General features: G+C 39.1%; 59 protein-coding genes, 1 tRNA gene and 1 rRNA gene (1 of these 61 running past the window's edge). 60 read left to right on the forward strand and 1 reads right to left on the reverse strand.

What is annotated here, in order from left to right; translation table 11 throughout:
• From rrf to rsmI, 10 genes are all read left to right on the forward strand, one after another.
• Positions 1-74 (forward strand): 5S ribosomal RNA (gene rrf, locus SAZ04_RS23540); the annotation flags it as partial.
• Positions 75-277: 203 nt separating this feature from the next.
• Positions 278-484 carry a sigma factor G inhibitor Gin gene (locus SAZ04_RS16405; protein WP_332697195.1) on the forward strand — a complete coding sequence of 69 codons (207 nt, stop codon included), beginning with the start codon at positions 278-280 and terminating at the stop codon, positions 482-484.
• A 151-nt stretch (positions 485-635) separates the two neighbouring features.
• Positions 636-2084, forward strand: coding sequence for an aminotransferase class I/II-fold pyridoxal phosphate-dependent enzyme (locus tag SAZ04_RS16410; protein ID WP_332697197.1), 1449 nt, complete (start codon positions 636-638; stop codon positions 2082-2084).
• Positions 2077-2715: a dTMP kinase gene (gene tmk / locus SAZ04_RS16415; protein ID WP_332697199.1), complete on the forward strand. Its 639-nt coding sequence runs from the start codon at positions 2077-2079 to the stop codon at positions 2713-2715. The genes SAZ04_RS16410 and tmk overlap by 8 nt, the downstream gene beginning before the upstream one ends.
• A gap of 16 nt (positions 2716-2731) precedes the next feature.
• Positions 2732-3061: a cyclic di-AMP receptor DarA gene (locus tag SAZ04_RS16420; RefSeq protein WP_332697201.1), complete on the forward strand. Its 330-nt coding sequence runs from the start codon at positions 2732-2734 to the stop codon at positions 3059-3061.
• 16 nt (positions 3062-3077) lie between these two features.
• The gene (holB, locus tag SAZ04_RS16425) at positions 3078-4067 is read left to right on the forward strand and encodes a DNA polymerase III subunit delta' (protein ID WP_332697203.1); all 990 of its coding nucleotides are present in this window, start codon (positions 3078-3080) and stop codon (positions 4065-4067) included.
• Positions 4068-4071: 4 nt separating this feature from the next.
• Positions 4072-4899 carry a PSP1 domain-containing protein gene (locus tag SAZ04_RS16430; protein WP_332697205.1) on the forward strand — a complete coding sequence of 276 codons (828 nt, stop codon included), beginning with the start codon at positions 4072-4074 and terminating at the stop codon, positions 4897-4899.
• A gap of 15 nt (positions 4900-4914) precedes the next feature.
• Complete coding sequence (gene yabA, locus SAZ04_RS16435) at positions 4915-5265, forward strand: DNA replication initiation control protein YabA (protein WP_332697207.1); 351 nt, start codon at positions 4915-4917, stop codon at positions 5263-5265.
• Between the two features lie 159 nt (positions 5266-5424).
• Positions 5425-6168, forward strand: coding sequence for a tRNA1(Val) (adenine(37)-N6)-methyltransferase (locus SAZ04_RS16440; RefSeq protein WP_332697209.1), 744 nt, complete (start codon positions 5425-5427; stop codon positions 6166-6168).
• Positions 6169-6208: 40 nt separating this feature from the next.
• Positions 6209-7075 carry a 16S rRNA (cytidine(1402)-2'-O)-methyltransferase gene (gene rsmI, locus SAZ04_RS16445; protein ID WP_332697211.1) on the forward strand — a complete coding sequence of 289 codons (867 nt, stop codon included), beginning with the start codon at positions 6209-6211 and terminating at the stop codon, positions 7073-7075.
• A 99-nt stretch (positions 7076-7174) separates the two neighbouring features.
• Here the strand turns inward: rsmI and abrB are convergent, their stop codons facing one another.
• Positions 7175-7465 (reverse strand): transition state genes transcriptional regulator AbrB, encoded by a 291-nt coding sequence (abrB, locus tag SAZ04_RS16450; protein ID WP_332697213.1) that lies wholly within the window; start codon positions 7463-7465, stop codon positions 7175-7177.
• 194 nt (positions 7466-7659) lie between these two features.
• Here abrB and SAZ04_RS16455 point away from each other — a divergent pair, with 194 nt between their 5' ends.
• The 50 genes from SAZ04_RS16455 to lysS all read left to right on the forward strand — a co-directional run.
• Positions 7660-8616 carry a DNA double-strand break repair nuclease NurA gene (locus SAZ04_RS16455; RefSeq protein ID WP_332697215.1) on the forward strand — a complete coding sequence of 319 codons (957 nt, stop codon included), beginning with the start codon at positions 7660-7662 and terminating at the stop codon, positions 8614-8616.
• A gap of 67 nt (positions 8617-8683) precedes the next feature.
• On the forward strand, positions 8684-10516 hold the full coding sequence (locus SAZ04_RS16460) for an ATP-binding protein (protein WP_332697217.1): 1833 nt from the start codon (positions 8684-8686) through the stop codon (positions 10514-10516).
• Between the two features lie 522 nt (positions 10517-11038).
• Positions 11039-13030, forward strand: coding sequence for a methionine--tRNA ligase (gene metG, locus SAZ04_RS16465; RefSeq protein WP_332697219.1), 1992 nt, complete (start codon positions 11039-11041; stop codon positions 13028-13030).
• A 77-nt stretch (positions 13031-13107) separates the two neighbouring features.
• Positions 13108-13878, forward strand: a complete 771-nt coding sequence (locus SAZ04_RS16470) for a TatD family hydrolase (RefSeq protein ID WP_332697221.1) — start codon at positions 13108-13110, stop codon at positions 13876-13878.
• A gap of 258 nt (positions 13879-14136) precedes the next feature.
• Positions 14137-15357, forward strand: a complete 1221-nt coding sequence (locus SAZ04_RS16475) for a resuscitation-promoting factor (RefSeq protein ID WP_332697223.1) — start codon at positions 14137-14139, stop codon at positions 15355-15357.
• A 190-nt stretch (positions 15358-15547) separates the two neighbouring features.
• Positions 15548-16120, forward strand: a complete 573-nt coding sequence (rnmV, locus tag SAZ04_RS16480; protein ID WP_332697225.1) for a ribonuclease M5 — start codon at positions 15548-15550, stop codon at positions 16118-16120.
• Positions 16105-16986, forward strand: coding sequence for a 16S rRNA (adenine(1518)-N(6)/adenine(1519)-N(6))-dimethyltransferase RsmA (rsmA, locus tag SAZ04_RS16485; RefSeq protein WP_332697227.1), 882 nt, complete (start codon positions 16105-16107; stop codon positions 16984-16986). The genes rnmV and rsmA overlap by 16 nt, the downstream gene beginning before the upstream one ends.
• 49 nt (positions 16987-17035) lie before the next feature.
• The gene (gene yabG, locus SAZ04_RS16490; RefSeq protein ID WP_332697229.1) at positions 17036-17893 is read left to right on the forward strand and encodes a sporulation peptidase YabG; all 858 of its coding nucleotides are present in this window, start codon (positions 17036-17038) and stop codon (positions 17891-17893) included.
• A 356-nt stretch (positions 17894-18249) separates the two neighbouring features.
• The gene (gene veg, locus SAZ04_RS16495) at positions 18250-18516 is read left to right on the forward strand and encodes a biofilm formation stimulator Veg (protein ID WP_332697231.1); all 267 of its coding nucleotides are present in this window, start codon (positions 18250-18252) and stop codon (positions 18514-18516) included.
• Between the two features lie 181 nt (positions 18517-18697).
• Positions 18698-18883, forward strand: a complete 186-nt coding sequence (locus SAZ04_RS16500; RefSeq protein WP_332697233.1) for a small, acid-soluble spore protein, alpha/beta type — start codon at positions 18698-18700, stop codon at positions 18881-18883.
• Positions 18884-19108: 225 nt separating this feature from the next.
• Positions 19109-19972 carry a 4-(cytidine 5'-diphospho)-2-C-methyl-D-erythritol kinase gene (gene ispE / locus SAZ04_RS16505; protein ID WP_332697235.1) on the forward strand — a complete coding sequence of 288 codons (864 nt, stop codon included), beginning with the start codon at positions 19109-19111 and terminating at the stop codon, positions 19970-19972.
• Positions 19973-20031: 59 nt separating this feature from the next.
• Complete coding sequence (gene purR / locus SAZ04_RS16510; RefSeq protein ID WP_332697237.1) at positions 20032-20883, forward strand: pur operon repressor; 852 nt, start codon at positions 20032-20034, stop codon at positions 20881-20883.
• Entirely contained in the window at positions 20880-21254 is a 375-nt protein-coding gene (locus SAZ04_RS16515; protein WP_332697239.1) for a RidA family protein, read from the forward strand. The genes purR and SAZ04_RS16515 overlap by 4 nt, the downstream gene beginning before the upstream one ends.
• 315 nt (positions 21255-21569) lie before the next feature.
• A complete protein-coding gene (gene spoVG / locus SAZ04_RS16520) occupies positions 21570-21863 on the forward strand; it encodes a septation regulator SpoVG (protein WP_332697241.1) in 294 nt (97 codons plus the stop codon).
• Between the two features lie 285 nt (positions 21864-22148).
• Positions 22149-23507: a bifunctional UDP-N-acetylglucosamine diphosphorylase/glucosamine-1-phosphate N-acetyltransferase GlmU gene (glmU, locus tag SAZ04_RS16525; RefSeq protein ID WP_332697243.1), complete on the forward strand. Its 1359-nt coding sequence runs from the start codon at positions 22149-22151 to the stop codon at positions 23505-23507.
• 93 nt (positions 23508-23600) lie between these two features.
• The gene (locus tag SAZ04_RS16530) at positions 23601-24551 is read left to right on the forward strand and encodes a ribose-phosphate diphosphokinase (RefSeq protein ID WP_332697245.1); all 951 of its coding nucleotides are present in this window, start codon (positions 23601-23603) and stop codon (positions 24549-24551) included.
• 106 nt (positions 24552-24657) lie between these two features.
• Entirely contained in the window at positions 24658-25299 is a 642-nt protein-coding gene (locus SAZ04_RS16535; protein WP_332697247.1) for a 50S ribosomal protein L25/general stress protein Ctc, read from the forward strand.
• A 185-nt stretch (positions 25300-25484) separates the two neighbouring features.
• Entirely contained in the window at positions 25485-26042 is a 558-nt protein-coding gene (gene pth / locus SAZ04_RS16540) for an aminoacyl-tRNA hydrolase (RefSeq protein ID WP_332697249.1), read from the forward strand.
• A 70-nt stretch (positions 26043-26112) separates the two neighbouring features.
• Entirely contained in the window at positions 26113-26343 is a 231-nt protein-coding gene (fin, locus tag SAZ04_RS16545) for an anti-sigma-F factor Fin (RefSeq protein WP_332697251.1), read from the forward strand.
• Positions 26344-26548: 205 nt separating this feature from the next.
• On the forward strand, positions 26549-30070 hold the full coding sequence (gene mfd, locus SAZ04_RS16550) for a transcription-repair coupling factor (protein WP_332697253.1): 3522 nt from the start codon (positions 26549-26551) through the stop codon (positions 30068-30070).
• Positions 30071-30252: 182 nt separating this feature from the next.
• Positions 30253-30792: a stage V sporulation protein T gene (gene spoVT, locus SAZ04_RS16555; protein WP_332697256.1), complete on the forward strand. Its 540-nt coding sequence runs from the start codon at positions 30253-30255 to the stop codon at positions 30790-30792.
• Between the two features lie 239 nt (positions 30793-31031).
• The gene (locus tag SAZ04_RS16560) at positions 31032-32621 is read left to right on the forward strand and encodes a putative polysaccharide biosynthesis protein (RefSeq protein WP_332697257.1); all 1590 of its coding nucleotides are present in this window, start codon (positions 31032-31034) and stop codon (positions 32619-32621) included.
• A 2-nt stretch (positions 32622-32623) separates the two neighbouring features.
• Positions 32624-34087 carry a bifunctional methyltransferase/pyrophosphohydrolase YabN gene (gene yabN / locus SAZ04_RS16565; RefSeq protein ID WP_332697259.1) on the forward strand — a complete coding sequence of 488 codons (1464 nt, stop codon included), beginning with the start codon at positions 32624-32626 and terminating at the stop codon, positions 34085-34087.
• A 19-nt stretch (positions 34088-34106) separates the two neighbouring features.
• Positions 34107-34364 (forward strand): RNA-binding S4 domain-containing protein, encoded by a 258-nt coding sequence (locus tag SAZ04_RS16570; RefSeq protein WP_332697261.1) that lies wholly within the window; start codon positions 34107-34109, stop codon positions 34362-34364.
• Between the two features lie 160 nt (positions 34365-34524).
• On the forward strand, positions 34525-34836 hold the full coding sequence (yabP, locus tag SAZ04_RS16575; RefSeq protein ID WP_332697263.1) for a sporulation protein YabP: 312 nt from the start codon (positions 34525-34527) through the stop codon (positions 34834-34836).
• On the forward strand, positions 34833-35414 hold the full coding sequence (yabQ, locus tag SAZ04_RS16580; protein WP_332697265.1) for a spore cortex biosynthesis protein YabQ: 582 nt from the start codon (positions 34833-34835) through the stop codon (positions 35412-35414). The genes yabP and yabQ overlap by 4 nt, the downstream gene beginning before the upstream one ends.
• A gap of 12 nt (positions 35415-35426) precedes the next feature.
• Positions 35427-35807 carry an FtsB family cell division protein gene (locus tag SAZ04_RS16585; RefSeq protein ID WP_332697266.1) on the forward strand — a complete coding sequence of 127 codons (381 nt, stop codon included), beginning with the start codon at positions 35427-35429 and terminating at the stop codon, positions 35805-35807.
• Positions 35808-35881: 74 nt separating this feature from the next.
• Positions 35882-36400, forward strand: a complete 519-nt coding sequence (locus SAZ04_RS16590) for a S1 domain-containing RNA-binding protein (RefSeq protein ID WP_332697267.1) — start codon at positions 35882-35884, stop codon at positions 36398-36400.
• A gap of 170 nt (positions 36401-36570) precedes the next feature.
• Positions 36571-36647: transfer RNA gene (locus SAZ04_RS16595), tRNA-Met, on the forward strand.
• Between the two features lie 514 nt (positions 36648-37161).
• Positions 37162-39669: a stage II sporulation protein E gene (gene spoIIE / locus SAZ04_RS16600; RefSeq protein ID WP_332697268.1), complete on the forward strand. Its 2508-nt coding sequence runs from the start codon at positions 37162-37164 to the stop codon at positions 39667-39669.
• A 414-nt stretch (positions 39670-40083) separates the two neighbouring features.
• Positions 40084-40824, forward strand: coding sequence for a VWA domain-containing protein (locus SAZ04_RS16605; RefSeq protein ID WP_332697270.1), 741 nt, complete (start codon positions 40084-40086; stop codon positions 40822-40824).
• Entirely contained in the window at positions 40790-41770 is a 981-nt protein-coding gene (locus SAZ04_RS16610; protein WP_332697301.1) for a serine/threonine protein kinase, read from the forward strand. The genes SAZ04_RS16605 and SAZ04_RS16610 overlap by 35 nt, the downstream gene beginning before the upstream one ends.
• 43 nt (positions 41771-41813) lie before the next feature.
• Complete coding sequence (locus SAZ04_RS16615) at positions 41814-42566, forward strand: threonine/serine exporter family protein (RefSeq protein ID WP_332697272.1); 753 nt, start codon at positions 41814-41816, stop codon at positions 42564-42566.
• Between the two features lie 23 nt (positions 42567-42589).
• Entirely contained in the window at positions 42590-43039 is a 450-nt protein-coding gene (locus SAZ04_RS16620) for a threonine/serine exporter family protein (protein WP_332697303.1), read from the forward strand.
• Positions 43008-44426 (forward strand): tRNA lysidine(34) synthetase TilS, encoded by a 1419-nt coding sequence (gene tilS, locus SAZ04_RS16625; RefSeq protein ID WP_332697274.1) that lies wholly within the window; start codon positions 43008-43010, stop codon positions 44424-44426. The genes SAZ04_RS16620 and tilS overlap by 32 nt, the downstream gene beginning before the upstream one ends.
• A gap of 32 nt (positions 44427-44458) precedes the next feature.
• Positions 44459-44998 carry a hypoxanthine phosphoribosyltransferase gene (gene hpt, locus SAZ04_RS16630; protein ID WP_332697305.1) on the forward strand — a complete coding sequence of 180 codons (540 nt, stop codon included), beginning with the start codon at positions 44459-44461 and terminating at the stop codon, positions 44996-44998.
• A 69-nt stretch (positions 44999-45067) separates the two neighbouring features.
• Complete coding sequence (gene ftsH / locus SAZ04_RS16635) at positions 45068-47074, forward strand: ATP-dependent zinc metalloprotease FtsH (protein ID WP_332697276.1); 2007 nt, start codon at positions 45068-45070, stop codon at positions 47072-47074.
• A 277-nt stretch (positions 47075-47351) separates the two neighbouring features.
• Positions 47352-48116, forward strand: coding sequence for a type III pantothenate kinase (locus SAZ04_RS16640; RefSeq protein WP_332697278.1), 765 nt, complete (start codon positions 47352-47354; stop codon positions 48114-48116).
• A 14-nt stretch (positions 48117-48130) separates the two neighbouring features.
• On the forward strand, positions 48131-49006 hold the full coding sequence (gene hslO / locus SAZ04_RS16645; RefSeq protein ID WP_332697280.1) for an Hsp33 family molecular chaperone HslO: 876 nt from the start codon (positions 48131-48133) through the stop codon (positions 49004-49006).
• Between the two features lie 106 nt (positions 49007-49112).
• On the forward strand, positions 49113-50036 hold the full coding sequence (gene cysK / locus SAZ04_RS16650; RefSeq protein ID WP_332697282.1) for a cysteine synthase A: 924 nt from the start codon (positions 49113-49115) through the stop codon (positions 50034-50036).
• Positions 50037-50294: 258 nt separating this feature from the next.
• Complete coding sequence (locus SAZ04_RS16655; RefSeq protein WP_332697307.1) at positions 50295-50942, forward strand: DUF421 domain-containing protein; 648 nt, start codon at positions 50295-50297, stop codon at positions 50940-50942.
• 106 nt (positions 50943-51048) lie between these two features.
• The gene (pabB, locus tag SAZ04_RS16660) at positions 51049-52467 is read left to right on the forward strand and encodes an aminodeoxychorismate synthase, component I (protein WP_332697309.1); all 1419 of its coding nucleotides are present in this window, start codon (positions 51049-51051) and stop codon (positions 52465-52467) included.
• A 13-nt stretch (positions 52468-52480) separates the two neighbouring features.
• On the forward strand, positions 52481-53077 hold the full coding sequence (gene pabA, locus SAZ04_RS16665; protein WP_332697284.1) for an aminodeoxychorismate/anthranilate synthase component II: 597 nt from the start codon (positions 52481-52483) through the stop codon (positions 53075-53077).
• Positions 53062-53928: an aminodeoxychorismate lyase gene (pabC, locus tag SAZ04_RS16670; protein ID WP_332697286.1), complete on the forward strand. Its 867-nt coding sequence runs from the start codon at positions 53062-53064 to the stop codon at positions 53926-53928. Before pabA ends, pabC begins: the two co-directional genes overlap by 16 nt.
• On the forward strand, positions 53925-54737 hold the full coding sequence (folP, locus tag SAZ04_RS16675) for a dihydropteroate synthase (protein ID WP_332697288.1): 813 nt from the start codon (positions 53925-53927) through the stop codon (positions 54735-54737). The genes pabC and folP overlap by 4 nt, the downstream gene beginning before the upstream one ends.
• Positions 54730-55092: a dihydroneopterin aldolase gene (folB, locus tag SAZ04_RS16680; protein WP_332697291.1), complete on the forward strand. Its 363-nt coding sequence runs from the start codon at positions 54730-54732 to the stop codon at positions 55090-55092. Before folP ends, folB begins: the two co-directional genes overlap by 8 nt.
• Entirely contained in the window at positions 55089-55652 is a 564-nt protein-coding gene (folK, locus tag SAZ04_RS16685; protein ID WP_332697293.1) for a 2-amino-4-hydroxy-6-hydroxymethyldihydropteridine diphosphokinase, read from the forward strand. Before folB ends, folK begins: the two co-directional genes overlap by 4 nt.
• Positions 55568-55792 carry a helix-turn-helix domain-containing protein gene (locus SAZ04_RS16690; protein ID WP_332697295.1) on the forward strand — a complete coding sequence of 75 codons (225 nt, stop codon included), beginning with the start codon at positions 55568-55570 and terminating at the stop codon, positions 55790-55792. The genes folK and SAZ04_RS16690 overlap by 85 nt, the downstream gene beginning before the upstream one ends.
• A 3-nt stretch (positions 55793-55795) precedes the next feature.
• Positions 55796-56800: a tRNA dihydrouridine synthase DusB gene (dusB, locus tag SAZ04_RS16695; RefSeq protein ID WP_332697297.1), complete on the forward strand. Its 1005-nt coding sequence runs from the start codon at positions 55796-55798 to the stop codon at positions 56798-56800.
• 132 nt (positions 56801-56932) lie between these two features.
• On the forward strand, positions 56933-57671 hold the 5' end (the start) of the coding sequence (gene lysS / locus SAZ04_RS16700; protein ID WP_332697299.1) for a lysine--tRNA ligase. The gene runs 761 nt beyond the window's last position; 739 of the gene's 1500 nt are visible here — the first part of the coding sequence; the start codon lies at positions 56933-56935; the stop codon falls past the right edge of the window.

The following is a 57671-nucleotide window of genomic DNA, read 5'->3' on the forward strand; positions in this document are numbered from 1 at the left end:
AACACGGTCGTTAAGCTCTTTTGCGCCGATGGTAGTTGGGGGCTTCCCCCTGCAAGAGTAGGACGTTGCCAGGCAAAAAGACAATCCAATAGGGTTGTCTTTTTTTTGCATGAAATTAATTCTCAAAAAGCTAATGATAGTTAAAGTAAAGTACAATAAAATAACAAGGATTTTTTGAAGGGGATAGGCACAAAACTATATGGAAAAGAATAGATTAAAAGAAAGATAGGTATGAAATTCGATTCATTAGCCGATAATGAAGTCAGGGGTGATGGAGATGCCAAAGACTAGTATCATGAAAATACGGCTAGGTGATAAATGTGTCATATGTAACAAAAGGAAAGAAGAAGGGCTGCACGTTGTTAACTCATTTATCTGTAGTAGTTGTGAAACTAAGATGGTGCAGGTAAATGAAAATGATCAAACGTATCATACATTAGTAAAACAAATGAGAAATTTATCTTCAAATTTTATTCGTAAATAAAAAGCAGGCCTAGATGGCTTGCTTTTATTTATGTATGTAGGTTTCTTAACAATAAGAAAAAAGTGCAGTATGATTATAAAGAAGCTATTTGTCATAGTAAATAATAAATCTAAGTGCAAATTAAAAAGGGACGAAAAAGGAGATAATTTAGTTGAAATCTAATAACCTGCCTTTAATAGAAGCCATACAACAGCATCAGAGAAATAGGCCCGTATCCTTTCATGTGCCTGGACATAAAAATGGAACGGTTTTTCATCACACGATTCATAAAGATTTTCAATCAGTATTACCTTATGACGTGACCGAGTTGTCAGGTTTAGATGATCTCCATGCCCCTACAGGTGCAATCCTAGAGGCGCAGCAGGCTGCAGCACGATTTTATCAAGCGAAAGAAACCTTTTTCTTAGTCGGAGGTTCAACAGTAGGGAACTTAGCTATGGTGTATGGTATGTTTCGTCGTGGTGATCAAGTATTTGTACAACGTAATAGTCATAAATCAATCTTCCATGCTTTGCAAATTGCCGGATTGACTGCCATTTTACTGACCCCAGATTTCGATGATGAATCAGGACTAGCTGTTGGTATTTCTAAACAAACATTACAGAAAGCATTGAACATGTATCCAAGGACGAAAGGGTTACTCATAACGTACCCTAACTATTTTGGCGTTAGTATAGATGTACAACCGCTTATTGCATTAGCTAAACAACAAAATTTACACGTGTTAGTAGATGAAGCACATGGAGCACATTTTTGTTTAGGACAATCATTCCCGCCTTCAACGTTGCAATTAGGAGCAGACGTTGTTGTGCAGTCCGCACATAAAATGCTTCCGGCACTAACAATGAGTTCATTTTTACATATAAGTCATAAACTAAATGACCACTTCCGACATAATATAAAAGAAGCGTTATCCATGTTCCAATCAAGTAGTCCTTCTTACCTGTTAATGGCTTCCCTCGATGGGGCTAGAGCATATGCTGAATCGTTGTCTAAAAGAGAATTAAATCTAATACTAGCAGGAGTTCAAGCAGTTAAAGAAGAATTATCTACCATTAAGCAATTCAGGATTTTAAATTGGGACGATAGGTATCTTTCCGATCCATTAAAAGTTACAATAAGGACAACAACAAGCCTAACAGGATTCGAACTTCAGGAAATATTTAGTAAGAACAACATCTATCCTGAGCTTGCTGATGATAAGCATGTTCTTTTCATTTTCGGTTTAGGAGAAAATAGGCTTGACAAAGAAGCTGTTGAGTTAATACGACAATCACTTCACGGGTATGAAGTGAGGAATGAAGAGCTAGGTATGAATGCGCCTAAGGTAGAAATGGATGTCAAACAACTAGAAGTTAGTGCCAATGAATGTCGACAGTTACCGAAAAGACGAATTCCTTTAGAAGAAGCTTGTGGGTTCGTGGCTGCTGAAGCAATTATTCCTTATCCACCCGGAGTGCCTATTATCCTACCAGGTGAGAGAATTGATCGGAATACACTAGCTCAAATCATGAAGTTGATAGAGGCTGGTGCGACATTTCAAGTTGAACGACAGTTAGAAGATGTTTTGGTTATTGATTCGGAGGATGAGAATGGGTAAAGGATTTTTTGTAACAGTAGAAGGCGGCGAAGGAGCAGGAAAGACGACTGTCTTAGATAAAATAGAACAAACATTAAAGGGAAAAGGGTATGATGTAGTTCGAACGAGAGAGCCGGGTGGCATTCGAATTGCTGAACAAATTAGAGAGATTATTCTAGATGTAGCACATACAGAGATGGATAGTCGCACAGAAGCATTGCTTTATGCAGCTGCTAGAAGACAACATCTTATTGAAAAAGTTATTCCAGCACTTGAGGAAGGTAAAATCGTCCTTTGTGACAGATTCCTTGATAGTAGTCTTGCTTATCAAGGTTATGCAAGAGGGATTGGTTTTGATGATGTAAGAGCGATTAATGAGTTTGCTATTTGTGGTTATATGCCAGATCTGACGATATTTTTTGATATTGATCCTGAGATTGGTCTAACTCGAATAAAAAATGATGATGGACGCGAAGTAAATCGACTTGACCAAGAAAAAAAACAATTTCATGAACGGGTCCGAAAAGGATATTACAAGGTGATGGATGAATATCCAGACAGAATTAAACCCATTAATGCCAATCAAAAAATAGAGGATGTTTATCGTGACGCGATGAAAGAAATTAATTGCTTTACAGGTCACAAACTCTAATAAAGGAGTTGTCAATATGAGGTTAATAATGGCTGTTATCCAAGATAAGGATAGTAATAGATTGTCTGATGCGCTAGTGAAAGCTGATTACCGGGCGACAAAGCTTGCTAGTACAGGGGGATTTCTAAAAGCGGGCAATACAACCTTTTTAATTGGGACAGAAGACGAAAAGATAGAAGATGTGATGTCTCTTATAAAAGAAAATTGTCAAAGTCGTGATCAACTCGTTGCACCTATATCGCCAATGGGTGGAAATGCAGATTCATATGTTCCGTATCCTGTTGAAGTACAGGTTGGAGGAGCAACTGTTTTTGTTCTGCCAGTTGAGCAATTTGAGCAATTTTAAAGGTGTTGAATTATAGATGGAAACATGGAACACATTAAAAGAAATACAACCTAGAATTACAGACTTATTAGTCAAAACGCTTGAAAAGGACCGTCTTGCCCATGCTTATTTGTTTGAAGGAAGCAGGGGAACAGGAAAGCGAGTGGTAGCTCTTCATTTAGCGAAGAGCTTCTTTTGTGAAAATGTAAATGGATCTGATCCTTGTTTGGAATGTACCAACTGCAGACGTATTGAAAGTGGCAACCATCCAGATATACATATGATTGAACCAGATGGATTGTCGATTAAAAAACACCAAGTCGATCATTTGCAAAAAGAATTTTCTTACCGTGGTGTTGAATCTGCTAAAAAAGTGTATATTGTTGAACATGCAAATTTAATGACCATTGGTGCTGCAAATAGTATATTAAAATTTTTGGAAGAACCAGCAACGCTTACATTGGCGGTTTTGTTAACAGAACAAGGTAGCAACGTTCTACCGACCATACATTCACGAAGCCAACATTTAGCATTTTCCCCTTTGTCGCGAGCTGTTTTTTTAGACAAACTCGTAACATCTGGAAATTCTAGTGTGATTTCCAGTTTATTGGCTAGTTTAACAACAAGTTACGATGAAGCATTGCAATTGTTAGAGGGGGATTGGATTGCACAAGCACGAAGCGTAGTGATACAATTGATGGAAGAGCTATATGCTAGACCAACTCAAGTTCTTTTTACTTTACAAGAAAAGTGGTTACCTCTTTTCAAAGAGAAACCACAAATCGAAATTGGTTTAGATATGATTCTTTTGTGGCTTCGCGACTTACTGTTTTCAAAGGTTGAAAAAGTCGATTCTTTAACATATATTGATCAAATTGATCTATTACAACAACAAGCATTAACTAGTTCGCAGGATACGATCAGCAAGAAAATGTCTGATGTTCTTCTAGCTAAAAGACATCTTGTTGCAAATGTGAATCCTCAACTGCTGATGGAGAAGTTGTTGCTTAATATACTGGAGGGATAGAAGATTGCATCAAGTTGTGGGCGTACGCTTTAAAAAAGCAGGCAAAATCTATTATTTCTCCCCTGGTTCGTTTCAGTTGGAGAAAGGAGAAACTGTCATTGTTGAAACGTCTAGAGGCGTTGAGTTTGGCAAGGTTGTGATTGGAACAAAGACAGTCGATGAAAACGATGTCGTTCTTCCATTAAAACAAGTCATTCGGATTGCTACACAGAAAGACAAGTTAATTGTCCAAGAGAATCTAGAAGCAGCGAAGAAAGCTTTAGATGTGTGTTCAGAGAAAATTACTGAACATAAGCTTGATATGAAGCTAGTCGATGTTGAATATACATTTGATCGGAATAAAGTATTATTTTATTTTACTGCAGATGGTCGAATTGATTTCAGAGAGTTAGTCAAGGATTTAGCTGCGATTTTTCGTACGAGAATCGAACTTCGTCAAATTGGGGTTCGTGATGAAGCGAAAATGCTGGGTGGAATAGGACCTTGCGGGCGAGTGCTTTGTTGCTCTTCATTTTTAGGTGACTTTGAACCTGTTTCGATCAAAATGGCAAAGGATCAAAATTTATCATTAAATCCAGCGAAAATCTCTGGCTTATGTGGTAGATTGATGTGTTGCCTTAAATACGAAAATGATATGTATGAGTCAGCTAAGCAAGAACTTCCTGACATCGGAAAACGAATTAAGACAGCTCAAGGAAAAGGAAAAGTAGTTGGGCTTAACTTATTGGAGCGGCTTGTACAAGTTGAGTTAGTTGATGGTGAGCAAATCGTAGAGTTCACAATGGATGAGTTAATGGCTAAAGAGGGTGTGCCGTCTGAAGCCAGAGAATGATGAGGTGGGAGCATCGTGGACAAAAAAGCAATTTTTACACAGGTGAGCCAACTAGAAGAGCGGCTAGGGGAATTGCATCATGAATTACGAGGGTTAAAAGAACAGTTGGCCTATTTAATCGAAGAAAATCATTCTCTTCATATTGAAAATGAAAATCTTCGTGAACGACTAGAATCGCAAGAAGAGTTACTTGAAAAAGGACAAAAAAACGATAAAAGCAAGAAAAAATCCTTTGTAGGCGAAGGATATGATAATTTAGCAAGGCTTTATCAAGAGGGTTTCCACGTTTGTAATACTCATTATGGTAGTATACGCCCAGATGGGGACGACTGCTTGTTCTGTTTATCATTTTTGCATCAAAAGTAACGAACACTGTGAAGCCATGACTGCTACGCATGATCGTGTGTTCGTTTCTTGTATAGTAGTCTGCATTAAGTTATTGCCTATGAACATGTATAGAGGGGACAGATCTTTCATATCGAGAGGTCTGTCTTTCTTTCCTCTTATAAAAGGAGTGCACAAACTGTGAAATTAGTAGAAGGAGAACGACTCGATTATATAGCGGGGACGGATCTAAAAGTTATTCAGAGCCCAAATGTATTTTCATTTTCAATCGATGCCATTCTTCTAGGTAGATTTGTACAAGTCCCAATTCAAAAAGGACAGATCCTCGACCTATGTACAGGCAATGGTGTGATTCCACTGTTACTGACAACGCGAACGAAGGCTCAATTAGTTGGGGTAGAAATTCAATCGAAATTAGCTGATATGGCGAAACGGACGGCTGCGTTAAATGAACTAAATAATCGAATTCAGTTTATTGAATCAGATTTAAATCAAATTTCAAATGAAGTTAAGCGAAGTTCCTTTGATGTTGTTACATGCAATCCTCCTTATTTTGAAACAATAACAGAGCATGAACGAAATCGAAATGAGCATTTAGCAATTGCGCGCCATGAAATCTATTGTACACTTGAAGATGTGATTCGTGTTAGTAGTCAGTATGTAAAACAAAAAGGGAAAGTGGCCATCGTTCATCGGCCAGAAAGGCTTACGGATATTATGACTCTCATGCGTTCGTATCGAATTGAGCCGAAACGAGTTCAATTTATTCACCCTAAGAAACATAAAGATGCTAATATGGTGCTTGTTGAGGGGATTAAAGATGGACGTTCTGGCCTCACTTGTCTTCCACCTATTGTGGTTTACAATGAACAAGGGGTGTACACAAAGCAATTTCGTTTTATCTATGAAGGCAATCGTGAGTAATAATAAATGAGATGATGGTTACAAAGAAGGGGATACGTGAATGAACGAACAAGCGAGTTTTAAAAGTGAAAGCGTAGAAGGAGTACTATACCTTATTCCTACTCCAATAGGAAATTTAGAAGATATGACATTTCGTGCTGTTCGTATGTTAAAGGAAGTAGACTTAATTGCAGCTGAAGACACGAGACAAACGATGAAGTTATGTCGCCATTTTGAAATTGATACATCGTTAGTAAGTTATCACGAACATAATAAACGAAAATCAGGAGAATCACTAATTGGTCAAATTAAAGCTGGAAAAGACATTGCTTTAGTTAGTGACGCAGGAATGCCAGCTATTTCTGACCCAGGCCAAGATCTTGTACAGTTAGCTATAAAAGAAGGGATTAAGGTCATTTCATTACCAGGCGCTAATGCTGCATTAACGAGTTTAATTGCCTCTGGTCTCTCTACAGAACATTTTGAGTTTATTGGATTTCTCCCACGTCAAAATAAACAACGACTACAGTTTCTGGAGCAAATTAAGCAAACAAGAGCAACTTTGCTTTTTTATGAATCACCTCATCGATTAAAAGAAGCATTGGAAGCGATGTATAAAGTATTGGGTAACCGTCAAATAACCATTAGTAGAGAGTTAACAAAGAAGTTTGAAGAATATCAACGTGGAACGATCGAACAAGCGATCGATTGGTGCGAAACAGGCACTGTAAAAGGAGAATTTTGTCTTGTTGTTGAAGGAAGCCATGGGCAAGAAGAAGAAGATCAATGGTGGGAAACACTAACAACTGTTCAACATGTCAACCATTACGTCGAACTAGGCATGCAATCAAAAGAAGCCATTAAACAAGTTGCGAAAGAAAGACATGTGCAAAAACGAATCGTCTATGCTGACTATCATCAAGATTAGTTCAAAAAAACAAAAAAGGGGACTCATCAAGAACATACCAGCAAATGACTCTTACAGTCAGTGTGGTAGAACTATATTATAGTTACCCCTATAATTATTTTATGCCTGAGTTGAGCGAGCAAGATATTCTTGAAGGTCTTTAATAATTTCTTGTGCGCCTTGTGGACTTAAAATGATTTTTCCGTTTGCGATTGATAAGTTTTCATCAGAAACTTCGCCAGTAATTTGACAAGTCATATTAGGCTTGTATTTCTTTAAGATAATACGATCATTATCAACGTAGATTTCAAGAGCATCTTTCTCAGCAATGTCAAGTGTGCGACGAAGTTCAATAGGGATAACAACGCGTCCTAATTCATCAACCTTACGAACAATACCAGTAGATTTCATAAAATGTATCTCCTCTCATATAAAACGATTTATTTTTGTGTCATTATTCGACATTTTTCTTCTGAATTAAGAGTACCAGTGTTTCCAAATCAAGTCAATTACTTTTTTTCTTTTTTTTGTAAAATGGTATTATTTACCAACTGGTGGAATCGCTGATATAATGCGAGTTACAGAAATGAGGTGGGTGAAAAGATATGTTGCAAATATGTCCTGAATTAGTAAATGAAATAAAAAAAGTGAATAAAAATCTTCAAAAGATTTACCAGCACTCATCAGACAATAAAACAATTATTCGACAAAAACTTCATGAGTCTAGAGCAGAAATTCGACATATCTCTAGACTTTCCACAGAGGCTTTGTCCAACTGGTTAAATGATAAGGAGTTAGCGGCTGTCGATGGATCAGTTAATCAGACGAAAGGCGATTCTCCTCATATTCTTTATTTGTTTCAGGCATTAGCCAAAACAACAAAAGGCTACCAATGTCAGGCTACCGATATTTTCTCTCCTTTATTGCACGGTAAGGATGAAGAAGAAGGAAACAGAATAAATATCCGCTCTCACATTTTGTCGAAATTAGAATTGACAGTGGCAACTAAACTGATTGATGAGCGTTCGTTACAGGTTCTGTTGATGGATGGCGCGTTGTACCATTACCGAATTGATGCACCAGATGAGTGGGAGCTATTAAGAAAAAAAGCAATTGAATCCAATGTTTTACTTGTTGGCGTATCAGAGGAAATTACAACAGAGAATTTAGTGAAGTTAGAACCGTTTCAATCGTATCAACAACGGCCACATGCATATGATCGTGATTTATTATTTGGAGTTTTACGTCAAGAAGAAATGGTTTTTATTGAAGATATTCAAAGTAAGGCAGGCTTACAATCTGTTTGGATGAGGTTAACGTCTGACCCAGCCATTACAGGTTTTGATGTCCTGTTGGAACAGGCAGCTTTCAAAGAAGAGATCGCTAGTGTTCTATTAACTCTGACTCCTCGAGATGGGCGGGGGATTCCACTTTGGTTAGACCATGTCGACCGAGAAGTTCGCGTAACGGACAAGCTTGTCGAAGTCTTGGTCGAACAGTACATAGATCCCGAAATGAGAAAGATGTTTTTTGAAAAAAAACGTATATCCAGACCATATTAAGCGATGGCGATACATAGGGTTTGACCCTAACCACGGCCCTAAAACCAAAGAGAAGGAGTGAAAACAGATGCAAATTGTCGGAGTAACAACGCAACATGAAGTGTATGTTGCTTCAAAAACACATAAATTTCGAATGAATGAAATGGTTGTCATTGAAGACGAGTCGTTGTTTCAGCCGAAAGGAGAAGTGGTTGAGACGTTCTCGTATAATCGCTATATTCCAATGGGCTTTGATAAGGGAATTGCGGATGATCAGGTGTTAAAGACTCTTGAACATATTGGCTATGATATAGGTGCAGATGATATTCATTTAGCTAAGGTGCGTCTTTTTGAGGAAGCCGTTCAACCGATTCAGACAGGTTCAAACGTTCGTCATCCACATTTTGATGAAATATCCTCGTTGTTAGTAAAAACTGCTCCAGGAGATGGTCTTGTTTTAGGTGAAGTGAAATCAACCGATTTTATCGATTCGACATTGCCAGAATCATTAAAAGGATTGTTACATATTCATGATCATGACGGTTTGCGCAAACAACATGGCGTTCCTTTTATCTTTGATATTCGTGCTATGCAACAATACCCTCATATAGGAGTGTTTGGTGGATCAGGTTCAGGGAAATCATTTGGTCTTCGAGTCATGCTAGAAGAATTAATGAAATTACAAATCCCTACATTGGTTTTTGATCCACATTTTGAAATGAACTTTGCCACTCAAGCTGAAGGGGTATCAGAAGCAAGTTCGTACCGAGATCAATATATCGTCGTTCAAATCGGCCAAGATGTCGGTGTTGATTTCTCAGCACTATCCACAAGAGACGTAGAGCGCCTTCTTTCAGCAGCTGGAACGTTAACGGAATCTATGATTAACGTTATTCAATCTGTCCATAAAAGAAAAGATAGCTATCAGTCGTTTAGTGATCGGATTGCTAATTTAGCAGGGGCGCTAGAACTCGGAAAGCAAAAGGTCGAGGCAATGGTACATGATGCGGGTATGAGTCGAGAGGAGTTTGCTCGTTTTGATACGTACCGGAAGTTACTCGATCAATTTGGTAGTCTTCCACTTGCTTCAGTAAAAGGGATTCAGTGGCGTGTGAACCGATTGCATCTGGCCGGTCTCTTTCAACAAAATATAAGAGCGATTGAGCAAGGAATTCATTCAGGAAAACTTGTGGTCATTCAAGGTGCAGTCTGGCTTTTGCAAGTGTTTTCTAGTTATGTCATTGGGGCATTGTACGGGAAACGTCGAACATTTCGCGATGCAAAGTTGCAACAAAAGCAAGGAGAGTTCTTTCCTCCTTTTGTTATCGTTACAGATGAAGCTCATAATTTTGCTCCGAAAGGGTACGATGCTCCAGCCAAATCAGTTTTAAAAGAGATTGCTCAAGAAGGAAGAAAATACGGAGTCTTTCTTATTTTTGCAACGCAGCGACCTACGCTATTAGATGAAACGATTACAGCCCAATTAAATTCGAAGTTTGTCTTTCGAACGGTACGTGGAACCGATATTCAAACAATTAAAGAGGAGACGGATTTAACTCATGATGAGGGGAAACGTCTCCCTTATTTACGATCTGGAGATGTATTTGTCTCATCAGCTATTATGGGAAGAACAATGGCCATCAGAATTAGAATGGCACATTCAGCAAGTCCGCACACGTTAAACCCATTTGATGAATTGAAGGGAATGAAAGAACAAGACGCGGATCAACTTGTAAAAGCTTTGGATTCTTATTTTCCATTGGCTGAAATGAATATTATGAGTCAATTAACGAAATTAAATGAAGACGCAGAAAAAAATTGGGATGTGCAGACGTGGAAGGAGGAGTTAGAACGTTTGAGTAGAGAAGGAATGATAAAAAAAGAGAAAACACCTTTTGCCACTATGTATAACCGCTCTTGACTAGGGAGAATGAATTAGGTATATTTTGGGTAGAATTTCATTAGAGGATGTTTGAATGTTCTAGTCTAATATAAGGTCCGATGAAGGGATGAGTACAGTTAGTTATCTATAGGTAGCGATTGCTATGCAGAGAGCCGGGGGAGCTGAAAACCGGTATAGATACTAGGTGGAAGATGGTCCAGGGAGGAGTTCGTTTTCGAGTGTGCTTACGTACATAAGAGAGTGACGTAGCTGGCGTTAACAGAGGAAGTCTTAGACTTCATGAGCCTTTTTATTGTGAAATGGAAAGGGAATTTTGGGTGGTACCACGTGATCAATGCTCTCGTCCCGATACGGATGAGGGCTTTTTTGTGTTGTTGAAAAGGAGCGGAGCACGAGACGTAGAGAGGATTCAATGAAGCTTAGCATGAAGAAACTCTTAGCTGACACCGCCTTAATTAAGTTTGGCACAGAGCATGTCTTCATCCTAGGTTGAGAACGCTCTCGTTAATTGATTTCTACGTAAAAAGAGGAGGAAATATTATGACAGAAGAAAGAAAAACATTTAATTTAACAACACCGATCTATTATCCGAGTGATAAACTTCATATCGGACATGCGTATACGACTGTTGCAGGGGACGCGATGGCACGTTATAAGCGCCTTCGTGGTTATGATGTGCGCTTTTTAACGGGGACAGATGAACACGGCCAAAAAATTGAAACAAAAGCAGCGGAAAAAGGGCAAACGCCACAAGAATTTACAGATCAAATCGTTGCGGGGATACAAGATTTGTGGAAGAAGTTAGATGTCTCTTATGATGATTTTATCCGGACAACAGAAGAACGCCATAAAAAAGTAGTTGCTGATATTTTTGAGCGCTTACTTGAAAAAGGTGACATCTATTTAGATGACTACGAAGGCTGGTATTCGATTCCTGATGAAACCTTTTATACGGAGAGACAATTAGCTGATCCAATTAAAAATGAACAAGGTGAAATCATTGGCGGGAAGAGTCCAGATAGTGGGCATCCTGTTGAAAAAGTACGAGAGCAATCGTATTTCTTCAAGATGAGCAATTATGCTGATCGACTGTTAAAGTTCTATGAAGAAAATCCAACGTTTATTCAACCAGAGTCTCGTAAAAATGAAATGATAAACAATTTTATTAAACCAGGTCTAGAAGACTTAGCTGTGTCAAGGACGTCGTTTAAGTGGGGCGTTCAAGTTCCAAGTAACCCAGATCATGTCGTCTATGTTTGGATAGATGCTTTGTCGAATTACATTACGGCACTTGGTTATGGAAGTGAAAACGAAGAGCTTTACAACAAATACTGGCCAGCGGATGTTCATTTAGTCGGAAAAGAAATTGTTCGTTTCCATACAATATATTGGCCGATTATGTTAATGGCACTTGATTTGCCATTACCGAAAAAAGTATTTGGCCATGGCTGGTTGTTAATGAAAGACGGAAAAATGTCGAAGTCAAAAGGCAATGTGGTAGACCCTGTTCCACTAATTGATCGGTATGGGCTCGATGCTCTTCGCTATTATTTACTTCGTGAAGTTCCATTTGGTTCTGATGGTGTTTTTACTCCAGAAGGATTTGTTGAGCGCGTAAATTACGATCTTGCGAATGATTTAGGGAATCTACTTAATCGGACTGTGGCAATGATTAATAAATATTTTGATGGCCAAATTCCACCGTATGTGAAAGACGCAACTCCTTTTGATGCAGAGCTGGTTGAATTAGTTCAAGCAACCGTCATAAAAGTTGAAAAGGCGATGGAAGAGATGGAATTCTCTGTTGCCCTAACCGCGATTTGGCAATTAATTAGCCGGACGAATAAATACATCGATGAGACGCAGCCTTGGGTCCTCGCAAAAGACGAAGCAAAGAAAGAGCAACTTGGTTCAGTTATGTATCATCTTGCCGAGTCACTACGCCAAGTATCGATTATGATACAGCCATTTATGACAGAGGCGCCAAAGAAAATGTGGAAGCAGCTCGGACTGACTGAAGAGGTAACATCTTGGTCAAATCTAGAAACGTTTGCCCAGATCCCAGCTGGGACAACGGTTGAAAAAGGCGAGCCTATCTTCCCGCGTCTTGATATGGCTGAAGAGGTCGCTCGCATTGTTGAAATGATGGGTGGAGCACTGAAAAAAGAGGATGATCAAGCAACACAAGAAATTCCAGAAGTTGCTGAAAATGAAATTACGATTGATGATTTTACAAAAGTTGAATTGCACGTTGCTGAAGTAGTAGGTGCTGAAGTGGTATCAGGTGCAGATCGTTTGTTAAAAATACAACTAGACCTTGGTTTTGAAAAACGACAAGTTGTATCTGGTATCGCGAAATATTATTCTCCTAATGAACTTATTGGAAAAAAGGTAATTTGTGTAACGAATTTAAAACCTGTTAAGCTTAGAGGAGAGTTGTCGCAAGGAATGATTCTAGCAGGTTCTAAAGGGAAGAAGTTACAACTTGCAACAATAGATGGGAATTTACCAAATGGGGCAAAAGTAAAATAATATGTAAAAGGAGAGATGTGAAATTCTCTCCTTTTGCTTTACCGATATAATTTATTACGAAAGGGAGTATTGAACCGATGTTATTTGATACGCATGTCCATTTAAATGCAGACCAATTCGATGAAGACGTAGAGGAAGTGATCACCCGTGCTAAAGAAACTGGGGTTGAATACATGGTTGTCGTTGGCTTTGATGAGAAAACAATCAACCGTGCGCTAGAACTTGTCCAAACGTATGATTTTTTGTATGCAGCAGTAGGTTGGCACCCGGTTGATGCAATTGATATGAACGATGACCACTTAGGTTGGCTAGAAGAATTAAGTGCTCACCCAAAAGTCGTTGCATTAGGAGAAATGGGCTTGGATTATCACTGGGATAAGTCACCGAAAGAGGTCCAAAAAGACGTTTTCAGGAAACAAATTCGGTTAGCGAAGAAAGTGAAAATGCCAATTATTATTCATAACCGGGAAGCTGATCAAGATATAGTCGATATCTTGAAAGAAGAAGAGGCAAAAGAAGTTGGTGGAATTATGCATTGCTTTGGTGGAAGTGTAGAAATTGCTAGGGAATGTTTAGAGATGAACTTTCATATATCTCTTGGGGGCCCGGTCACGTTTAAAAATGCAAAACGTCCAAAGCAAGTAGCAAGAGAAATTCCAATCGAACGGTTGTTGATTGAAACAGATTGTCCTTATCTTGCACCACACCCATATCGTGGAAAGCGAAATGAACCTGCTTATGTAAAGCTTGTTGCCGAGCAAATAGCAGAACTAAAAGAAATGGACTATGAGGAAGTAGCAAAACAAACGACAAAAAACGCCAAAAAACTATTTCGGCTTTCTTTGTAACAAAGGTGTTTTTTGGCGCATAATGATAGCGAAAATTAACTAACGATGACGATGCTTGTCTATTTTTTGCTTCATTCGAATTAGTTCTACAAAGACTGGCAGGTGAATAGAGTGGACGTGTCGATAAATTTTTGTTTTCTTTGCCACCGTTTTCATGGATAATGAGGACAGTGCGGAAAATGAAAATGAAAATACTGGGTTGACAAAAGGAGGTACAGTGTTTATAATTCGATCGTTGAGAAGGAGGAATTTAGTGAAATGGAAACAACTAGGAGCCGACTCCTTCCTGTTATAAGTTTCAGGGAAAAGTTGGTTATCTCCATTGTCAGTCTCATTCTCTTCGCAGGCGTGATTACGTACGCTGTATACGAGACGACGAAAGCAACGGTAACGATCTCGATTGATGGAGAAGACGTTACAGTACAGACACATGCATCAACAGTTGCTGAACTGATGAAGGAGCAAGAATGGGAAGTCCAAGAATATGATTCTGTTGAACCTGAATTGGGATCGGAAATATCCGGTAATATGACAATTGCTTGGGACCAAGCAAAAAAAGTATATGTCACCATTCAGGGACATGAAGAAAAAGTTTGGACTACCGCAGATAATGTCGAACAACTTATACATGAATTAAATATTGAGTACAAAGAACATGATTTTATTGCACCAGCAGTAAGTGAAGAAATAACTGATAGAATGAATCTAATCTATGAATCTGCCTTTTTAGTTGAGCTTGCTAGTGACGGTGAACAACAAGAATTATGGACAACTTCGACGACTGTCGCTGACTTTTTAGAGAGAGAAAGTGTTACATTAGGTGAGCTTGATCGTGTTGAGCCTGCAATGGAAACAAGGCTTGATAAGGAATCAGAAATTAAAGTAATACGAGTAGAAAAAGTCACCGATGTGGTGGAAGAGGCCGTTGCTTTTGGAACGGTGACCCAAAAAGATAATGAACTACGAGTCGGAAATGAAAAAGTCGTTCAATCAGGGGAAGAAGGAAAAGTTAATAAACATTATGAAGTCATCCTTGAAGACGGAGAAGAAGTGTCTAGGGAGCTTGTAAAGAGTGAAACGGTCAAAGATAGTAAGGATCGTATTGTAGCAGTAGGAACTCAACCTGCTCCTACGGTATCGCGCGGAGCGAGCACAAGCTCGAGTTCTGGCGGATCTAGTCAAAGTAATGAACATACCTTAACGGTTACAGCTACAGCATATACGGCTGGTTGTACTGGTTGCAGTGGGGTAACTGCTACAGGTATTAATTTAAATAATAACCGCAATATGAAAGTGATAGCCGTTGACCCAAGTGTGATTCCTCTTGGAACGCGTGTCCATGTTGAAGGATACGGTGAGGCAGTTGCTGGTGATACTGGTGGCGCAATTAAAGGGAATAAAATAGATGTACATGTACCAACGAAATCAGATGCGCTAAGATGGGGTAGAAAAACGGTAAAAGTGACAATCATAAAATAATGTAGTTGGCACAGGATGGCTATCCACCCTGTGCTTTTCTTATTGAGATTTTCCCTGTTTGGAAAATCTCAAAGCAACGAGTGTAGCGAACAGAGCCATAGTCACGCAACACCCTTGGCTTTTCTGCTAATAATTATGTAAAGTAAAGATACAGGTTAAAATAGAATTAGCATAATGTCAGGGGTATAAGATGAAAATAAAAGAAATAATTGTGGTAGAAGGAAAAGATGATACGGTAGCAATAAAAAGGGCAGTAGAAGCAGATACGATCGAGACGAATGGATCGGCAGTAAATGAAAGTACACTTGCTCAAATTGCTCTTGCCCAAGAGCGTAGGGGGGTCATTGTGTTAACAGATCCAGACTATCCCGGCGAGCGGATAAGGAATATTATCAGGGGACGCGTTCCGGGTTGTAAGCATGCTTTTTTACCAAAGAAAGAAGCAATCTCTAAAAATCTTGATGATCTTGGAGTCGAAAACGCAACTCCAGAAGCAATAAGACAAGCCTTAAGACATGCTAAGCGAGAAGAAGACTATGTTAACGAGATTATTAACTGGCAAGATCTTCATGCAGCGGGCTTAATAGGAGGAGCTGACTCAAAAAAAAGGCGGGAACGTTTAGGGGAATTGTTACATATAGGCTATGCAAATGGAAAACAACTGCATAAACGTTTGCAAAAGTTTCGCATAACAGCTGCAGAGTTTTCAAAAGCAATGCAACAAGTGTTTGAGGAGGAACAAACGAAATGTCAAAAGATATAGCAACACCGGCTCGAACGAAAGAAATTTTAACTAAATTTGGGTTTAGTTTTAAAAAGAGTTTAGGACAGAACTTTTTAATTGATACAAATGTTTTAAACAATATTGTAGACGCAGCCAATATTACTGAAACGACAGGTGTTATTGAGGTAGGACCAGGTATTGGCGCATTGACGGAGCAACTAGCGAAACGAGCAAAAAAAGTTGTGTCGTTTGAAATTGATCAGAGGTTGCTTCCTGTTTTGGACGAGACGCTTGCGCCTTATGATAATGTAACAATCATTCATTCAGATGTATTAAAGGCGAATATTCAAGAAGTGATGGACGAACAGTTTCAAGGAATTGAAGATGTAATGGTTGTAGCAAATTTGCCTTACTACGTAACAACGCCTATTTTGATGAAGTTATTAGAGGAGCATTTACAGGTTCGAGGAATTGTTGTGATGATCCAAGCTGAAGTGGCAGATCGGATAGCCGCTAAGCCAGGCAAAAAAGAATATGGAGCGTTATCAATTGCCGCTCAATACTTTGCGACAGCAGAGCGAGTTATGACGGTGCCGGCTACCGTATTTGTCCCTCAGCCACGTGTTGACTCAGCAGTTTTGCGTTTGACGATTCGTGATGAACCTGCGGTATGTGTAACGGATGAATCGTATTTCTTTAAAGTATTTCATGCTTGTTTTGCGAATAGGCGTAAAACAATATTAAATAATCTTGTTCATAATTTTGGTTCAAAAGAGAAAAAGCAGGAAATTGAAGAAGCGTTAATGGAATCAGAGATAGACCCAAAACGACGAGGGGAGACTCTCTCGCTTGAGGAGTTTGGTCGTCTAAGTGAATCACTTTTGAAAAGAATACCGCGATCTTAGCACATTAGCCCTCTTCTCTACATACTTTAAGTGGAGAGGAGGCGTGACAATGAAGCTGAAAAAAGGGGATATAGTCGCTCGCCTTTCGTATCAGTGTGATCTGTTGTTTAGGGTAGTGGAATTGCATCCGCAGTATGTTGAACTTGCTGGGGAAGAGATGCGTCTGCTTGCCGATGCCCCGCTAGATGATGTTGTCATAGTGTCAGAAAAAGAACGAGCAGCTCATGAGAAAAAAGCAAAAGAATTAGTAGAAAACTCATATCGGCTTTTTCGGCAAGATGCAAAACTGATGAAGCAACGTGGAGATTACGATGTCACATCCGGATACAAGAGCGAATCAAACTATTTTGAATTACGTGGGCGTGTCCTGCACATTGATGGAGATCCGTTGTATTTACGTAAATGCACAGAATTATATAATAAGTTAGGCGTTCCTGTTTATGGTGTTCATTTACATGAAAAGGAAATGCCAGAACAGATCGGTTCATTACTTGAAATGGTTCAACCAGATATCGTTGTCGTTACCGGTCATGACGCATATTTAAAAAACAAAGGTGACGAGCGTGATATACGAGCGTATCGTCATACAAAGTATTTTGCTGAATGTGTTCGAATTGCTAGAAAGTATTCATGGAATAAAGATGAATTAATTATTTTTGCAGGAGCGTGTCAATCTCATTTCGAAACGCTTATTAAGGCTGGATCCAATTTTGCTAGTTCACCGGATCGTGTGAATATCCATGCTCTAGATCCAGTGTATATTGCATCTAGAATTAGTTTAACTTCTTTTATGGACCGGATTAGTTTATCGGATGTTTTACGTAACACGATAACTGGGGAAAAAGGATTAGGTGGCGTTGAAACAAAAGGTGTGATGAGACGCGGAATGCCGATGAAATATGATTAGAAAAATGGACCTAAAGGAGAAATCTGGTCGAATTACATTTTACAGGTGTCGACCCGGATTTGTATTTTAGGTCTTTTTTTTGCTTGTAACTGTAAACAATTCGGGAATTGGCAATGGCTCCGCTCGTTGCTACAATTTTTCTGAAAAGGGAAAACCACATTTTATAAAAATTCTCTATTCTATACATAATTTGGTTCAGGGTTGACATACTAAATTCAAATTGGTAGTGATACATTTTATTGTTTTTCGTGAAAATTGATTGACAAGAATCTCGTTTGCTTGTTATAATTTTAAATTTATTTGACGGAAGATGTAGATTGTGCTATACTACACATACAGTGAGGTGGGGTGTCGTAATGGCAAAAACGTTAATAGACATTAAGCGCGCATTAGATGCTAATGTAGGTAAGAGAATTACAATTAAAGCAAATGGTGGTCGTCGGAAAACGTCGGAACGTTCTGGTCTCCTTGAAGAAACATATCCTTCTGTGTTCATAGTGAAATTGGATGAACAACAAAATGCGTTCGAACGAGTTTCTTACAGTTATGCTGATATTTTAACGGAAACGGTTGAACTTATGCTCTGTGAAGAGGGACTAGACACGACCGTACTTAAGGCATAATTTATGGACTAGATATACAGACAAATATAACCCTCTGAAGGGAAATTCAGAGGGTTATATTTGTTTCTGAAGTGTAAATACTAGTAGGGAGGTTAACTCAAAGCAAGAGGCCGTCCCTTTTCAGTGGCTTCCTTTTTGAGGCAGCCTCTTTTGGTTACATTGAAAAAGGAGTTGTTGTGACATGAGTAGAAAAAGAGGAGTCATGTCTGACCAGTTTAAGGAAGAACTAGCAAAGGAACTTGGGTTTTACGACACTGTTCAAAGAGAAGGATGGGGTGGTATTCGTTCAAGGGATGCTGGTAATATGGTCAAAAGGGCAATTGAACTAGCCGAACAACAGCTTGTCCAAAAGCAGAATAGGAATTGATAATGAGAGAAGCCAGTGCGAAAGCCTGGCTTTTTTTAGATAAGGTAAGAAAAGCTGAGGCTCCCCGCTGGATTCGGTTAAAGGAGAGGGCGGGATAGCAGTTAGTTCTTATTTGAAAGGGAACTAGCGGGATCCGAGATTTTCTAAAAAAACTTTCTTGCGGTGGTATGTTGCGTTGACAAGTGATAAAATAACGTAAGCAAATGGATATAGAAGGTGACGAGTGTGAGATGTTCAGTGAAAGCACCGGCGAAAATTAATTTATCGCTTGATGCAATAAAAAAACGGGATGACGGGTTTCATGAAGTTGAAATGATAATGACGATGGTTGACTTAGCTGACAGAATTGACCTAACCGATATAGAAGGTGACAGGATTACAGTAGATGTATCTGAAGGGTTTGTTCCAAATGACCATCGAAACCTAGCTTATCAAGCTGCAGCTCTTTTAAAGCAACGTTGTAATATTAAAAGAGGAGTTTCAATCTATATTACAAAGCGTATTCCTGTTGCTGCGGGGTTAGCGGGAGGAAGTAGTGACGCCGCTGCCACTTTAAAAGGGTTAAATCAGTTATGGGATTTAGGTCTAAGTTTGGATGAGCTTGCTGAACTAGGAGCAGAAATTGGTTCAGATGTTTCATTTTGCGTTTATGGAGGGACGGCTTTAGCAACTGGACGTGGTGAAATCATTAAAGCAATTCCCGCTCCTCCTTCTTGTTGGGTGATTTTGGCGAAGCCACCAATCGGCGTTTCAACAGCAGAAGTATACAAACGCTTAAACGTTAATACGATTCAACATGCTAATACGCAAGAAATGATTCGTGCGATTACCGATCAGAATTTCAAAGGCATTTGTGAAAATTTACATAATGTTCTTGAGGCTGTAACGTTGGATATGCATCCAGAAGTAAGAAATATTAAAGAACAGATGATTCGCTTCGGCGCAGATGGTGTACTGATGAGTGGAAGTGGTCCAACCATCTTTGGTTTAGTTGAGCATGAATCAAGGCTTCATCGTGTTTACAATGGGTTGCGAGGGTTTTGTCAGGATGTCTTTGCAGTTCGGCTAATTCGCTCAACGGACACTTGATAAAAACCGAACAAACGTGTTATATTAAATGAAAATATTCGGTTTTAAGTGGAGGTCGCATGAAAAAGCTTAAACGCAGTGGTCGTCTTGTTGATATGACCCATTTTTTATTACAGCACCCACATGAAATTATTTCGCTAACTCATTTCTCTGAACGGTATCAGTCAGCTAAGTCTTCGATTAGTGAGGATTTAGTTATTATTAAAGAGATTTTTGAGGATGAAGGGTATGGTTCCCTTTTAACAATTTCAGGTGCAAGTGGAGGAGTAAAATTCATCCCGCGTATTCACCGTGAGCAAGCAGAAGATTTTGTGAACGATGTAATAAAACAATTAGCCGTTCCTGAACGGATTCTTCCTGGTGGCTATTTGTATATGATGGATTTACTAGGTAATCCCAAATTTATTCAACGACTCGGACAAGTATTTGCTTCTTTGTTAGCAAACGAAAAGATTGATGCAGTGTTAACGGTTGCAACAAAAGGAATTCCTCTTGCTTATGCAGTTGGACAATACTTAAATGTTCCGGTAAGTATTGTACGAAGAGACCATCTTGTAACAGAGGGCTCAATGGTTAGTATTAACTATGTATCCGGTTCTTCTAAGAGAATTCAAACAATGACATTAGCCCGCCGTAGTTTAGCGCCAGGCTCCCGTGTGTTTATTGTTGATGACTTTATGAAAGCAGGGGGCACGATTAGAGGAATGATGGATTTACTTGAAGAATTCCAAGCAGAATTAGTTGGAATCGGTGTTCTTGTTGAAACAGTAGAGGTAGAAGAACGATTAATTGATGGATACATGTCAATTACAAAGTTATCAGATGTTGACGTTAGAAATAAAACAATTAAAGTTGAACCAGGTAGTGTTTTAGATTTATTACAAACGGTAGAAGTGGAGGAGAAGAAATGAAAACAATTCATACAAACTTAGCCCCAGGTGCAATAGGTCCATACTCACAAGGAGTTATCGTCAATAATATGTTTTATAGTTCGGGGCAAATCCCTTTAACAGCTGAAGGGGACTTAGTTCAAGGAACAGTTGAAGAGCAAACTCATCAAGTATTTAAAAATCTACAGGCTGTGTTAGATGAAGCGGGTGCTTCTTTTGAAACAGTTGTGAAAGCGACTGTTTTTATTAAGAACATGGAGGATTTTCCGCTTATCAATGAAGTGTACGGCAAGTATTTTAGTGAGCACAAACCTGCAAGGTCGTGTGTGGAAGTAGCGCGCCTCCCGAAAGATGTGTTAGTTGAGATTGAAGTTATTGCGTTAGTGAAGTAGTAATTTGTAAAGAATGGGGTGACTCTCTGAGGTCTACGGGCCTGGGTAGTCATGCCTTTTTTATTTAAGAGAGTATAATCCCTTAAATTGAGAACATAGACGCTAAGGTAATAGAGGTGGAAATGAAGTTTTTTTAGAACCAATTTTATAAAATTTGAGTGAATTTTAAAAAAGTATGAAAGCCTACTCACTAAGAAAAGATCGCTTTGTGGCCTTTCTTAAGAAACTTTATTTTTTTTGGGTTGTAAGAAGGATTTACGGAGTTGTTAGAGAATTGATAGTGTAAGAACAATCAATTAATAGGTGGTGGCCAACATGCAGGTAACAGATGTGAGATTGCGACGAGTTAATACAGAAGGACGAATGAGGGCAATAGCTTCTATTACTATTGACCATGAGTTTGTAGTACATGATATTCGCGTAATCGACGGGAATAATGGTTTATTTGTTGCAATGCCAAGTAAAAGAACACCAGATGGTGAATTCCGTGATATTGCTCACCCCATCTCTTCGCAAACACGGGAAAAAATCCAGACAGCAGTGCTTACTGAGTATGACAAAGCAGGAGAATATGGTGAAGTTGAATTTGAAGAAGCGGGTGCTTCGTAATGTGTAAGAGTCCTATATTTCGTTAGGACTCTTTTTTTTTGAATAGACAAGAAAAATGGCGTCACATGCTACGCTTCCTATGAGAAAATCCCTCATAGGACTTAAACGCAAGTAGCGGTTCTGCTCATTTCTTCGAGATTGTTCAGAAAGGGAAAAACCACCCTTTCTGAACAATCTCTTAAATAGACAAAAAGTTGTTAATGCTTATTCGATCGATATTTCCTTGAAAATACCTCTGTTTTAAGATATATTCGTAAGGGAAAAAGGAACACCTGGAGGGGAATTATGAGCAATCGTTATGCGATCATTTTAGCAGCAGGTCAAGGTACAAGAATGAAATCCAAATTATACAAAGTGCTTCATCCAGTTTGTGGAAAGTCGATGGTTCAACATGTGGTGGATCAAGTTTCCAGTTTAGGATTTGAGGAGAAGGTCACAGTTGTAGGTTTTGGTGCTGAAGTTGTTCAGGAGCAACTAGGAGATCAAGTTTCTTATGTTGTGCAAGAAGAACAGTTAGGTACTGGCCATGCCGTTATGCAAGCAGCAGGTATTCTACAGGATAAGGAAGGGACAACGGTTGTTCTTTGTGGAGATACACCGCTTTTAACCGCAGAAACGATCGATCATTTGCTTACACATCATGCAAATGAAGGAGCTAAAGCAACGGTTTTAACGGCTATTGCTGATAACCCAATAGGATACGGTAGAATCATTCGAAGTAGCGCCGGATCAGTGGAACGAATTGTCGAGCATAAAGACGCGACAGCGGAAGAAAGAAATGTTCGCGAAATTAATACTGGAACGTATTGTTTTGATAACAAAGCTTTATTTGCGGCGTTACAGAAGGTTGGGAATGATAATGTCCAAGGTGAATATTATCTTCCAGATGTAATTGAAATACTTAAGAAAAGTGGAGAAATAATTTCTGCGTATCAAACTCTTTCTTTTGACGAGACATTAGGTGTCAATGATCGAGTTGCCCTTGCTGAAGCGGAAAGAATTATGAAGCATCGCATGAATGAACATTGGATGAGGCAGGGTGTCACCATTATTGATCCTAATAATACTTATATTTCAACAGACTGTACAATTGGTCAAGATACGGTCCTTTACCCGGGAACTATTATACTTGGCGCGACGCATATAGAATCTGGTTGTACGATCGGGCCAAATACAGAAATAAAAAATAGCACAATTGGTCAGGATACTGTCATACGTCAATCTGTCGTGTATAATAGCAAGGTTGGGAAAAATGTTTCAGTTGGACCGTTTGCACATATACGCCCAGATTCAACTATTTCAGATGATGTTCGAATCGGTAATTTTGTTGAAATTAAAAAGTCGAATATGGGCAAAGGAAGCAAAGCGTCTCATTTGAGTTATATTGGAGATGCCGAAGTAGGTAGCGATGTGAACTTTAGCTGTGGTGCCGTAACCGTTAACTATGATGGCAAAAATAAGTTCAAAACAATTATTGAAGATGGAGCTTTCATTGGTTGTAATGCGAATTTAATTGCTCCGGTAACAGTAGGAAAAGGTGCGTTAGTAGCTGCTGGGTCAACGATTACTGATGATGTACCTAGCGAGTCACTTTCGATCGCTCGAGCGAAACAAACAAATAAAGCGGATTATATGAAGAAGTAATTTTTTGGTAAGGTGTTTAAAGAAGTGATGAGACTTGAGGAACTTCTTTTAACTTAAATATAAAGGTCAATTAGAATACCGGAGGGAAAAACGATGCCTAAATACGGTGATCCTAGCTTAAGAGTTTTTACATTAAATTCAAACAAAGGTCTTGCGAATGAGATAACAGAACATATTGGTGTGCCGATGGGAAAGAGCTCTGTTACTCGGTTTAGTGACGGTGAAGTGCAAATCAATATCGAAGAAAGTATTCGTGGTTGTGACGTATACTTAATTCAATCGACTTCTGCTCCTGCAAATGAGCACATTATGGAATTATTAATTATGATTGATGCGTTGAAGCGTGCTTCTGCACGGACAATTAATCTTGTTATGCCTTATTATGGCTATGCGCGTCAAGATCGTAAAGCGCGTGCTCGTGAACCAATTACAGCAAAACTTGTTGCAAACTTGATTGAGAAGGCGGGAGCTACACGAGTTCTTACTCTTGACCTTCATGCAACACAAATTCAAGGATTCTTTGATATTCCAGTTGACCAATTAATGGGTGTACCGATTTTAGCTGATTATTTCTCTCAAAAAGACTTAGAGGACATTGTAATTGTTTCGCCTGACCATGGTGGTGTAGTGCGTGCACGAAAGATGGCAGATCGTTTAAAAGCACCAATTGCGATCATTGATAAGCGTAGACCGAAACCAAATGTATCTGAAGTGATGAATATTGTCGGAAACATTGAAGGGAAAACAGCCATTATTATTGATGATATCATTGATACGGCAGGTACGATAACGCTTGCTGCCAATGCATTAGTCGAGTATGGCGCAAAGGAAGTGTATGCATGCTGTACTCATCCTGTGTTATCTGGTCCAGCAATGGAGCGTATTAACAATTCAAAAATTAAGGAACTTGTCGTTACTAATTCAATTGTCCTTGATGATGAGAAGAAAAGCGAAAAGGTAACAGAATTATCAGTAGCGGCATTAATGGGTGAGGCGATTATCCGCGTACATGAAAATGTTTCTGTAAGTACACTGTTTGATTAAGTATTTAGAAGGTGCCAAAGCGAATCATTAACAAAAAAAGGTTTAAATACTCTTATTAAGGGAACATATGATAGAGAGAGTTTAAAACTAATATGAGGTGATAGCGATGGCAACAATTTTAAAAGCAAATCCAAGAGATGACCTTAGAGGATCCGCAACTAGAAAAATTCGTAAACAAGGGCATGTTCCTGCGATCTTGTATGGCAATAAAATTGAAAGTCAACCAGTATCAATCGAGAGTATTGACTTACTGAAAACGGTTAGAGAAGTAGGGAAAAATGGATTGTTTGCACTTGATGTAGCAGGAAAAGAGAAACACCAAGTGATGATACATGATATTCAAATTGACCCACTTAAAAATGAATATACACATATCGATTTCTTTGAAGTGGATATGGCTTCAGAAATCGATGCAAATGTTCCTGCTCGCCTAATAGGAGATGCACCGGGAGAGAAGGAAGGAGGCATGGTTTCACACTTAATGTATGAAATAGCAGTGAAATGCTTGCCTTCAGATATACCAGAAGAAATTACAGTCGATGTGTCTAATTTAAGTATCGGCGACTCGATTCAAGTAGCGGATATTCGTCAAGCTGTATCAGTAACTATTACAAGTGAAGATGATGAAACAATTGTAACCATACAGGCACCAGCCGCTGAGGTTGAGAATGGGCAAGCTACTGAGGAGCAACTAGAAGAGACTGTAGGAACCGAAGAAACCAAAGAAAACAACACAGCAGAAGAATAATAAGTAGAGGGTGACTCAGTAACTGCGTTTTTTAGATCCTAGAACTTATATACGAACAAAAATACTCTTTTGCTCGTATTTGGCGATCTAGATAGACGCAAGTAAAGAGGTTTGTCTCAAAAGGTCTAGGGCCTCTTGAGACGGCTTCTAAAATGAGTCACTCTCTTTTTTAAGGAGATGTTCGAATGAAGGTAATTGTCGGACTTGGCAATCCAGGAGTCAAGTACGCTGGTACTCGTCACAATGTTGGTTTTGATTGCATTGACTACTGTGCAAAGGAAATGCAAATTGAGTTGGACGAATCTAAATTTAAAGGCGTCTTTGGAAAAGGCATCATTAATGGCGAAAAAGTTTTTCTACTAAAACCTCTTACATACATGAATTTATCTGGTGAATGCGTCCGACCATTTATTGATTATTTTAATATAGATATAAAAGATGTTGTCGTTATTTATGATGATATGGATTTGCCAGTTGGGAAAATACGGCTACGTCAAAAAGGAAGTGCTGGTGGACATAATGGGATTAAATCACTGATTCAACACTTAGGTACACCAGAATTTAATCGCATTCGTGTTGGCGTCGATCGTCCGCAAAATGGAGAATCGATTGTGAATTATGTTCTAGGTACGTATGACCCTGATGAACGAGAACAAGTCAAGGAGTCCATTATTCAAACGTCGAAAGCAGTAGAGGCATGGACGACAAAGACTTTTCTTGAAGTTATGAATGAATTTAATTAAGATCGTATAGAGAACCTTCTTGCTGACAATACTATTGATTACCTAGTATAGCAAAAGGGGGGCATATGCCTTGGTCATTCATTATCAGTGCCGTCATTGTAAGACGAAGCTTGGCTCACTTGAACAACAACAAGCGCATTCTGAGTCATTAGGATTTAATCAATTAACAAGCCTAGAGCGAGAAAATATGTTATCATATAATGAAAATGGAGATATTCAGGTACATTCGATTTGTGAAGATTGTCATGAGGCACTAACGCGTAATCCAGATTTATATCAATTAGACAATCTTATACAATAAGGAAAGAAACGTCAGCTTTGGTTTATAACCAAAGCGTTTTTCTGTTATCACTTAGATTTCAAGCAGGATTCTAGTCCTAAGTAAAGAATAGAGAAAAGAGAGTCCGAATAATAATTATTATTGGTAGTATGAGGATAACATTGTCATTACATATTGTGGGGCGTTGTACTCATGGATAAGGTGAAGAAATAACAGGGGGAAGAACATGTTAGGATTGCAGCATTACTTACGTACAAACGAAGACATAAAAGCGGTTTTAACTAGCTTAGAAGCCAATATGAAAGAACAATTGATATCTGGATTGACTGGTTCAGCTAGAACATTGTTTATGTCATCGTTATATTTAGAGTCAAAAAGACCGATGCTTGTTATTACACATAATTTATATCAAGCGCAGAAACTATATGATGATCTAGTAGGACTTCTAACGGATGAAGAAGTCCTTTTATACCCGGTAAATGAATTAATTTCAGCAGAGATAGCCATTGCCAGTCCAGAAATGAAAGCTCAACGAATTGATGTATTAAACAAACTTGTTCAATCATTTCAAGGTATTGTTATCGCTCCGTTAGCCGGAGTTAGACGTCAACTTCCTCCGGTTCGAGTGTGGGAGGATTGTCAAGTTCAACTAGAAGTTGGAATGGACATAGGTGATATCAATCAATTGATAGAAAAGCTGATCGTGACGGGATTTCAGCGAGTTGATATGGTCTCTTCTCCAGGAGAAGTAAGTGTTAGAGGGGGCATTATCGACTTGTATCCGCTAACAGAATCAGATCCTATTCGGATTGAGCTTTTTGATACCGAAATTGATTCCATTAGAACATTCCAAGTTGACAACCAACGTTCAAAAGAAGAAAGAAAAAGTGTTGTCATTGGACCGGCCCAAGAAGTTCTCTTGTACAATGAGCATTATCAAAAAGCAGCAGAAAGACTATCAGACGGTCTTACAGCAACAATAAAAAAAGTGAAGGCAAAAGAAACAAAAGAACGTTTGTCACAAAATATTTCCTATGAAATTGGACAATTAAAGCAAGGCACCACCTTTCAAGGGATGTACAAATATATGTCTCTTTATTACGAAGGTGAGCATTCTCTTCTGTCTTATATGAATAAGAATACAGTCATTATGATTGATGAAGTATCAAGAGTAAAAGAGATAGCAGATAACTTAGAGAAGGAAGAAGCGGAATGGAACATGGCGCTGTTAGAACAAGGAGAGATTGTTCATGACGTTGCTATGTCTGTTCCTGTTTTTGAGGTCTTAAAAACAAGTCCTTATTCGATTCTTTATTTATCTCTTTTCTTGAAACATGTCGCGTCAACAAATCCCGAAAATGTGATCAGTGTCACATGTAAATCAATGCAACAATTTCATGGGCAGTTGCAACTTCTTCAATCTGAGGTGAAGAGGTGGAAAAAAAGCGGGCAGGCGATTGTCTTCATTGCTGGATCTAAAGATAGGGCAGATCGCCTTTCGTTAAATTTAGAAGAAGAAGGCATTGATACAAGAATAATTGAAAAAGCGAGTAAACTTGTCGATGGCCAGGTACAAATCATGGTCGGAAATTTGCAGACTGGCTTTGAGCTTCCTTCAAGCAATCTTGTGGTGATTACTGAAGAAGAAGTGTTTGCTAAGAAACAAGCCAAACGCCCCCAACGAAAACAAGCGATCTCGAATGCAGAGCGAATAAAAAGTTATTCTGAACTAAAGGTTGGCGATCTAATTGTTCATACGAATCACGGGATTGGTAAGTACTTAGGTGTAGAAACACTTGAAATAAATGGCCTTCATAAAGATTATTTGCATCTGCGTTATGCGGGAAATGACAAGCTTTATGTACCAGTGGAACAAATTGATCAAGTTCAGAAATATGTAGGATCTGAAGAGAAAGATCCGAAAATTTATGCACTTGGCGGTAGTGATTGGAAAAAGGTCAAGAAAAAAGTCCAAGCCTCTGTAGAAGATATTGCTGATGATCTAATTAAGCTTTATGCAGAACGAGAAGCCAGTGTTGGATTTGCCTTTTCACAAGATAGCAATGAACAGAGTGAATTTGAATCATCATTTCAATATCAAGAGACAGAAGATCAAATTCGAGCGATTGCTGAAATCAAAGAAGATATGGAAAAGACGCGTCCAATGGATCGACTGCTGTGTGGAGATGTAGGGTATGGAAAGACCGAAGTCGCTATTCGAGCTGCATTTAAATCAATTATGGACGGGAAACAGGTAGCAATATTAGTGCCAACGACTATTTTGGCTCAGCAGCATTATGAGACTATAAAAGAACGTTTTTCAGACTTCCCTATTAATATTGGCGTGTTAAGCAGATTCCGTTCTAAGAAAGAACAAACGGAAACATTAAAAGGGGTTAAGGCTGGGTCAGTTGATTTAATTGTCGGTACTCATCGTCTGTTGTCAAAAGATATTGTATTTAAAGATCTAGGACTTCTTATTGTTGACGAGGAACAACGATTTGGGGTTTCACATAAAGAGAAAATCAAGCATTTAAAAGCAAATATTGATGTTCTTACATTGACAGCAACCCCGATCCCAAGAACGTTGCATATGTCAATGCTTGGCGTGCGTGATTTATCTATTATTGAAACGCCACCTGAAAATCGTTTTCCTGTCCAAACATATGTTGTTGAATACAATGCTGCTCTTATTCGTGAAGCGATAGAGCGCGAACTGAGTAGGGGTGGGCAAGTTTATTTTCTCTATAACCGTGTAGAAGATATCGAAAGAATGACAGAGCAACTTTCCATGCTCGTTCCTGATGCACGCATTAGTTATGCTCACGGGCAGATGAATGAACGTGAGTTAGAAACGATTATGCTCGAATTTTTAGAAGGACATAGCGATGTTTTAGTTACAACGACGATTATTGAGACGGGTGTTGACATTCCGAATGTGAATACGTTAATTATTTACAATGCTGATAAGATGGGGCTCTCGCAGTTATATCAAATTCGTGGTCGAGTTGGACGTTCAAATCGTGTAGCTTATGCATATTTTACGTATCAACGCGATAAAGTACTAACGGAAGTAGCAGAAAAACGATTGCAAGCAATTAAAGAATTTACTGAGCTTGGGTCTGGCTTTAAAATTGCTATGCGAGACTTAACGATCCGCGGTGCCGGGAATTTACTTGGGTCACAACAACATGGATTTATAGAATCTGTTGGGTTTGATTTATATTCGCAAATGCTTAAGGATGCAATTGAAGAAAGAAAAGGCGATAAACCAAAGGAGCCTCCATTCCAAGTAGAGCTTGACGTGAAAATTGATGCTTATATTCCGGAGACTTATATTCAAGACGCAAAACAAAAAATTGAAATGTACAAACGATTTAAAGGCGCAGAATCTGTAAGTGATTTAACCGAACTTAAAGACGAAATGATGGACCGCTTTGGTGAATATCCAAAGCAAGTTGATTTTCTCTTGCGTTTAACGCATATAAAAATGAGTGCTAACAAAGAGCGAGTTCAGCAAATAACGGAAACGAAAGACCAAGTAAATATCATCTTGTCTGAAGAGACTTCAAGTAAAATGGATGGTACCAAACTGTTTGAAGCAGCTCATAAACTTGGTCGAGAAATTATTTTAGGAACTGCTGGAGATAAAATAAAATTTGCGATCAAAACGAAATCCTTAAGTGATGAACAAGTATTATTGTTTATTGAGAAAATCATTCAAGTGGTTAAAAAAGCGAAAAAGTAGCAATTAAACTAGGTTAACACCCAAATAATGGTGCATTTGGATTATTTAGTAATTCAAACAAATTCATGGATTGGTGAATAGTTCTTTTTTTAAGAAAGATACTATAGTTAAGAAAAGAAATGGTTATTTTCTTATCACTTACCATCAAGTGAATACATCATTAGAAAGTGAGGCAATACAGTATGAAAGCTACAGGTATCGTACGTCGTATTGATGATTTAGGACGGGTTGTAATCCCGAAAGAAATCAGGAGAACACTTCGAATCCGAGAAGGAGATCCTCTCGAGATTTTCGTAGATCGTGATGGAGAAGTTATATTAAAGAAATACTCCCCTATTTCTGAACTAGGAGATTTTGCAAAGGAATATGCAGAGGCACTTTACGACAGTTTAAACCACTATGTCTTAATCGCTGATCGGGATACGTTTATAGCAGTAGCCGGTGCGCCTAAAAAAGAGTTTGCAAACAAAGCGATTGGTGAAATCGTTGAAAAAGTCATGGATGAACGAAAAGCGGCAGTTGTAACAAGTAGCGGTGAATACAATCTCGTCGGAGATCATGTCGATGAGCTTAAAGGATATGTTATTTCACCAATCATTGCAAATGGAGATCCAATTGGTGCTGTTGTGCTCTTTAGTAAAGAGCAGGAGCTATCTGGAACCATTGAACAGAAACTTGCGGAAACGGCAGCAAGCTTCCTAGCTAGACAAATGGAACAATAAATAGCTATCAAAAAGCTCGTCTCCTTCTAAGGAGGACGGGCCTTTTTTCGTCTCTGGCTCGCACTTGCTAACATAAAACTTGATCGCTAGTGCAGGATGTTTGGTATCTTTAGTGGTTACTATCACGTATACTACGAAAATTAGTCGGGGGAACTCCCTTTTAAGCTATGCTACATTGGTTCTATCTACAACATTTACAATCATTATGATAAGATGATTCAAAGAAAGGTGAGAATCAAGTGAGAAATCAAGGTGTATTGCACGGTATTGCTCTTTTATCAGTAGTTGCATTGCTTGCAAAAATACTAAGCGCAGCTTACCGAATACCATTTCAGAATTTATCAGGTGATATGGGCTATTATGTGTATCAACAAATTTATCCGTTCTATGGAATTGTCATGGTACTTGCTATGTATGGATTTCCCGTTGTTCTTTCTAAGCGTCGCGCTGAATTATTAGCAGCGGGTTTTGTAAATGAGGCGAGAAACGTAACAAGTTTGCTGTTTTACGGACTATTACTTATAACAGTCTTTGTATGGTTAGCACTGTACATCCTTGCACCTAGCATTGCTGAGTTAATGGCAGATAGACAATTGGAAGGGCCAATTCGGGCTATGAGCTTTGTTGTTTTATTACTTCCGTTTTTAAGTGTTGGTAGAGGGTATCATCAAGGTGAAGGTGAACTCGTTTCAACAGCAGTCTCTCATATTGTTGAACAGCTTGTACGAGTGTTGTTCATATTAGGGTTTACATATGTGTTTGTCACGCTAGGTTTTGATGCATACAAAATAGGTGCCGCTGCGGCTTATGGCTCTTTAATAGGTGGTGTCATTGGAATTATTGCTTTGCTCTTCTTTACACGAGCTGTTTGGTTGAGGCAACTAGTGCATCCTAAAAGGCTACAACTATCAAAAGTTTTGAACGAAAACATAGGAATGTTGAAGCAAAGTGTGTTTATTTGTTTAAGTGCACTTATTTTTGTTTTACTGCAGCTCATTGATGCATTCACGATTGTAAGATTCTTGCAATGGAGCGGGGTAGCTGCAAGTGAAGCTTTCCCGACGAAAGGGATCTATGATCGTGGTCAGCCGCTGCTTCAACTGGGGACAGTCTTAACGACAACGCTGTCACTAGCGTTAGTTCCAATGTTATCTAAGGCTGTAGCAAAGAGAGATTTTACGGCCGCTAAGCATTACCAAACGCTGTCTTATCGTTTGACTCTTTTAATAGGAGGAGCAGCAACGATAGGATTAGTCATCATCATTGAGCCTACTAATCATATGTTATTTACTGATATACTTGGTACAAATGTATTACGTGTTATGAGTGTAGCGATTTTGTTCTGCTCCTTTTTTGTAACCATTTCGGCTGTATTGCAAGGATACAATCTCGCATTTTTACCAGCAATAGCAGTTGGAATCGGCGTATTACTGAAACTGATTTTTAATGTGTTGTTGGTTCCCCTTTTAGGTACGATAGGTGCAGCTTGGTCTACGGTTATTGCTGTTATCGTAATGGTTGGTTATTTGCTTTTAGCTCTAAAAAGAAATAACTATTTATTTATAGGGCACTACAAGTCCTATATACAGATTGTCATTGTTCTGATCTTGATGGGGGTCGTTACATGGTTATGGAAAAAGGGATTAACAACGATGCTAAGTATACATAATAGAGGAACCGATTCAGTCGTTGCTTTATCATCTGCTGCAATTGGGGGAATTGTAGTCGCGAGCTGCTTGTTTACATTAGCTCTATTTACCGAAGAGGAGTGGAATAAAATTCCTAAATTAAATAAACTAAGAGTACGACTTATGAAAAGGAGAGGGTGAAGGTGAAGAAAATAAACGTTATTGGGCTGGGCGCCAGTGATTTAGATCAAATGCCTCTTGGTGTCTATCGCCATCTTCAAAAACAAGAAAAAATCTATATCAGAACGACTGATCACCCAGTAATTGAACAACTTCAAAAAGAAGGAATGGAATTCGAGTCATTTGATGCAATTTACGAGCAATATGATGAATTTGAATCTGTCTATAAAGCGATTATCGATCAACTATTAGAAAAAGTTGAACAAGAAGAGAACATTACGTATGCGGTACCTGGACATCCTTTTGTTGCTGAAAGAACGGTTCAACTTCTCTTAGAAGTAAGTAAAAAAGAACAGGTTGAACTAGCCTTTTTAGGAGGGCAAAGCTTTCTAGACGGGATGTATACAGCATTGCAAATAGATCCGATAGAGGGATGTCAAATCGTTGATGGAACGGCGTTAAACAGAGATGAACTTGAGATACGCTCTCATATCATTATTGTACAAGTATACGATGCGATGATTGCCTCTGATGTTAAATTAACGTTAATGGAACGCCTTCCCGATGATTATGAAGTGACAATTGCAACAGCAGTCGGATCAAAAGAGCAACAACTGACAAAAGTAAAATTGTTTGAATTAGACCATGTGACGACACTTAATAATCTCACAGCGGTTTACGTACCTCCTGTGCAAGAAGAGACTCTTTTATACGGGGAGTTCGCCAAGCTACGTGAAGTGATTGCAACTCTTAGAGGGCCGAATGGTTGTCCGTGGGACCAAAAACAAACACATGAATCATTAAAGAAATATTTCATTGAAGAAGTGTATGAAGTGCTTGAAGCAATAGATAATGAAGATGATGATCATCTGGTTGAAGAGCTTGGTGATGTCCTTCTGCAAATAATGTTACACTCACAAATTGGTGAGGATGATGGCTTTTTTTCTGTACAAGATGTCATTAAAGGTGTAACCGAAAAAATGATTCGTAGACATCCACATGTCTTTGGACAAGTTACGGTCAATGATGCAGACGAAGTCGTGACCAATTGGGATGAAATTAAACGCGAAGAGAAAGGTGAAGAGCACGATCAGTCTATCTTATCGCCCATTCCGAAGGGGTTACCTGCATTAATGGAAGCGACAAAGCTACAGAAAAAAGCAGCAAAAGTCGGATTTGACTGGGAAGAAGCTGCACCGATGTGGATGAAATTGCAAGAAGAAATTGGTGAGTTTATGCTTGAAGTGAAGGCTCAAGATTCTGATAAGATGCAGAAGGAACTTGGCGATATCCTATTTGTTACGGTGAACCTTGCGCGCTTCTACAAAATTGATGCAGAAGAGGCTCTTCTTAGTACGAATCGAAAATTCACTAATCGTTTTCGTTACATTGAAACGGCTACACATGCTGAAGGAAAAAAAATAACGGACATGACATTAGAAGAACTTGATGAAAAGTGGGATGAAGCCAAGAGGCTAGAAAATTAAGACTTAGGGGGCATGAAAGATGCGATTAGATAAATTTTTGAAAGTATCACGACTCATTAAGCGTCGTACATTGGCAAAAGAAGTGTGTGATCAAGGGAGAATTACGATTAATGGTCAAGTTGCCAAAGCTGGGTCAGCCATAAAAGCTGGTGATGAACTTGTTGTGCGGTTTGGGCAAAAGCTTGTTACGGTTCGGATTGATAATGTGCGTGAGATGGTAAGGAAAGACGAGGCTGCTACGATGTACACAATTATTAGTGAAGCACCAGTTTCATAGGAACAACAATATAGGTTGAAGGCTATTGGAAAAGGTGAAAACCGGAGGCCACTGAAAAAGTTAAAAAGCAACCTTTTTCAATAGCCTCGTATAGGCTTGTTCTATTTTTGAAATTCTCTTCATAAACTGCTATGAAAGCATATGGAGGAGGGACTAAAAGATGGATCAGCAATATGAATTTGGTACACCTATGGGACGGGAACGGCAAACGAATGAACACGATGTCATCTTAAAAGGTAGAAGACAATTAGATATTACTGGAGTTAAGCAAGTGGAGAGCTTTGATAATGAAGAATTTCTTTTAGAGACAGTTATGGGCTTTTTATCGGTACGCGGCCAAAACTTGCATATGAAAAATTTAAATGTAGAGCAAGGAAACGTATCCATTGAAGGGAAAGTATATGACCTTATTTATTTAGACCAAAATCAACAAGACAAATCAAAAGGTTTCTTTGGGAAGTTATTTAAGTGACGTTAACAGTTCAACTCTATACGATGTTATCAATGGCTGCAATGGGGCTGTATATTGGTGCAGCTATTGATACGTATGGGCGCTTCACCCGTAAGAGACCATCCTTCAATTGGCTCGTTGCATGTAATGATCTGTTGTTTTGGCTCGTTCAGGCTCTTGTTGTGTTTTACGTCTTATTACAAGCAAATAATGGAGAGATACGTTTTTATATATTTTTAGCTTTAGTATGTGGTTACGCTGCTTACCAGTCTTTATTTCGACAATTGTATCAGACGTTATTAGAAAAACTAATTACGTTTGTTATCCAAACTTATCGAATTACGATCAAGCTATTTATGGTATTATTAATTAACCCAATTAAGTACTTATTGAAAGTCCTCTATTCCTTATGTATGATGGTATTATCAGTTTGTTTAACAGTGATCTTATTCTTGCTACGAATCATTTGGAGACCAACAAAATGGCTACTATTCCTACTTTACAAATGGACACGGTTGAATAAGCAAGTGAATAAAATGAAGCCAATTTTCCGTAAATTAAAGGAGTTTTTCCAATCGATGAGGAAGAAGAAAGAGTAAGGGGGGATCAGAATGGTCACAAATCGTACTTCTAGAGTAAGGGAAATGGATAAATCCTATATACAACAACGCGAACAAGAGCTTGAATTTGAATCAAGAAAACGTAGAGGTCTTATTCGTAGGCTGAGTGTGTTAGCTATTGTTGCCTTAACTTTAGGTTGTATGGGTTTTGTGACACTGTATGCCCAAGCGAATTCTTTAGAGGAAAAAAGGCAAGAATCGCTAACCCTTGAAAGTCAACTAAAACAACTGCAGCTAGATGAGCAACGTTTACGAGAAGACATTAAAAATTATAATGATCTTGATTACATTGCAGAAATAGCGAGAAGAGATTATTATTTATCTAAGCCAGGCGAAACTTTGTTTAAATTACCTGAATCTCAGTCAAATTGACACTTTCTGTTTTTATTCAGGTATAATATAAAAAATGAACATTTTCAGATTTCTTAAGGAGGATCTATTTTTTCATGTCAATCGAAGCAGGCAGCAAGTTACAGGGTAAGGTTACAGGAATCACTCATTTTGGTGCATTTGTGGAGCTGCCGGGTGGTTCTACAGGCCTTGTACACATTAGCGAAGTCGCTGATAACTATGTTAAGGACATTAACGAATTCTTAAAGGTTGGGGACGAAGTACTTGTAAAAGTAGTCAATGTTGAGAAGGATGGGAAGATTGGGCTGTCTATCCGTAAAGCGGTAGATCGTCCGGAAAGACCTGAGACATCTGAGCGATCAGCGCGTCCACCACGTCCTGACCGTCCTGATCGCCCTAGTCGTCCTTACAATTCACAACGGCCAAGTCGCCCACAAGGTGGAAATCGTCCACAAGGCGGTGGAGGGCGTGGTCCAAGACCAAATCAGGCACGTCCGTCTTTATCTTTTGAAGACAAAATGAATCGCTTCTTAAAGGATAGTGAAGAACGCATCTCAACATTGAAGCGTCAAACAGAATCTAAACGTGGAGGTCGAGGCGCCCGTCGAGGATAACTTGCTGCTCTAATACGAGGACATTTGTTTAAAGGGTCAAGTGAAAGCTTGGCCTTTTTATGTTGAGTTTCCAAGAACATCGAGTTCAATAACAGCGCAAAAAATGTAATTATGTATTGACTTGGCATAAAGTTAATAGTATATTAGTAGATGTCGCAATTGACCAATTTGGCGGTGTAGCTCAGCTGGCTAGAGCGTACGGTTCATACCCGTGAGGTCGTGGGTTCGACTCCCTCCGCCGCTACCAAATACATAATTTACAACCTTCACTTTATGAGTGGAGGTTTTTTTTGTTTTATAGAAATTGGATGAGTATAGAGGGGATTCAATGAAGTATGTTCGTTTACTCAAAGAAAGCAACGGGCTGCTCTCCTTCAAATGGAGATAAGTAAGATAGAACTCTATTACCTTATTCTCTGCATTCATCGAGGTGGCAATGGCTCCGCTCGCCGTGTCCTTTTGAAAAGGTCGCTCAAAAGGCTAAAAACATAACGGCGGCTTCGCTCATTGCTAAGAGAGAAAGATTTAAAAGGAAACCCACCTTTTGAAACTTTCTCTCTTCATCTTTCTCCATAGTCTCCAATAATCCCCTATAATATTAGACTCTCTATCAACAAACGATGCGTACGATAGCTGTTGCTACCTATTTGAGACGAAAGAAGTCGAACGTTTTTTGGAATTCGCCCTGCAATTTTGACAAAAAATGAAAGTTCTATCTGTTTATAATGAGTATACGAATAAAACTAGGGTGGTGGATGTTGATGATTCAGAAGTTGACAAAAGAATGGACCGAACCCGCTGACCAAGGAAGTACTTTTCGGAGTAAGTGGACGAGCTTAGCTAAAGGGGTAAATGGAAAGGTGACGACATTTACACGAGCTGCTTTTTACCAATATGGGTTAATCATTGCAATCGTCGGTTTTTTACTTGGGCGAGCCATGATTTTATCTGAACTAACTCCATTTGTTTTGCCATTTTTAGCAGCTGTTTATATGCTTAAGCGAGAGCGAGCAGGCATCGCAGCTTTGTCTTTACTTGCTGGTGCAATGACGAGTTATCATGGTCAAGTAGTCTTTGTACTGTTAGCCATTATCGCCTATGTTCTTTTGCAAAAGGTTGTTGCTAAATATGTAAAGGATTCAACGAAGGTACTTCCTTATACTGTCTTTGCTGCAAGCATTATGACACGATTAGCGATTGTTTTTTTTCTAGAGGGAACAATTTCAAATTATGCATTAATGATGGGGTCGGTTGAAGCGGGGTTAAGTTTTATTTTAACGATGATTTTCTTGCAAAGTGTTCCGATTGTCACATCAAGAAAGCTAAAACAACCTTTACGAAATGAAGAAATTGTCTGCTTGATCATCTTACTCGCTTCTGTCATGACTGGAACGGTTGGGTGGGTATTGTATGATATGACAGTAGAACACGTGCTAGCAAGATATTTGGTACTTGCCTTTGCGTTTGTAGGTGGTGCAGCGATCGGCTCGACAGTAGGTGTTGTAACAGGTTTAATTTTAAGTTTAGCGAGTGTAGCAAGTCTTTATCAGATGAGCTTACTAGCTTTTGCTGGTCTTTTAGGTGGTCTACTTAAAGAAGGAAAAAAAGTAGGTGTAGGGATCGGGTTGCTTGTTGGTACTTTATTAATAGGGCTATATGGCGAAGGAGCCACACAAGTTTCCGTCACATTAATGGAATCAATGTTAGCGATATTGGTTTTTTTCTTAACACCTAGAAGTGTATTTACGAGTCTTGCAAGATATATCCCAGGAACAGTAGAACATTCAAAAGAACAGCAACAATATTTACGAAAAATTCGTGATTTAACAGCTGGAAAAGTGGAACAGTTCTCCACGCTATTTCAAACACTGTCTAATAGTTTTCAAACTCCAGCGCAAGCTTCAACCCATGAGGATGAAGATAACGAGGTAGATATGTTTTTAAGTAATGTTACGGAGAAAACATGTCAAACATGTTTTAAAAAAGAGCGGTGCTGGGTCCAGAACTTTACTAAAACATATGATTCCATGCAACGAATTATGACTGAAATAGAAGAACATGGAGAAATAAGAGATCAAATGTTAAAGGCAGATTGGAAGAAACAATGTATTAAACCAGAAAAGATTATCCAGGCAATTAGACACGAGCATGGACACTACCAAGCAAATCAAAAGCTGAAACGTCAAGTGATTGAAAGCAGGAGGCTCGTTGCTGATCAGCTTCTCGGAGTTTCTCGTGTAATGGGTGATTTCGCTAGAGAAATCCAAAAAGAAAAAGAAGCTTATCATTTTCAAGAGGAGCAAATGTTAGAAGCGCTCAGAGATGTTGGCCTTGAAATAGGTCACATCGACATTTACAGCTTAAAAAAAGGGAATTTAGAGATTGAAATGAGTGTGTCATCTGACAATGACCATGGGAAATGTGAAAAAATTATTGCCCCGATTTTATCAGATCTATTAAGAGAGACCGTTATTGTTAAAAAAGAGGAGCCTGCGTTTTACCCAAATGGTTATAGTCATGTTTCTTTTAGTTCAGCAAAACAATATGTCGTGGATACAGGAGTAGCACATGTTGCCAAAGGAGGAGCTTATGTATCAGGAGATTGCTATTCAACGATTGAATTAGGTTCTGGGAAATATGCCATTGCGATAAGTGATGGTATGGGAAATGGAGAACGTGCACATCTTGAGAGCAATGAAACTCTGCAACTTTTGCAAAAGGTTCTTCAGTCTGGTATTGAAGAAACAGTGGCCATTAAATCAGTCAATTCGGTTTTATCGTTACGTACGACTGATGAAATTTTTTCGACACTTGATTTAGCCATGATTGATCTTCAAGATGCAACAACAAGATTCTTAAAAATAGGGTCCATTCCTAGTTTCATTAAAAGAGGAAACAATGTCATAAAAGTGGAAGCAAGCAATTTGCCTATGGGAATGATTCAAGAGTTTGATGTAGATGTCGTTAGTGAACAATTGAAGGCTGGAGATTTGCTTGTCATGATGAGCGACGGAATTTACGATGCCCCTAAGCACGTTGAAAATAAGGAGATGTGGATGAAACGATTATTAAGTGAGATTAAGACAGATCATCCACAAGAAGTAGCAGATATTATTCTTGAGAAGATTATCCGAGAGGGTCAAGGCTCTATTGATGATGACATGACCGTGATTGTGGCAAAAATAAAACGTAATACGCCGAAGTGGTCTGCAATCCCTCTATATAAATCTCCTAAATTAGTTCATAAAAAAAGGAAGAAGACAGTATAGAAGTTTTTCAAAAAGGTCGTTTTTCAGTGGTTTCCAGTTTTAACCTTTTTGATCAAATTCGAAGCATTGAGCGGAGCCGCTAGCAACGTTTTAAGTAAGCCAATGCACAGCACCGCTCTGATTAACCAAAATTTTTAAAATAAGTTGTGTTACGCGCCCACCATAGCTGATGTCGAAACGGGAAGTGCGTTTTGACATCGGTTATTCGTGGTGCGCGAGGATGATGGTGGGGAGGTAAGAGAAACTAAGGCTTCCGCCTGTGTGCATTCTTCGATCGAGAAAGGGTAAGGAGTTAGTTTATTTTTGTTTAAAGAGGGATCTGGCGGAAGCCAAGTTTTTCTAGACTCATAACGTATAAAACTTCTATTGGTAGTGAATGATGGTAACATTCAGACTACTTGGAGGGGACGCGTAATGAGTAAAGGTACGCTAAAGCAAATTTTATTATTAACGGATGGTCATTCAAATCAAGGTGAAGATCCGATTGCAATTGCTGCGCTTGCTAAGGAACAAGGAGTAACGGTTAATGTCATAGGGGTAGTAGATGGGAATCACTTAAATGAACAGGGAATTGAAGAGATTGAAGCCATTGCAATGGCTGGAGGTGGAGTAAGCCAAGTAGTTTATGCAAAACAGCTTGCCCAAACAGTACAAATGGTCACCCGAAAAGCAATGACGCAAACGATACATGGTGTTGTGAATAAGGAGCTCACACAGATCTTAGGCCGAAATCAAGAAATGGAAGATCTCTCTCCTGCAAAGAGAGGGCAAGTGATGGAAGTTGTCGATGAGCTTGGTGAGACGATGAATTTGGATGTGTTGATTCTAGTTGATACAAGTGCAAGTATGAGAAATAAGTTACCTATGGTTCAAGAAGCGTTAACGGATTTGTCTATCAGCCTTACATCTAGAATGGGGGCAAATCGTTTTGCCCTTTATTCATTTCCCGGAAAGAAGAAAGATATTGATAAGTTGCTTGATTGGTCTCCACAGCTTAATTCGCTTACAGGAATTTTTCAGAAGCTTTCCTCAGGTGGAATTACACCGACCGGACCTGCTCTGCAAGTGGCCCTTGAGAAATTTTTGAAGTCTGGCTCAAGAAGGAGTTTGATGGCTGGTGATGAAGCACAGCTACTCGAAGAATCAGGTATGTAAACTTACGGCAGGAGCAAAAATCGTTGGAAAGTGGCACAGGCATCCATATAAAATTGTAAGGGTACTAGGGGCTGGGGCAACTGGCAAGGTGTATTTAGCAGAATCTGCTAAAGGTCTTGTTGCTTTGAAAGTAGGTACCGATAGTATGTCTATTACATCAGAGGTAAATGTGTTAAAACATTTCTCAAAGGTTCAAGGGGTTGTTCTTGGACCTTCTTTGCTAGATGTAGATGATCTAGTCACTTCGGAAGGGACGTTTCCTTTTTATGTAATGGAGTATTTAAAAGGAACAGAATTGATTGAGTATATGCAAAATCGAGGAGTAGAGTGGTTAGGGATCTTAATGGTTCAATTACTTGGTGATTTGGACCGGCTACATTCTGCTGGTTGGGTATTTGGTGATTTGAAACCTGATAACGTTCTTGTTGTAGGTCCTCCTGCAAGAATTAGATGGTTAGATGTCGGAGGGACAACGTTAATTGGAAGGTCAATAAAAGAATACACGGAGTTTTTTGATCGAGGGTATTGGGGGCTTGGATCAAGAAAGGCAGAGCCAAGCTATGATTTGTTTGCAGTGGCAATGGTTATGATCAACTGTGCTTATCCAAAGCGCTTTGAAAAGAAAGGAGAAAAAACAATTGTACTGCTAAAGCAAAGTGTAGATGATAAGCCTCTCCTTCGTCCGTACCGAGATGTAATTATTAGTGCTTTACAAGGAAAGTATGACTCAGCCGAGGCGATGCGAAAAGAGATGGTGAAAGCTGTCTCGAAAAGTTCTAGCTATAAACATCTTCCAGTAAAAGCACAAAAGAAAATGAAAAAAACGAAAGTCGCTACTACTAGCGATAAGAAACAAAAGCAATCCTCTTACTTTGTTGAAATCTTCCTGCTTTGCTCTTTTCTTCTATTGATATATATCCTATACTTATTTGGACAAATGATGTAGAAAGTAAGTAAAGAAATCGGCTTGTGTAGATGGAGGAGTTGGTATGAAAGCTGATCGGATGATGGATATATGCTTGCTTGCAGGCGAAATCATGCTCACCTATGGTGCTGAAACATATCGAGTTGAAGAAACGTTGGAAAGAATGGCCAAGTCGGCACAGTTTAAAAATGTTCATAGCTTTGTGACCACAACAGGAATCTTCCTATCATTTGAAGAAGATAGTAAGGGCGATGTCATGCAAATGATTCGAGTTGATGACAGACTCCAAGATTTAAACAAGGTGACTCTTGTTAACCAAGTTTCAAGGGAGTTCGTTAGCGGGACAATCACAAGTGATGAAGCATTAGATAAGTTAGAGGAAATTGCCAAAGCACCGATGAATTATTCGCCGCTTTTGTTGCATTTTTCCTCTGGCATAGCAGGAGGCGCTTTCTCTTATTTATTTGGTGGAAATTTGTATGACACGGTCCCAGCCTTTATTGCTGGATTTGTAGCAAGTTGGTGTATCGTTACGCTTCAAGATTATACAAAGGTAAAGTTTTTTGCTGAATTCATGTCTGCCTTTATAGGTGGAGCCGTTGCGATTGGCCTTGTTCTATTTGGACTTGGAGAAAACCTCGACCAAGTGATCATTGGGACGTTAATGCCATTAGTCCCGGGAATCCCCCTCACAAATGCGGTTAGAGACTTAATGTCAGGAGATTTAATAGCTGGCGTTAGTAGAGGTGCGGAGGCAGTCATTACGGCGTTATCAATCGCAACAGGTGTTGCACTTGCAATTGCTCTATTTTTATAGAGATGAATTCAGGAGGATGAATGATGGTACTTGAACTGATTTTTTGTTTTTTTGCTACAGTGGCATTTGGGGTTATATTTAATGTACCAAAGCGTATTTTATGGTTAGGTGGAGTCGTTGGTGCATTAGCTTGGTTTATTTATTCGACATTACCGACATTTGGTATGTCCGATATCTTTGCTACAGCAGTAGCCTCGCTTGTTTGTGCGACTTGCTGTCACTTACTTGCAAGAAAGTTCCGTGTGCCTGTTACAACGTTTAGTATACCTGGTATTATTCCGCTTGTGCCTGGAGGCAGAGCGTACTTTACGATGCTTGCGTTTGTAGATGGAGATTACATACATGGTTTGCAGCTAGGAATTGAGACCATGCTTCGAGCTGGTGCGATTGCTGCTGGACTTGTTTTTGCTTTATCCATTTTCTCAATTGGTAAAGGAGGAATTGGACAACGTTATGAAACTAGACGTTCATAAGTTTATTAAACGGCATAATCTTTTTAACCGATGTGAGATAGTCATTGTCGCCGTATCAGGTGGTCCTGATTCCATGGCGCTGCTTCATTATCTTTGGCAGATGAAAGGTCAGTATCAAATACAGGTTATGGCCTGCCATATTCATCACCAGCTTAGAGGGAAAGAAGCGGATGATGATGCTCTATATGTACAGCGATTTTGTGATGAACGTGGAATTCTCTTATCTCAAAAACGTGTAAATGTAAAAGCGTATGCTAAGGAGCAGAAAAAAGGAACACAGGTAGCAGCAAGAGAACTGCGCTATCAGTGGTTCGAAGAATTACTTAATGAGTATCCGAATAGTAAAATTGCGACAGGTCATCATGGTGATGATCAAATCGAAACGATGCTTATGAAAATGGCAAGGGGAAGCCTTCCGTTATTTACATATGGAATTCCACTTGAACGAAGTCTTGGAAAAGGATCAATTATTCGACCTCTTTTAGGAATAACGAAGGAGAAAATTGAGCAATATTGTATAGAAGCTTCCATTGATCCAAGACGTGATTCAAGTAATCAATCGACTGTTTATACACGTAATCGGTTTCGAAAAAAAATGTTGCCGTTTTTAAAGAATGAGAATCAAAATATCCATATTCATATGCAAAGGCAAAATGAGTGGGAAAGTGATGATCAGAAATTTCTTATGGAATTGGCTGAAAAAGTAAAAGCTTCCATTGTTCTTAAAGAAAGTGAACAAAACGTTACAATTTCACGCCAAGCCCTTCTTGATGTAGCCCTCCCTTTACAAAGAAGAGTGATTCATCTAATATTAAGTTATCTTTACCGGAAAAATTCACCATCGATTACGTCTATACATATTGAGCAAGTGCTCGAAATGCTTCACCGTGAAAAACCGTCGGGTGAAATTCATTTTTCTGACTCATTTTTTGTACGGCGCGATTATCATGTTTGTCATTTCTTGAAGGGGCAAGTGAATTCGTTCAAAGAACAAGTACAATCATTGACCATTCCAGGCATTACTACTACCTCTACGTGGCTTATCGAGACTTATGTGACAGATGACATGGATGTAGTTGAAGCGAGCAATCAAGTGATCTTGGACTATGAAGAGGTTTCTGAACCGCTTTTTATTCGAGGGAAACAGCCAAATGACCGCATGACGTGTCGAGGGATGGAAGGTACGAAAAAAGTAGGTAGGTTGTTCATTGATCGTAAAATCTCAAAGTATGACAGAAAGCATTGGCCACTTTTAGTGGATGGAGAAGGGCGAATTTTATGGGTGCCTTTTTTACACAGATCGAAAGTTGCGAATGTAGCCATGCATACGAAAAAGAAATTAGTTGTATCGTGTTACCGTCGAGTAGAGAGTGAACCAGACAATTGATCTGATGAATGTAGGAGGTTTGTTTGACATTGATAAGGGACGAGATTAAAGAGATACTGATTTCCGAAGAACAAATACAAGAAAAGTGTCGGGAGTTAGGAAAACAAATTACAGAAGAATATGATGAGAAGTTTCCGCTTGTAGTTGGTGTATTAAAAGGTGCTATGCCATTTATGGGTGATTTAACCAAACGAATTGACACACATCTTGAAATGGACTTTATGGATGTATCGAGTTATGGAGCAGGCATGGTTTCATCTGGAGAGGTCAAAATAGTAAAAGACTTAGATACGTCGGTCGAAGGTCGAGATGTTCTTATTTTAGAAGATATTATTGATAGTGGGCTAACATTAAGCTATCTCGTTAAGCTTTTCCATTATCGAAAAGCGAAATCAGTTAAAGTTGTAACTCTATTAGATAAACCAGATGGACGTCAAGTCGATTTAGTACCAGATTTAGCGGGATTTATTGTTCCTGACGCGTTTGTTGTTGGATATGGATTGGATTATGCCCAAAAGTACCGAAACTTGCCGTATATCGGGATCTTAAAGCCTGAAATCTATGAGAGTTAAAGTTTGTGAACAAAATAACAATTATGGTACGATAAGCAAAGTTGTATTGTCGTGGGAGGAGGTCAAGAAATGAATCGTATATTTCGTAATACCATCTTTTATTTACTTATCTTTCTCGTAATTATTGGAATTGTAAATGTCTTTAGTACGGATCAAACAGAAACAGAGAGTGTTACATTTACCGAGTTCACTGAAAGACTTGAGCGAGGTGAGGTTCGTGAACTTTCGGCTAAGCCTGTACGTCAAGTTTATTTAGTGCGAGGACAATTTACTGACCAAGACGAAGGTGAATTTTTTGAAACATATGTATTGCAAAGCGAGCAATCAGCGGAAATGCTTTACAATGCCGAAGGTCCAGGTGGAGTTGCGCTTGGTGTAGATATTCAGCCGGCTGATGAAGCTAGTGGATGGGTAACGTTCTTTACATCCATCATTCCTTTCATCATTATCTTTATTTTGTTCTTCTTCTTGTTAAGCCAAGCCCAAGGTGGCGGTGGTCGAGTCATGAACTTTGGGAAAAGCAAAGCCAAGTTGGTGAGCGATGATAAGAAGAAAGCGAAATTTGAGGATGTTGCTGGTGCTGACGAAGAAAAGCAAGAACTTGTTGAAGTAGTAGAATTTCTAAAAGATCCACGTAAATTCTCAGCAATTGGTGCGCGTATACCAAAGGGTGTTTTGCTTGTTGGACCTCCTGGTACAGGTAAAACGTTGCTTGCACGTGCAGTGTCTGGTGAAGCAGGTGTACCATTTTTCTCTATTAGTGGTTCTGACTTTGTGGAGATGTTTGTCGGTGTAGGTGCATCGCGTGTACGTGACCTTTTTGAAAATGCAAAGAAAAGTGCTCCTTGTATAATCTTTATTGATGAGATTGATGCGGTTGGTCGCCAACGTGGTGCTGGTCTTGGTGGAGGGCATGATGAGCGTGAGCAAACATTGAACCAGTTACTAGTTGAAATGGATGGGTTTAGTGCAAATGAAGGAATTATTATTATCGCAGCAACGAACCGTGCGGATATTCTTGACCCTGCCTTATTACGTCCAGGTCGTTTTGATCGCCAAATTCAAGTGAATCGTCCAGATGTAAATGGACGTGAAGATGTCTTAAAGGTTCATGCTCGTAATAAACCATTAGACGACGATGTTAATTTAAGAGCTATTGCAGAACGCACACCAGGTTTCTCTGGCGCAGACCTTGAGAATTTATTAAATGAGGCTGCTTTAATTGCGGCAAGAAACAATAAAGTAAAAGTTAACATGATCCATGTTGAAGAAGCTATTGACCGGGTGATTGCTGGCCCTGCGAAAAAGAGCCGTGTCATTTCACCTAAGGAGAAGAAAATTGTTGCATGGCATGAAGCTGGACACACGGTTGTCGGTGTGAAGCTTGAGAGTGCTGATATGGTTCATAAAGTAACCATTGTCCCTAGAGGGATGGCTGGTGGATATGCAGTTATGCTTCCTAAGGAAGACCGCTACTTTATGACAAAGCCGGAGTTACTTGATAAGATTATTGGATTACTTGGCGGTCGTGTAGCTGAGGAAGTTCAATTCGGGGAAGTGAGTACAGGTGCTCATAATGACTTCCAACGTGCAACAGGGATTGCGCGTAAAATGGTAACTGAATATGGGATGAGTGAAAAGCTGGGACCTATGCAGTTTGGATCAGGTAATTCTGGTGGGCAAGTATTCTTAGGTCGTGATATTCAAAATGAACAAAACTACAGCGAAGCATTCGCTCATGAGATTGATCTAGAAGTACAGAAAATTATTAAAGAATGTTATGAACGTTGTAAACAGATTTTAACTGAGCATAAAGCAAGTTTAGATCTTGTTGCAGAGACATTAATGAAGATTGAAACGCTTGATGCTGAACAGATTCAATCACTCATTAACGAAGGGAAGCTTCCTGATAACCATCACACTAACAAGTATCTAGATGGAAGAGATGAGCCGGGAGTCGACTCTGATATGAAGGTCAATATCAATTCGAAAAAGAATGTAAACAAGGACTCTGAAGACAGTGATGTCAAGAAAGAAGATCAACCTTCTACTGAAGAAAAGAAAAAAGATGAGTAACGTAGGCATTACAGTACATTTGGGAGGTGCAAATCATATGATTTGTACCTCTTTTTTTTAATATCTGTTAAGGTACATGTTCGGTAGGTTCGAGAAGTGCAAATTAGAGCATAATAAGAAGTGATGTTTTATAATAGAGTTTGTAAAATAAGGTCGCTCTTTACCTTGTATAGAAAATATGCAATGAAGAATATAAATTGTCTGAATTATCCACTATTTGCACAAAATAATAAAGAAAGATACTTGAAGGATCGGGGAAAGCTGGTGGTGAATACATATGATAATGGTAGTAGACATTGGAAACACCAATATAGTTCTAGGACTTTATGAGAGAAGAGAATTAAAATACCATTGGAGGATTGCTACAAGTCGTCAAAAGACAGAAGATGAATGGGCGATGTCACTAAAAGGGTTATTTGAACATGTTGGTATTTCCTTTACCGTCATTGAAGGCATTATCATTTCTTCTGTTGTCCCGCCCATTATGTTTACAATTGAACTAATGTGTAAAAAGTATTTTGGCATGAAACCAAAGGTCATTGGCCCTGGTATTAAAACGGGGTTAAATGTGAAATATGATAACCCGAAAGAAGTAGGAGCTGACCGCATTGTAAACGCTGTGGCTGCGATTCAGTTATATGGAAGCCCGTTGATAGTAGTCGACTTTGGTACTGCGACTACGTATTGTTATATTAACGAGGAACGTCAATACATGGGCGGAGCTATTTCACCAGGAATTTCGATTTCAACAGAGGCGCTGTATACAAGGGCATCGAAACTCCCGAGAATTGAGATAGCCAAACCGAAAAATGTTCTGGGGACAAATACAGTACATGCGATGCAAGCTGGTATTTTTTATGGATATGTTGGTCAGGTAGATGGAATTGTTAACAGAATGAAGTCACAATCAAATAAAGTCCCTACCGTAATCGCAACGGGTGGAATGGCTTCGTTAATTGCATCAGAGACGGAGACGATTGATGTGGTAGAACCGTTCTTAACGTTAAAAGGATTGCAAATGATTTACGAAAAAAACACGTAAGGAAGGGAATTAGAATGGAAGATTATTTAATTAAAGCAACGGCATTTGATGGGAAAGTGAGAGCCTATTCACTTGTCGCAACGAATATGGTAAACGAGGCAGCTAGAAGACAAGGGACGTGGCCAACAGCATCAGCTGCACTAGGACGAGCGATGATGGCAAGTACGATGATGGCAACGATGCTTAAAGGTGATTCTAAGCTCACAGTGAAAGTTGAAGGGCAAGGTCCAATTGGAAAAATTATTATTGATGCCAATACAAAAGGAGAAACAAGAGGCTATGTAACCAATCCTAAAACGCACTTTGACTTAAATAGTCAAGGGAAGTTAGATGTAGCTAGAGCTGTTGGTACAAACGGGTACTTATCTGTTGTGAAGGACTTAGGACTAAAGGATCATTTCACAGGAAGTGTTCCACTTGTTTCAGGTGAACTTGGAGAAGATTTCACCTATTACTTTGCTTCTTCTGAACAAACGCCATCGTCAGTTGGGGTTGGAGTACTTGTGAATCCAGATAACACGATTTTGGCAGCAGGTGGATTTATTATTCAATTAATGCCAGGTGCTGATGATACAGTCATTGACGAAATTGAGAAGCGCTTATCGACAATTCCACCTATTTCAAAATTAGTGGAAGCGGGGATGCCACCAGAAGAAATGCTACAAGCGCTTTTAGGCGATGACAATGTGAAGTTTCTTGATAAACAACCGATCACGTTTTCATGCCGCTGTTCGAAAGAACGAGTCGAAAATGCAATCATAAGTTTAGGAAAAAAAGAAATTCAAGCAATGATTGATGAAGATGGCGGTGCTGAAACAGTTTGTCATTTCTGTAATGAGACCTATACACTTACAGCTGAAGAGTTAAAAGGTCTATTAGAGCAGGTATGAGAAAAAGTGGGGAATTTGTAACATGCTGATTGACTTATCTGAAAACGTTTGATAAAATAATTTATATAAAACCAATGAAATTACTAGGGATTGAGGAGGCGTTGTTGTGAAAGTTGTAAATTCAATTACTGATCTAATCGGACAAACACCATTAGTAAAATTAAATCGTCTTGTAACAGATAAACATGCTGATATTTACTTGAAATTAGAGTACATGAACCCAGGGAGCAGTGTAAAGGACCGTATTGCTCTAGCGATGGTTGAAGCAGGTGAAAAATCTGGTCACTTAAAGCCTGGAGTAACAATCGTTGAGCCTACAAGTGGTAACACAGGTATTGGTCTTGCAATGGTTGCTGCAGCTAAAGGATATAAAGCAAAGCTTGTTATGCCTGAGACTATGAGTATGGAGCGCCGTAACTTATTACGTGCTTATGGAGCAGAGTTAGTCCTTACACCAGGTCCAGAAGGGATGGGCGGAGCGATTCGTAAAGCGACTGAGCTTTCGAAAGAAGAAGGCTACTTCATGCCACAACAATTTGAAAATGAAGCAAACCCTGAAATTCACCGCAATACAACTGGAAAAGAACTTCTTGAGCAAGTTGACGGTCAGTTAGACGGATTTGTATCAGGTATTGGTACTGGCGGAACGATTACAGGTGCAGGTAGTGTATTAAAAGAAAAATTCCCGAACCTTCAGATTGCTGCGGTTGAGCCAAAAGATTCACCTATTTTATCTGGTGGAACACCTGGCCCGCATAAAATCCAAGGTATTGGTGCTGGTTTTGTACCGAAAATCTTAGATACAGAAGTATATGATGAAGTTATTCAAGTTTCAAATGAAGATGCATTTGAGTATGCGCGTCGTGCAGCACGTGAAGAAGGTATTTTAGGTGGGATTTCTTCAGGAGCAGCTATCTATGCGGCACTTCAACTTGCTGAAAAGCTTGGACCGGGTAAAAAAGTAGTAGCAATTATCCCTTCTAATGGTGAGCGTTACTTAAGTACACCACTTTATCAATTTGAAGATTAATCATTAGTAAGAAGGCTGTGAGTGCAAGCTCATAGCCTTTTTGTTGTTAAAGCATATAATCGATGGTGAGAGTCGGCCAGAGCGGAATTTACAGCACAAATGTCATCTTTCAAACACTTCTTCTATAGTTCGTTTTCTAGATACTTAATATAAGCATGGAGAATTGTATCATGAAGTGCGACACCTGCATTTATTTGCTTGTTTAGGGCAAAATAAAGGAGATTAGAAGGTGAAAGGGGCAGCTTAAAAGTGAGTGAAATGATTATTATTTTACTTCGAACGATTGTAGTGTTTATCATCATTCTAACGTTTTTTAGATTTATGGGAAAGAAAGAATTGGGAGAACTGAGTTTACTAGATATTATTGTGTCGTTAATGATTGCTGAGCTTGCTGTTATTGCGATTGAGGATCCAGAAGTATCAATGGCACGGGGGCTAGCCCCTATCTTTTTGCTGATTTTTATCCAAATGACTCTGACAACCATTAGCTTAAAAAATCAAAAGTTTCGGGACCTTATTGAAGGTAGACCGATCATGATTATTGAAAATGGAAAATTGAATCAAACAAATATGAGAAAACAACGCTATAATCTTGATGATGTACTATTCCAATTACGAGAAAAAGGAATTTCTGATATAAGAGAAGTAGACTTTGCTATTCTAGAAAGGTCAGGGAACTTATCCATTTTTACAAAAGACGAAAATTCCTCTTTGTTTACACTCCCATTAATCCAGGACGGGGTCATCCAAGATGATCATTTAATCATAATTAGAAAAACAAAGGAATGGTTGTTATCTGAGCTAGGGAAAAAAGGATACGCCCAAATTAAAGATATTTTTTATTGCAGTTATATGAAAGGACAGTTTTTTATTGAAGAAAAGGATAAGAAGACTATCGACCAGTAGATTAGAATGTAAAGCAGCAGTTTTGTGTTTGGCTGAAAGGTGTTCTCTCGTGTAGAATAGACGAAAAGGAATGGAGATGGGAGTGAAGAAGTTGCAACAGAATCGTATGAAAAGAGTGAAGTCTTTCCCTCTTGGTCATAAAGTATGGTTTAACCGGTACCAACGACTAGCTGTTTGTGAGTCAAAGCATGTCCTCTTAGAAAGTGGAAGAGGTGGTCGTTACAGCATTATCGGCTTAAAACCTTTTGGGGTTATTTCAGGAAACTCAAATCGTTTAACTTTTGAAATCGACGGAAACGTACAAGAGAAGGAAGGTCCGTTACTAGAGAGTTTAAAAGAAGTTCTTTCTCCTTATTATCAATCAACTCTACCGGAGTTACCTCCATTCCAAGGAGGAGCAATTGGTTATATTTCTTATGATATTGTCCGCGAAATCGAAAATCTTCCTCAGATCGCTGAGGACGATTTAGCTCTTCCTGATTTATATTTTATGCTTTTTGATGATGTGTTTATTTATGACCACGAGAAACAGATAATGTGGATCATAGTACATGGCAGCAAAGATGAAAGTGATGTTTTAGAAAAAAGAATAGAAGATTATAGTAAACAATGGAACGAAGAAGGCGAATATCGAGCTGAGAGATCAAAGGTGAATTGTTCAAATAGCGATGAAAAACGAGCTTCACTCTCAGAAGAAGCATTTTGTGAAGCGGTTGAAAAAATAAAAGAATATATCGCTTGCGGCGATGTGTTCCAAGTCAATTTGTCGGTTCGCCAATCCAAAACATTATCAACAGAACCAGCTCATGTTTATGAAATTTTGAGAAATTTAAATCCTTCTCCATATATGAGTTATTTTCAAACCCCTGATTTTCAGCTAGTAAGTGCTTCTCCAGAGTTACTTGTTAAAAAGGAAGGTACGGAGCTAAGCACAAGGCCGATTGCTGGAACTCGTTCTCGTGGCAAGGACGAACAAGAAGATCAGAAGCTCGCTTCAACTTTGATTAACAATGAAAAAGAACGGGCAGAGCATGTGATGCTAGTTGACTTAGAACGTAATGATTTAGGGCGTGTGTCTGCTTATGGGACGGTTGAAGTAGATGAACTAATGGTGATTGAAAAATACTCACACGTTATGCATATTGTTTCTAATGTAAAAGGGACATTAGACGCTCAATACGATCTATATGATGTGATTCGAGCAACGTTTCCTGGAGGAACGATAACAGGTGCTCCAAAAGTAAGAACGATGGAAATCATAGAAGAGCTTGAACCCGTACGCAGAGGGATTTATACTGGATCTATAGGGTGGATTGGATTTGACGAGAATATGGAGCTGAATATTGCCATCAGGACGATGATTTGTAAAGATGGACAAGCGCATGTTCAAGCAGGAGCAGGAATTGTGATTGATTCGGTCCCATCTAACGAGTATAAAGAATCTTTTAAAAAAGCAAGAGCGCTTTGGCATGCATTAGAGACTAGTGAAGAAGAGATGAGCAAAAAGATTGTTAGTTTGAGTTGAGGAGGAGAATAAAATGATTTTAATGATTGATAACTATGATTCATTTACGTACAACCTTGTTCAATATTTAGGGGAAATGGGGCATGAACTCATTGTTCGGCGTAATGATCAGATTACATTAGAGGAAATAGAAGAGCTGAAACCGGATTTTATTATGATTTCACCAGGTCCGAAAAGCCCGAATGAAGCAGGAATAAGTCTTGAAACGATTGAACGTTTTGCTGGGAAAGTCCCGATCTTTGGTGTGTGTCTTGGTCATCAGTCCATAGCCCAAGTATTTGGTGGCGATGTGGTTCGGGCAGAACGACTGATGCACGGTAAAACATCAAACATTCGTCATGATGGCGAAACGATTTTCAAAGGGTTGCCCCAGCCTCTTACAGCAACGAGATATCATTCTCTCATTGTGAAAAAAGAAACGTTACCTGATTGTTTTGTAGTGACAGCGGAGACTGATGAAGGAGAAATTATGGCGATTCGCCACCGAGAGCTTCCAATTGAAGGAGTTCAATTTCACCCAGAATCGATTATGACGGAAGAAGGAAAACGACTTCTGAAAAACTTTGTTGAAACATATGGAAAGGAGAAATCAACGTGTTCGTCTATGTAAATGGGCAGATCGTAAGCAAAGAAAAAGCCACCATTTCTGCTTTTGATCATGGATATATGTACGGTCTTGGTCTGTTTGAAACGATCCGCGTTGATAATGGTCATCCATTTTTACTGGATGACCATTTTCAACGTTTGCAGAACGGTCTCACATCTCTTGGTATTAATTGGTCGATGAAAAGAGAAGAGATTGTTGAAGTCATTCAAGCGTTGCTACAGGCGAATGAACTCGAAAGTGCTTATGTGAGATGGAATGTGGCAGCAGGTTCAAATGACCTTGGGTTCTATACAGGAGAATACACAAACCCAACAACGATTGTTTTTATGAAACCACTTCCTAGCCAAATAGCTTCAGAGAAGGATGCGACAATTCTTTCAATAAAACGAAATACACCAGAAGGCGAGTTTCGCTTAAAATCTCATCACTATTTAAATAATGTTTTGGCAAAACGAGAATTAGGAGATGCTAGTAACGTTGAGGGGATTTTTCTAACTGAAGCAGGTTTTGTTGCAGAAGGAATAGTCTCTAATCTTTTTTGGGTGAAAGATGGTGTTGTGTTTACCCCGAGTGTGAAGACGGGAATATTAGATGGAATTACGAGGCAGTTGGTTCTTTCTTTGCTAGAACAAAAAGGGATTCCGTATCGAATCGGCTTTTTTCGACCTGATGATGTCATGAGTGCAGATGAAGCGTTTATTACAAACTCGATACAAGAGGTTGTCTCTTTAACATCGCTGAATGGTCAGTCCTATAGAGGAGAACATCTAGTTGCAAGGGAGTTAAGGAGACTGATAGCGTTTAATCGAGAGCGGTTATGGAGCAGATCAGAATTGAATGGAGGCATAACATGATTCGAAAGTTACAAAAAAAGAAGCGGACGTTGATTATGGGGATAGTAAACTTAACACCAGATTCTTTTTCTGACGGCGGGAAATATGATGAGGTCGAACGAGCTGTTGAACGTGCGAAGCAACTTGTAGAGGATGGGGCTGATATCATTGATATTGGCGGTGAATCGACGAGGCCTGGTGCGACAATGGTGGATGAAGCAGAAGAAATTAGAAGAGTAGTACCTATTATTGAAAAAGTAGCCAAGGAGATTTCCGTACCTATTTCAATTGATACGTATAAACCAGAAGTAGCGAAACAAGCAATAGAGGCTGGAGCAGAGATCATTAATGACGTGTGGGGAGCTAAGTGGGATAAACGCATGGCGAGGGTTGCAGCCGATTATAATGTCCCGATTATTTTGATGCATAACCGCGTAGATCCGACTTATAACGATTTAATGCAAGATGTTATATTAGACTTAGAAGAAAGTATCTCCATTTGTCTCGATGCAGGGGTTCCGAAAGAACAGATTATACTCGATCCTGGTATTGGGTTTGCGAAAACACATGAAGAAAACCTCGAGGTGATGAGACATTTAGATCAAATTACAGGTATGGGCTATCCGGTTTTACTTGGGACATCTCGAAAGTCATTGATTGCAAAGACGCTCCAGTTACCAGTTGATGAAAGAGTTGAAGGAACAGGTGCAACGGTTTGTTATGGAATCATGAAGGGGTGCCACATTATGCGGGTTCACGATGTAAAGGAAATGTTTCGAATGGCTAAAATGATGGATGCTTTGATCGGAAAGGAAATGACTCATGGATAAAATTTATATGAATCAACTAGCCTTTTATGGATATCATGGCGTATTTCAAGAAGAACAAAAGCTGGGGCAACGTTTCATTGTTGATTTAGTTTTGCAATTAGATTTAAAAGAAGCAGGAACGTCAGATGAATTAAACGCAACGATTAACTACGGTGAAGTGTATAATCGGGTCAGAAATATTGTTGAAGGTGAATCTTTGAAACTCCTTGAGTCAGTAGCAGAGAAGGTCGCAATTGAACTACTTGCTAATTATGAACGGTTACAAGAATGTAAAGTGAAGGTTATTAAGCCGGATCCTCCTATACCTGGCCATTACCAATCGGTTGCGATAGAAATAACGAGGTCACGCCAATGAAACATGATGTTTATATTGCTTTAGGTTCCAATATTGGTGATCGGTACGAGTACTTAGAAAAGGCGATTTCATTTCTAAGAGAAGATGAACGTATACAAGTCGTGAACCGTTCATCAATTTATGAAACAGAGCCGGTTGGATATGTTGATCAACAGTCGTTTTTAAATATGGTTGTCTATATTAAAACGACACTTTCCCCGTGGAAATTATTGGATGTAACGCAGTCGATCGAGCGTGATTGCGGGCGTGAACGAGATATCAGATGGGGCCCACGAACAATAGACCTTGACATTTTGCTGTTTGACCAAGAAAATATGGTGATGGAGAACTTATCGATTCCTCACCCAAGAATGTGGGAGCGATCATTTGTGATTGTTCCATTGAAGGAAATCCACCCAAATCTGTATGCAAAGAATCTCGGACAAACAATTCAAGAGATTTATGATGAATTACCGGATAAAGAAGGGGTAACGATATGGAATCCAGAGACAAAGGAAGAAAAATTCGAGCCTATCGCAAGCTCAAAGGATATACGCAAGAAGAATTTGCAAAGGAAATAGGAATGTCTGTCTCGGTATTAGGAGAAGTGGAGCGTGGCAATCGTCACCCTACTGATTCAATGATCGAGAAGATGACATCTGTATTACATGTACCGAAGAGTGAATTAATACCTGATGAAAGGTTATCTATATGGAGGTGAGTTGTGTTAAAAATCGGGAATATTGAAATGAAAAACCAAGTTGTTTTAGCGCCAATGGCGGGTGTATGTAATCCGGCATTTCGATTAATTGCAAAGGAATTTGGTGCAGGGTTAGTTTGTGCAGAAATGGTTAGTGATAAAGCGATCCTGCATAAGAACGAAAAGTCGCTAAGTATGCTGTACGTGGATGAACGTGAAAAACCGTTAAGCTTACAAATTTTTGGTGGTGAAAGAGAGACGCTTGTAGAAGCTGCGAAATTTGTAGATAAAAATACAAATGCGGATATCATTGATATCAATATGGGTTGTCCTGTTCCAAAAATCACAAAATGTGATGCAGGTGCCAAATGGTTACTTGATCCAAATAAAATTTATGAGATGGTGGCAGCAACTGTCGATGCTGTTGATAAACCGGTAACGGTAAAGATGCGCATTGGATGGGATTCTGATCATGTTTATGCGGTAGAGAATGCTCGTGCGGTTGAACGTGCAGGAGGCAGTGCAGTCGCTGTGCATGGCCGGACTCGTGTACAAATGTATGAGGGCAAAGCTGATTGGAATATCATTAAACAGGTAAAAGAAGCTGTTAACATTCCTGTTATTGGAAATGGCGATGTTACTACACCGCAAGATGCGCGTCGTATGTTAGACGAAGCAGGAGTAGACGGTGTCATGATAGGGCGTGCCGCTCTAGGAAACCCATGGATGTTATATCAAACAATTCAATACTTAGAACATGGTACATTTGCAGACGCACCAACTCCACGTGAAAAAATTGATGTTTGTATGATTCACTTAGATCGCCTTATTAACTTAAAGGGTGAGAATGTGGCAGTTCGTGAAATGCGAAAGCACGCAGCGTGGTATTTAAAAGGGATGCGAGGTAATGGGCATGTTCGCGATGAAATTAACAGCTTTGAAACGAGAGACGATGTAGCGAATACCTTATATGCTTTTGTTGATGAGTTAGAAGCACGTATGGCTGAACAACAATCAAGTGTTGTTTGACTTTTCTGATGTACTTCACTATAATTCGTTTGTAATTAAAATGCTGCCAGTGTGATACGCTGGCAGTTTTTCTACATATAAGAACAGATACTAATGATGAACTGAATAGAAAATAGAGGAGATGATGTACACATGGCTCAAGAACTTGAGTTAAATGATCAGCTGGCAGTGCGCAGGGAAAAGCTGGCGAAGTTGCAGAAACAAGGACAGGATCCATTTGGAGGGCGATTTGAACGTTCACATACAGCCAAGTTAATGACTGAATCATTTGGAGAGGAAACGAAGGAGGCTCTTGATGAGGTGGGTCATGAGGTTACACTTGCAGGGCGTATTATGACAAAGCGCGGCAAGGGTAAAGCGGGATTTGCTCATATTCAAGATTTAACTGGACAAGTACAAATCTATGTTCGGAAAGATGCAATCGGTGAAGAACAGTATGATTTGTTTAATACAATTGATATTGGTGATCTTGTTGGGGTAACGGGAACAGCTTTTAAAACAAAAGTTGGAGAGCTCTCAATCAAGGTTACAAAGTTCGAATTGTTATCCAAATCACTCCGACCGCTACCAGATAAATTCCATGGATTAAAAGATATAGAGCAACGCTATCGTCAACGTTACGTTGATCTTATTGTTAACCCGGAAGTAAGAGATACGTTTGTATTACGTAGTAAAATTCTACAATCAATGCGCCGTTATTTGGATTCTAAAGGTTATTTAGAGGTGGAAACACCAACAATGCACTCAATTGCTGGTGGAGCTTCTGCTCGTCCGTTTGTTACGCATCATAATGCGTTAGACATGACTCTTTATATGCGTATTGCAATTGAATTACATTTGAAGCGTTTAATTGTTGGTGGTTTGGAAAAGG

It is taken from the genome of Halalkalibacter lacteus (genome assembly GCF_036663595.1).
GTDB lineage: Bacteria > Bacillota > Bacilli > Bacillales > Bacillaceae_D > Halalkalibacter > Halalkalibacter lacteus.

Excerpts from the sequence above, each read along its gene's own strand:
- SAZ04_RS16405 (WP_332697195.1), top strand. The coding sequence starts at position 278 with ATGCCAAAGACTAGTATCATGAAAATACGGCTAGGTGATAAATGTGTC.
- tmk (WP_332697199.1), top strand. The coding sequence starts at position 2,077 with ATGGGTAAAGGATTTTTTGTAACAGTAGAAGGCGGCGAAGGAGCAGGA.
- SAZ04_RS16420 (WP_332697201.1), top strand. The coding sequence starts at position 2,732 with ATGAGGTTAATAATGGCTGTTATCCAAGATAAGGATAGTAATAGATTG.
- holB (WP_332697203.1), top strand. The coding sequence starts at position 3,078 with ATGGAAACATGGAACACATTAAAAGAAATACAACCTAGAATTACAGAC.
- rsmI (WP_332697211.1), top strand. The coding sequence starts at position 6,209 with ATGAACGAACAAGCGAGTTTTAAAAGTGAAAGCGTAGAAGGAGTACTA.
- abrB (WP_332697213.1), bottom strand. The coding sequence starts at position 7,465 with ATGAAATCTACTGGTATTGTTCGTAAGGTTGATGAATTAGGACGCGTT.
- SAZ04_RS16455 (WP_332697215.1), top strand. The coding sequence starts at position 7,660 with ATGTTGCAAATATGTCCTGAATTAGTAAATGAAATAAAAAAAGTGAAT.
- SAZ04_RS16460 (WP_332697217.1), top strand. The coding sequence starts at position 8,684 with ATGCAAATTGTCGGAGTAACAACGCAACATGAAGTGTATGTTGCTTCA.
- metG (WP_332697219.1), top strand. The coding sequence starts at position 11,039 with ATGACAGAAGAAAGAAAAACATTTAATTTAACAACACCGATCTATTAT.
- SAZ04_RS16470 (WP_332697221.1), top strand. The coding sequence starts at position 13,108 with ATGTTATTTGATACGCATGTCCATTTAAATGCAGACCAATTCGATGAA.
- SAZ04_RS16475 (WP_332697223.1), top strand. The coding sequence starts at position 14,137 with ATGGAAACAACTAGGAGCCGACTCCTTCCTGTTATAAGTTTCAGGGAA.
- rnmV (WP_332697225.1), top strand. The coding sequence starts at position 15,548 with ATGAAAATAAAAGAAATAATTGTGGTAGAAGGAAAAGATGATACGGTA.
- rsmA (WP_332697227.1), top strand. The coding sequence starts at position 16,105 with ATGTCAAAAGATATAGCAACACCGGCTCGAACGAAAGAAATTTTAACT.
- yabG (WP_332697229.1), top strand. The coding sequence starts at position 17,036 with ATGAAGCTGAAAAAAGGGGATATAGTCGCTCGCCTTTCGTATCAGTGT.
- veg (WP_332697231.1), top strand. The coding sequence starts at position 18,250 with ATGGCAAAAACGTTAATAGACATTAAGCGCGCATTAGATGCTAATGTA.
- SAZ04_RS16500 (WP_332697233.1), top strand. The coding sequence starts at position 18,698 with ATGAGTAGAAAAAGAGGAGTCATGTCTGACCAGTTTAAGGAAGAACTA.
- purR (WP_332697237.1), top strand. The coding sequence starts at position 20,032 with ATGAAAAAGCTTAAACGCAGTGGTCGTCTTGTTGATATGACCCATTTT.
- SAZ04_RS16515 (WP_332697239.1), top strand. The coding sequence starts at position 20,880 with ATGAAAACAATTCATACAAACTTAGCCCCAGGTGCAATAGGTCCATAC.
- spoVG (WP_332697241.1), top strand. The coding sequence starts at position 21,570 with ATGCAGGTAACAGATGTGAGATTGCGACGAGTTAATACAGAAGGACGA.
- glmU (WP_332697243.1), top strand. The coding sequence starts at position 22,149 with ATGAGCAATCGTTATGCGATCATTTTAGCAGCAGGTCAAGGTACAAGA.
- SAZ04_RS16530 (WP_332697245.1), top strand. The coding sequence starts at position 23,601 with ATGCCTAAATACGGTGATCCTAGCTTAAGAGTTTTTACATTAAATTCA.
- SAZ04_RS16535 (WP_332697247.1), top strand. The coding sequence starts at position 24,658 with ATGGCAACAATTTTAAAAGCAAATCCAAGAGATGACCTTAGAGGATCC.
- pth (WP_332697249.1), top strand. The coding sequence starts at position 25,485 with ATGAAGGTAATTGTCGGACTTGGCAATCCAGGAGTCAAGTACGCTGGT.
- mfd (WP_332697253.1), top strand. The coding sequence starts at position 26,549 with ATGTTAGGATTGCAGCATTACTTACGTACAAACGAAGACATAAAAGCG.
- spoVT (WP_332697256.1), top strand. The coding sequence starts at position 30,253 with ATGAAAGCTACAGGTATCGTACGTCGTATTGATGATTTAGGACGGGTT.
- SAZ04_RS16570 (WP_332697261.1), top strand. The coding sequence starts at position 34,107 with ATGCGATTAGATAAATTTTTGAAAGTATCACGACTCATTAAGCGTCGT.
- yabP (WP_332697263.1), top strand. The coding sequence starts at position 34,525 with ATGGATCAGCAATATGAATTTGGTACACCTATGGGACGGGAACGGCAA.
- SAZ04_RS16585 (WP_332697266.1), top strand. The coding sequence starts at position 35,427 with ATGGTCACAAATCGTACTTCTAGAGTAAGGGAAATGGATAAATCCTAT.
- SAZ04_RS16590 (WP_332697267.1), top strand. The coding sequence starts at position 35,882 with ATGTCAATCGAAGCAGGCAGCAAGTTACAGGGTAAGGTTACAGGAATC.
- spoIIE (WP_332697268.1), top strand. The coding sequence starts at position 37,162 with ATGATTCAGAAGTTGACAAAAGAATGGACCGAACCCGCTGACCAAGGA.
- SAZ04_RS16605 (WP_332697270.1), top strand. The coding sequence starts at position 40,084 with ATGAGTAAAGGTACGCTAAAGCAAATTTTATTATTAACGGATGGTCAT.
- SAZ04_RS16610 (WP_332697301.1), top strand. The coding sequence starts at position 40,790 with ATGAAGCACAGCTACTCGAAGAATCAGGTATGTAAACTTACGGCAGGA.
- SAZ04_RS16615 (WP_332697272.1), top strand. The coding sequence starts at position 41,814 with ATGAAAGCTGATCGGATGATGGATATATGCTTGCTTGCAGGCGAAATC.
- SAZ04_RS16620 (WP_332697303.1), top strand. The coding sequence starts at position 42,590 with ATGGTACTTGAACTGATTTTTTGTTTTTTTGCTACAGTGGCATTTGGG.
- ftsH (WP_332697276.1), top strand. The coding sequence starts at position 45,068 with ATGAATCGTATATTTCGTAATACCATCTTTTATTTACTTATCTTTCTC.
- SAZ04_RS16640 (WP_332697278.1), top strand. The coding sequence starts at position 47,352 with ATGATAATGGTAGTAGACATTGGAAACACCAATATAGTTCTAGGACTT.
- hslO (WP_332697280.1), top strand. The coding sequence starts at position 48,131 with ATGGAAGATTATTTAATTAAAGCAACGGCATTTGATGGGAAAGTGAGA.
- SAZ04_RS16655 (WP_332697307.1), top strand. The coding sequence starts at position 50,295 with ATGATTATTATTTTACTTCGAACGATTGTAGTGTTTATCATCATTCTA.
- pabB (WP_332697309.1), top strand. The coding sequence starts at position 51,049 with ATGAAAAGAGTGAAGTCTTTCCCTCTTGGTCATAAAGTATGGTTTAAC.
- pabA (WP_332697284.1), top strand. The coding sequence starts at position 52,481 with ATGATTTTAATGATTGATAACTATGATTCATTTACGTACAACCTTGTT.
- folP (WP_332697288.1), top strand. The coding sequence starts at position 53,925 with ATGATTCGAAAGTTACAAAAAAAGAAGCGGACGTTGATTATGGGGATA.
- folB (WP_332697291.1), top strand. The coding sequence starts at position 54,730 with ATGGATAAAATTTATATGAATCAACTAGCCTTTTATGGATATCATGGC.
- folK (WP_332697293.1), top strand. The coding sequence starts at position 55,089 with ATGAAACATGATGTTTATATTGCTTTAGGTTCCAATATTGGTGATCGG.
- SAZ04_RS16690 (WP_332697295.1), top strand. The coding sequence starts at position 55,568 with ATGGAATCCAGAGACAAAGGAAGAAAAATTCGAGCCTATCGCAAGCTC.